Below are 57671 nucleotides of genomic sequence, written 5' to 3'. Positions count from 1 at the left end.
AGTCCCGACTCTGCACCAATCCATAGTTCATTGTCAGAAGCAACCAACAGTTCACGACAGAAAACAGACTCCCCGGATTCATCTTCGAAAAGTAAATCGTGCAATTTGTTTGAAGTCAGATTCAGCTCTTTCACCCCTCCTTTTAAAGAACTTATATACAAACAGTTGTATGCACCTTTTACAATACAGGTCACTACGTCGTTCGCATAAATTTCCTTGTTATTCACAGGCGATAAATAAGGATGGAGAGTTTTCAGACGGTCTTTTGAATAGAAAAGTCCATCGCCATAACAGCCAATCCAAAGGGTTCCGCTATTGTCAAAAGCAAAAGTCTCAACATTGGTGGTAAGAAAGGAGAAGTTCTGTAAGGTATAGTTCTGAAGCTCTCCTTTTTCCAGATTATAACAGAACAATCCCTGTGATTCCACTGCCATCCAGACACACCCCTGATTATCTCCGGAGATAGCCGTCACAGTATGTTCTATCCTTGTATTCTCTACACTTTGTTTGGTAAAATGCTCGAAAGAATCTTTTTCCGGATAATAGATATAAAGCCCTACGTCCGTACCCACCCAGATACTTCCTTTTTCATCCTCGTAAAGTGCCGTGATGAAATTATTGCCTATGCTCCGCTGACTACGGTCATCATGCTTAAATTTACGGAATGACAGACCGTCATATCTGTTCAGTCCATCCTTGGTGCCGAACCACATAAAGCCCTGCTTATCCTGTAAAATTGTATTTACTGTATTCTGCGATAATCCATTCTGTACACTTAGATTTTTGAAATAATAGTGTTCATCTGCCACTTGAGCGTGACAGAGTATCTGATAACAAATAAGACAGATTAAAAGAGTCAGGGTTTTCTTCATACTACGTGTTTTCTATCCTTTCGTTTTGAGTTACCAAATGTAGGCAAAATCATAGCGGAAAGATAGTAAATATGTCTCAATGAATGAAAGAATAGTCCTATTTTTCTATTCGGATACACGCATCAACTGTTATAACGGCTCTTTGCGTAGCTAAAAACGGATTTATATCCATTTCTTTGATTTCTGTAGCGAAACGTAGCAAGGCGGACAAACGAACAATAGTTTCAGCAAATTTATCTTCTTTGACTCTCTTTTGTCCACGTGTTCCCTGAATAATTTTATAAACACGCAGTGAATGAATCAGAAATCTGCACCGACGAACGAAAGCTACTAGCTCCTCTTTATTATCGGAAACAAACTCATCTACCAGCGGAGTACCGGCAGCATGCAGTAATGCTTGTACGTAATTGGAAGCAATATAACCATTCTCCGGAATAGAATCAATAATGCGACGAATTCTCAAAACGTCTACCCCGCACCTTCGGCATAGACGATAATGTTCCTACAAAGACAAAATAAATTCCGAATAATGAAAAAGGTATATCAAAAATTCCATAATGAAAGTTTTTTTTAACATACCTCACTTTCTTTTTACCTATCTGTTTCAGTCTTTACAGCTGAACCGTTACCCAAAAGATTAGGCCAAGCTTTATCATCCCAGTAAACTCTATCAAGCAATACCACACGCCCTAAAGAAAAATACCTAGTAACCAATAAAGAAAAAACGGTTTAATACAGAAGAAAATTCAGCCAGCAAAGCCTTACGCTGTTCGCTGTCAGCAGCAAATAAACCGGTAGACAAGATTTCCCCTATTGATCCGTTAGTTGTTACTACAGCAATTTGTTTGACGCCTTCCACCAATTTTCCATTTTGGGGAGAAACGATGTGCCGACGGTTGGGAGAGTCATTGCCGGAGGTTGTAAGGCATTCGTTGTGAAGAAGTATATCATTAATTTTCCATCCCGAACCTACCGGATGATTACCCAAAGCAAGAATGGAACTGTTTCCCATATTTATCAATGCATTCTCTATCAGAGCCTCATTCAATATACCTCTGATCGTTTCCAAAGCATATCCCTTGAGAAAGCCGGACAAATTGATAGTTACTCCCGGCTGTGAAAAACAGATACTATGATCTCCGGCTGATAAATGTACTGAATATATTGTGTTCTGGTTGTAGTTTTCGGAATGAACTGTGACATCAAAGCATCCCAAAGTCCTGCTATTATATTCCAGGCAAAAATCAATCATTGAATAAAGTTCTTCGCTAAGAACGACCGGAGAAACAAAGGCTGTCAGGTTGACAACAGACAATTCACTGGCCGGATCATAAAAGTTCGCCATCTTTTCCAGCCGGCACAATGCATCATAAATACGATTGACCACAAGCAGCAGTTCTCCTTCCGACTTCCGGCTACATAAGATAATATCCACTCGTGTATGCATGGAAAGAAACCAAGCATAAAATAAGGAATTACCATCATTTGACGGTTTGTATAAATGTTGAATAGTGGTGGTCTGCATCGTATAAAATACAAATTAGGCACGGATTACACAGATTATACGGTTTTTATTTCATTAGAGTAACCGTGAAATCCGTGTAATCCGTGCCTGAATAAAAATCATAAAGGAGTTTTAGCGCATCTCCCAATAACCAGAAAACGGAACTATTTCAGTTCTTTAATCTTCACGTTCTTGAACCATACTTCATCTCCATGGTCCTGAAGAAGTATATTACCTTCCTCCGGATTTCCGAAATTAGGCCAATTTTTATATTTACTGTATGCTACCAATGCATTCCACATATCATTGTTACGATCATATTCAATCAGCTTAACCCCGTTCAGCCAATGTTCTACATGATTGCCTTTTACAATAATAGTAGCAGTATTGAATTCTTTCTTATTGAAAGGCTTATCTTTTGGAGCCGGAATCAAGTCATACAAAGAACCCAGCTTTCTGTTACCTTTCACACCCAGTTTTGCATCAGGATGCTTGTCATCATCAAGAATCTGGAATTCGCAGCCGATAGCAGAACCTTCACCCTTATTCAGCCCCGGATTTACGAAATATTTAACTCCACTATTTGCACCTTCAGTAATCTTGAAATCTACTTTCAGAATAAAATTCTTGTATTTACGGGTAGTCACAATATCACCACCATTAGCAGATTCAGCTCCACCACTCTTCATTACTTTCAAAATACCATTTTCTATCTTCCAGCCTTTTGCGGGGAAAGTAGAGATTTTAGCTCCTCTCCATCCGTCAGTAGTCTTACCATCCCATAATAGAGCCCAGCCTTCTTTTCCTTCACTAGGAGAAATCGTGTTGGCAATCAGATTCACTTCTAGTGCAGCTTGCGTTTCCGGTGTCTGATAGCGTTCTACATCCGTCGTACAAATACGGATATTCTTCCAGCTAACAGTTTTCCCTTCATCTGCCGCATTTCCAATAGCGTGCACTTGCAAAGCAATGAAACCTACAGGAGTCATGTCATCCCATATATTAGCACAAGGTACTCCGTTTATCCAAGTACGGATCGAATTACCAACAGCTTCAATACGGGCTTTATTCCATGCGTTATTCTTAAAAGCAGTTTTTGCAGACGGATTCAGCGTCAAAGGATAAAGCCAGTTTCTACGTGCCTCATCATAAATGCCACCCGACCAAGCGCGCTTAGAAGGATCAATCTCAAACTGATAACCGTGTACGCGCCCTTTCTTATAATCTTTCTTGCTTTCACTGCGAAGCTGTACACCGGAATTTAAACCATCATCTATCTTGAAGTCAAATTCAAGAATAAAGTCACCATAGTTCTTTGTAGTTGCCAAGAAAGTGTTGGGAGTTCCCATTTTAGATACGCCTACAATCGCACCGTCTACAATTTTATATTCGGCTTTGCCGTTCAATTTTTTCCATCCTTTCAAGTTCTTTCCATTGAAAAGAGGTTCCCAGTTTTGTGCACCCAACGAAGCGGCACAAAATAAAAGTAAAGTTAATACAATATTTTTCATGATTATTTATTGGTCCTTCTCCATCCCCTTATATTCGATAAAGGGATGAGAAAACTATTTTCTATTTATAATTTATAAAATTCATCCCAACCCTTACGCGGCGGAAGTCCTGCCAACATTGCATTAGCAAATTCATTATTTGTAATCTGCTTCGTACGACTGTCAAAGAACAGTTGTGTATTAAGACGTTGAGCCATTACACCCAGTGAGAACACCTGACTCAAAACACCGTTGATCTCGAACGGTGAGCGCGTCTTTTCAATGCCGTTACATGCCAATAAGAAGTTCTCGAAGTGATTGGAAGGACTTTTAGGAACCTTCGGTAATTTGCCAGCCATCTCTTTCGCTTTCTCTTCCGGAATAATAGACAAAGTGCTTCCATGACTACCCCCTTTAAAGATTAAGTCTTTCGTATAGATAATCTTTCCCGGATTCAATTTAGCCGCAGGAGTATCTCCCTGATTCGTCGAAGGAATGTTCGGATCCAATCCCGAAACTCCATAACCGGCAGGAATAGGAGGAAGATTATCCAGACCGTCATACCAGGTAATGTCTACCGGGGGCATTCCTTTACGTTGTGGGAAACGGAAGAGAATCGTGGAAGAATAAGGGAAGAAATAATCATTATGACCATTTGCGTATTGCATGGTGACTTCATAAGGCAATCCCAGTTCCAGGAACTCGTGAGCCGTATCGAGGATATGTGCCCCCCAGTCGCCCAATGCACCCATACCAAAATCATACCAGCAACGCCATTGTCCTAAATGATAATCTTTATTATACTCGTGATAAGGGGTAACTCCGAGCCAGGTGTCCCAATCCATATCTTTCGGCAGTTGCTGTCCCGAAGGAAGTTTGTAGATATTAGTATCCCATTTATGCCAACGGCGCGGGTTATTCATGTGGGCAGTGATAGCGGTAACGTCTTTGATAATTCCCTCATCCATCCAAGCTTTAAACTGGAAATAGTTTGCTTCAGAATGTCCCTGATTTCCTACCTGGGTAACCAAGTTAGGACGTTTAAGCGCAGCCTGCATCAACAACTCCGCTTCATAAAAAGTACGCGCCAGCGGTTTTTCTACATATACGTGTTTTCCGGATGCCAATGCCAGCATGCTGATCGGAAAATGTGAATGGTCGGGAGTAGCAATCGCTACAGCATCAAACTCATTACCGGCTTTATCAAACATCTGACGGAAATCCCTGAACTGTTTTGCTTTCGGATATTTAGCCATTATCTTTTGCGTATGTTTGGCACCCATGTCCACATCACATAACGCTACCACTTCTACCATACCTGTCCGCGCAAAATCCTCAATAATCTGTTCCCCGCGGTTACCAATGCCGATATAGGCTATCTTTACCTTGTCACCTCTTCCTTTCTTGGGTGAAATCGTTTGAGCATGCAGTAAGTCACCTGCTCCCAACGCCAATCCGGCAGAAGCCATTGACATCGTTTTCAGAAAATCTCTTCGTGTTACCATAAGTTATTTATTTTCATTGATATTGATTAAGTTCGTGAACGAGTAAACAATGCCCGTAGCCCATAAAACAAGAGACGTAAAATCCCCCAAAAAGCATAAAGCACAAAAGCAAATATGATGATATAGAAAATAGAGGTTATCATCTCCGTAAATGGCGCATGATAAGCAATAATTGCATAGAGGTGTATCAAATTGGATACTACGAAACAAATGAGTAAAGTAATTAACTCTATTTTCTTTCGTCGTGCGGTTACAATCGTGTCTTTCATACAGCTTCGGGTGTTTTTACAGATTGATGGTTCAGATAGTCTATTTTATACTCATCAGGGAAGTAGAGTGTCCGCTCTTCCTCCAATGCCTGATGTCCCAGCAAACAAAGCATACTTGCATAATATCCTTCTTCCGCTATTCTTTCCGGTTGTTTTTGTGTTATGACGGCTTCAACGAACGCTTCCAGCAACAAGGACGTACCGTCACTCTTGGGACGTTCTCCTATAATAAACTCTCCATTGTTTTCATTTGCAGTTTCCGGAGCCCAACTCGTTCCGGCAAAAGGAAGAGAATCGAAAACTTTGTTTTCCCAATCATTCACCATCTGCAGGAAAGCCGGTGCAGGAGCCACATTCTCAAAGTAGTATTTTCCTTTTTCCGGTTCTACCGTGCCAAGGTTACCCATGATCTGTTCTTCCAGTCCATAGAATTTATTGGAAATAACGGAGTCAAATGTCATCTTCACCCCATCATCAAAGACATATACACAACTCACATTGTCATACACATCTCTGCCATCCTTCCAGTAAGTAATGGCACCGTGCCCCATTACCTTTTCGGGAATCTTACGCAAAGCCCAACTTCCGATCTGAAGCTGGTGGCAAGCGAGTTCCGTCATCAGCCCCTTCGAGAATTCTTTGTAGAGACGCCAGTTTATCAGGCGTTCCAGATTGGGTGAAGGCACCGAGCGTCTCCAATCACCATTCCGGTTCCAGAAAGTTCGGATTGCATTTATTTCACCGAAGGTACCCGCATGAATCATCTCCATCGCTTTGATGTAACGAGGATCGAACAAGCGTTGTTGACCTGTGAAGAAAATCTTTCCCGTGCTACGATGTTTCTGATACATACGGTAACACTCTTCCATCGTAAAACCTATCGACTTCTCACAGAATACATGCTTTCCTGCGTCGAAAGCATCCAGCACGATTTTACAATGCGAACTAAGAGGGGTAGCTACGAGTATGGCATCTATCGACTTATCTTCCAGTACTTCCCGGTAGTCTCCATACACTTTGGCATTAGGCACAAGTTCCAACGCGCTCTCGATAGACGGTTTATAAATGTCACACAATGCTACGATCTCGACTTTGGGATTCTTAGCCAGAAATCCCATTAAAAAACGTCCCCGGGAACCAGGACCGATAATTGCCAGACGGCACTTTTCGTTTGAGGTGTTCGTCACCTCCGAAAAAGCAGAAAGCCAAGGACTTGCTGCAAGAAGAGTGCCAGCCCCGGCCATGCCTAAATTCTTTAGAAAATCCCGCCTGCTAATAGGGGTATGTTTCATGCTTGTGGTATTTAAGATTATAATTAGTTCATCTGAAAATCAATTATTAAATATAGGTGCTTTTTGTATTTCATAAGAAGGAGCTCCGCCTTCTACATAAGGCCATCCTTCTTTATCCCACTTAATCTGGTCCAGTAACAGGATACGCCCATTCTCCGGAGCCGATCTTGAAAATCCATGATACAAAAGCCAGTCTTGCCCGGCATCGTCCCGGATAATCTGTGAGCCATGTCCATTGCCTACAAAATGATTATTCGCACCTATCACCAAAGAATAACCATTCTTCAACATCGGTTTGCCCGACTTATCTTTGTAGGGTCCCCAGACTTTTTTAGAGCGGCCCACTACAACTTTATAAGTACTCCTAATTCCCTCGCAACAACTTCCGATAGAGGCAAACATATAATAATAATCGCCGTGCTTATGAATATAGGCAGCTTCAAAAGCTGTTCCTGCTATTCTCTTTTTTTCCGCTCCCGGCTTCAATGACAGACCATCTTCAGTCAGCTCAATAACATATATTCCCCGGAAGCTACCCCAAACCAGATAGTTTCTCCCTTCATATTGCAGGAAGCTGGGATCAATCGAATTCTGTACACCGATCTCATTGCTACGGAACATCTTACCATGATCTGTAAAAGGTCCCTGTGGAGAGTTGGCCGTAGCTACTCCAATTCCACACGTCTGTTCTCCTCCCCACACCGACATCGCATAATAAAGTACATATTTATTATTAATATAATTGATGTCCGGTGCCCAAATTCCAGCTTTAGGTTCAAATCTGGGACGAGTTTTATTTGTGAATGCCGTGTTGCAGTAAGTCCATTGCACCAGGTCTTTCGACTTCATGATCGGAACGTTTCTGGTAGATTCGGTGGCATACACATAAAAATACCCATCCGCAGCCTTAATTACCGTAGGGTCGGGCATGGCAATATCTACAACGGGATTCTTATAGCTCACTGCAGATTTTGTCTGTGCTTTCCCCTGTGAAAAACAAGCACCTACCATGAAAACGAAAACGAACAAATTTACATACTTTTTCATTAAATCATTCTTTTAAGGTTCCTTTTTACCTTATCTTTATAGCTCTAAATTAATATTAACTTACAAAATCTTTTGGAAGCACTCCAAATTGTTTTTGGAAACACTTGGCAAAATAAGACGGAGAATTGAATCCTACCATGTAGCAAATCTCATTTACCCGGTTTTCTCCCTCTTTCAATAATTGAGCAGCCCTTTTCAAACGTTCCAGACGAAGATATTCATTCGGACTCAAATCCAGCACCCCTTTTATCTTCCGATAGAAATTGGAACGACTCATATTCAAGCTGTCCGCCATATCATCCATACTAAATTCCGGATTACTATAATTCACTTGAATCACCTCATTCAATTTCTTTATAAAATCTTCATCAGCCTTCGTCAACGCCATCGTATTGGCTGCCACAAAAGGAGACTGTGCAAAAGCCTTACGCAATTTCTCCCTGTTCTGAATAAGACTGGAAGCGCAAGCCTGCAAATATTCCACAGAAAAAGGCTTCTCCAGATAAGCATCGGCTCCCAACTCCATCCCTTCTATCTTAGACTGGATATTTGTCTTCGCAGTCAACAGGATGACGGGAATATGGCTATAATTCAAATCCGACTTAATCGTCTTACACAGTTCAAAACCATCCATCACAGGCATCACTACATCACTAACTACCAAGTTCACATAATTACCGTCCAATACTTGCAACGCTTCCGCACCATTGGTAGCGGTCAATACAGTATATTCTTTCGACAGCTGACGCACTACGAAAGCAAGCATATCCGGATTGTCTTCCACAACCAGCACTGTAGGTCGGTTATCTTTCTTTTCCGTCTCCCCGGCATGAATCCCACTCATTCTGTCTATTTCAACTTCCGGTTCCGGAGTCAAGGTAATTGTCATATCCTGAACAATCGGTAAGGTCAGACAGAAAGTATTGTTTTTCTCTCCTTCTCCCATAGCCAGCGTCCCTTGATGCAGCTCGGCCAATGAACGGGAAAGAGCCAGGCCGATTCCTGTTCCGGTAGTCACCTTGCCGTCTTCTTTTTCATTGAAACGAACGAAAGGCTTGAATATTTCCTCCTTCATCTCATTGGGAATAATCACTCCATCATTCTCCGTACGAATACAGAATGAATTGTTATCATCCGCTTCCGGCACTTCCAAGGATATGTGTACATAGCTTTCAGCATACTTCACCCCATTATTCAACAGATTACTGATAATCTTCGTAAACGCTTCCCGGTTCACATGTGCATAGAAGTCCTTTTCAGGCACTTGCAAGGTGAATTCCAAGCCTTTCTGTTTGGCAAGGGAAGTAAAACGCACATGAGTCTCTTTCAATACCTCCGTTACATTGCATTTCGCAAAATTCAAACGGAATCCCTGACTTTCCGTTTTACGGAAGTCAAGCAACTGGTTAGTCAGGTTCAACAGCCGTTCCGTATTCTGCTTCATTACATTCAAGTCTTCCCGCGTTTCCGCATCGACCTGTTTCTTCAATATAATGTTTTCCAATGGACCTTTAATCAGCGTCAACGGTGTACGTATCTCATGGGCCACATTCGTAAAGAAATCAATCTTTGCATGGTAGACTTCCCGTTCTTTCTCCTGCTCGAATTTCTCCATCTGCCTGCGGTGCTTGCTGTTACTACGTCTCTTGAAATACATAACCGTATACAGTGAACAGCCGATAATCAGCAAAGCATACACACAATACGCCCATATAGAGAGGTAGAAAGGAGGAAGAATATGTACCCCTAATGACACTTCGTCGTCACTCCATACGCCGTCACTATTAGCAACCTTCACCCGGAAGATATAATCACCATAACGAAGATTGGAATAAGTAACGATAGGGCTTTCGCCAACCGTCAGCCAATCCGTATCAAAGCCCTCCAGTTTATACATAATCCGGCTCGTTTTTGGAGCCTGGAAATCCAACGCTGCTACACGGAAAGAAAAAGAATTCTGATTGGATTGAAGCACAAGCTGGTCGGAGAAAGTTATACTCTTCTCCAACGGAGATCCCGGTTCGCCGGCATATACCTCCTTACCAAACAGAAAAAAATCAGTAATGGCAACAGACGGAATGAACTTATTCTCCGAGAAATTCTTGGGATTAAAAGCGATAAAACCATCGATACTACCCAGATAGATCGTACCATCTTCAGTCTCAAAGCTTGAACGATAATTAAACTGGTCGCCTAACAAGCCATTGGAGGTGGTATATACTTTCATCACTCCAGTGGTGGGTTGGAAGCAAACCAGACCGTTGTTGGTTGTCAACCACAAAAATCCATCTTTATCCTCCACAATCTGATATACAACATCGTTTGGTAATCCGGCCGACAAATTATAATTGGCGAATGTTTCCGTATCCGGCTGAAAACGACAGAATCCTCCTCCCTGGGTAGTCAGCCAAATTTGCCGGTGAGAGTCTTCAAAAATACTCAATACCTTGTCATACGGAAGACTCTTCGGATTATTTTTATCGTGCAAATAGTTCTTCCATTTCTTTTCACTCACGTTGTAACAATAGGCTCCATTTGCATAAGTTGCCAACCATAGATTACCACCGGAATCTTCCTTTATATCATATACAAACCTGCCGTTCAATTCCGGTATCCGGTCGAAATCATCAGATTGTTTATTATATCGCAGCAAGCCGAACAAAGTTCCCAGGTAAATATCACCTGTCGTTGTGCGGCAAATAGAGAACACACTATTGTCTATCAATGAACGGGGAGAATCTGTTTTCTGATAGGTTTTCACAATAGCCCCCGTATGCGTATCCACCACTTTCACTCCTTTTGAGAAGGTTCCTACCCAAAGATAATTATCAATCAAACACAACCCATGCACATTTGTAAAAGCATTGCTGGGTGTAAAGAAGGAGAAAGTCTTGGTCTTCGGATTGAAACGGTTCAAACCACCGTCTTCCGTACCAATCCACAGAATACCCTGATTATCCTGGCAAAACTCACGTACTCGTTTTCCATGCAAACCATTATCTGTTCCTTTTGGATAATATTTTTCGAAATACGTATAAAAACGGGGATAGTAGTTCACGCCTCCAAAATAAGAACCAATCCAAATGCCCCCCTCACGATCCTTGCACAATGAATAAATAGCATTATCGGACAAAGAATAAGGATCATTGATCGAACTGCGCAAATGAACATATTTGGCCGTCCGGAGATTATAAATATAAAGTCCCGACTCTGCACCAATCCACAGTTCATTGTCAGAAGCAACCAGCAGTTCACGACAAAAAACAGACTCTCCGGTTTCATCTTCGAAAAGTAAATCATGTAATTTATTTGAAGTCAGATTCAGTTCTTTCACCCCTCCCTTTAAAGAACTAACATACAGACAATTGTATGCACCTTTCACAATACAGGTCACTACGTCGTTCGCATAAAATTCCTTGTTATCCACGGGCGAGACATAAGGCTGAAGAGTTTTTAAATGGTCTTTTGAATAAAAAAGCCCATCTCCATAGCAACCGATCCAGAGAGTTCCGCTATTATCGAAGACAAAAGACTGGATATTAGTGGTAAGAAAAGAAAAGTTTTTTAACGTATGATTCCGGAGTTTTCCTTCCTCTAGGTCATAACAAAATAACCCCTGTGATTCTACCGCCACCCAGACACATCCTTTGTTGTCTCCGGAAATTGCAGTTACAGTATGTTCTATTTTAGTGTTTTCCTCACTCAATTCAGCAAAGTGCCGGAAAGAATCTTTTTCAGGATTATAAATATAAAGTCCTACGTCAGTACCTACCCAGATATCTCCTTTCGCATCTTCATAAAGCGCTGTGATAAAATTATTTCCGATGCTCTGCCGGGTACGGTCATCATGTTTGAATTTACGGAATGACAAACCGTCATATCTATTCAAGCCATCTTTGGTGCCGAACCACATAAAGCCTTGCCTGTCCTGCAAAATCGCATTGACCGTATTCTGGGATAATCCGTTTTGTACACTAAGATTTTTAAAATAGTAATGTTCGTCCACCATTTGCGCATGGCAGCCTATCTGATAGCCTATTAAACAGATTAAAAGTATTAGAACTTTCTTCATAAACATACGTGTTTTCTATCTTTCCGTTTGAGTTACCAAATGTAGGCAAAATCACAGCGGAAAGATAGTAAATATGTCTCAATGAATGAAAGAATAGTCCTATTTTTCTATTCGGATACGCGCATCAACTGCTACAATAGCCTTTTGTGTTGCTAGAAGCGGATTTATATCCATTTCTTTGATTTCTGTAGCGAAACGTAGCAAGGTGGACAAACGAACAATAATTTCAGCAAACTTATCTTCGTTGACTCCTTTTTGTCCCCGTGTTCCCTGAATGATTTTATAGGCACGCAGCGAATGAATCATTGAGTAGGCTTCTTCGTAAGAGAGCGGGGCCAGACCGGAAGACACATCTTTCAGCACCTCCACAAAAATACCTCCCAAACCGCAAAGTACCACATGACCGAACTTCTCTTCATACTTTGCACCGATAAACAGTTCCGTACCTTTCAGCATCGGCTGTACCATAATTGCCCTTGCATCAGGAATCTGCATCATACGATCGAATTCCAGTGCCAGATGTTGCTCGCTTTTGATGTTCAGAACTACACCACCGACATCCGATTTATGCACAGGACCAACGACTTTGGCAACTACCGGGAATCCGCACCGACGTGCAAAGGCTACTATCTCCTCTTTATTATCGGAAACAAACTCATCTACCAGCGGAATACCCGCAGCATGCAGTAATGCTTGTACGTAATTGGGAGCAATATAACCATTCTCCGGAATAGAATCGATAATGCGACGAATCCTCGGTACGTCTACTCCGAACAGTTCAATTTCAGGAACTGCCGGTTTAGGAACATTGACAATACGGGAAAGAGCAGTGCCCAAGGTCACTTCATCTGCAAAATTCACGTGTCCTTTTGCCAGGAAGGCGGCAACCTCTGTTCCGGCTGTATTAATAGAAGGAAGGATAGGGAAAATCGGTTTCTTGCAAGTCTGCATCTTCTCATGAAGCACATCATACATTTCAAACATGGTAACCAGTCCCGGAGTTCCGAAGATGGCCATCATGGCGTCTATATTGTCGAGTTTCTCCTCGCAGTAGTCGATACAAAGACGCAGATGCTCCGGTGTTCCGGTAGCCAGAATATCAATAGGATTCCCGACGGCAGCACCAGGGAATAGTTGAGCTTTTAGCTCTTCGGCTATTTCTCCTTCCAGTTTAGGGACATTCAGTCCGCCTTTACTCAACGCATCTGTCAGCATCACCCCCGGGCCTCCGGCATGGGTGATAATGGCAAAATTCTTTCCTTTCAATTCGGGCAGAGTAAACACGCAACCTACGGTAGTCAATTCCTCGCGGGAGAAACAGCGTACGATCCCCGCTTTACGGAACAAAGCCTCCACTGCCGAATCGGAACTGGCAATTGCGCCTGTATGGGAAGATGCCGCCCGGCTTCCGCTCTCCGAACTGCCAGCTTTGATTGCTGCAATCTTGCATCCTTTTCGAATCAAAGAGGAGGCATGGAATAACAGCCGGTCCGGATTCTGAATACTTTCAATATAAAGCAGTTTCAGACGGGAATCTTTTTCAGGATCAAAGTTTTCATCCATAAACTGCAATACATCTTCTACCCCGATCTGCTTGGCATTTCCCACCGACCAAACAGAATTAAATTGCAAACCTTTTGTCACAGCACTTTCCAGAATAAATACCGCCGTAGCACCGGAGCTGGAAATCAAATCCACTCCTTTCGGATTCAAATTAGGAATCGGCTGGCTGAACACACTATGATGCCATGTATTCATCAATCCGATACAATTAGGTCCAATCAATGAGGCCCCGTATTTATTGACTGTTTCCAGAATACGTTCTTCCAACAGTGCTCCTTCGTGAGTTTCTTCACCAAAACCTGCCGAAAGTATGATAAATGCCCTGGTCTGTTTTTTACTAGCCAATGTTTCCACTATATCAGGACACATTGAAGCAGGTACAGCCAACACCGCCAGATCTGTGTCCGGCAGATCATTCACGTCCGCAAAGGCGGGAACTCCCTGTACTTCCTTTTCCTTCGGATTCACCGCCCGAAGTTCTCCCCGATAACCTCCATTTATCAAATTCTTTAATATTGCGCCACCCGGCTTATGCACATTATTCGATGCCCCTACTACGACAATGCTTTCAGGACGAAGCAACTGGGTTGTTATCATATCATGCTTTGGTTTTCGTTTAACTTAGGTACAAATATATTCTTTCTTACGAGAAAAAAGAAAGAAAAAGGGGAGAAATATAGATGGAAATAGATGATAAAAGAGGAAATGAGCAAGAAATTATATAGATTATACTGACTTATTGAAATGCAAAGCTATAATCTTACCATGTAATTCTTATCATTAGAACAGAATATTACTTTATGCAGAAAAAATGGACATAAAACTCATACAGAATCAAAAATATACAAGATGAGTCCGGAGTATATTGGAAAACTTGAAGGATAAGCAAGTTGCATAATCCATATTCACACAAAACAGACTTTAAATCATTCGATTCAACATCAAAAAGGCAAAATTCCTAATTTCAGGAGCAGATTATTGCAAATATAAGTTCAAATAGAAACAACTCACATGTTACCTATTCGACAGCAACCAGCACAAAACAAGTATTCTAAATGCCCTTTTGTCCTTTCGTTTAAAAGCAAGAAAGTACTTCTCACTGACCAATAAACCGTTTCTTTAAAAGGAACGAAGTCTTCCTTTAAAAGCAATGATTCATGATTCTATCAACAATCATGAATATTCACTCATTTGTATTCAAGAAAGATTACTTATTCCGCATATTCATACAGTATTTTATACGTCACTTCTTTTATTAGAATACAATTTAGATACTCCTAATCTGTTTCAATCTTAAAAATAGAACATAATAGAAAATATAAAAATACCCCGATACAAATTGGCTATTTTCTAGCCAACTTATATCAGGGTAAAACACTTTCTTTTTACCTGTTTTTTTATTACGAAACGTTCCTGTTTCATTCTGTGACCACTTTTCAATGAAATAATCTGTGTTAATCCGTGTAATCTGTGGTGAAAAGTCACTATCTTTGCACATTGCAAAGCTGAAAACAACAAAAATCACACTATATAATGGAAAAGAAATTCAAAAGAACCACCGTCACATCGGCACTGCCGTATGCGAACGGTCCTGTCCATATCGGTCACCTGGCGGGTGTATACGTGCCGGCAGATATCTATGTACGCTATCTGCGTCTGAAAAAAGAAGATGTATTATTCATCGGAGGTTCGGACGAACACGGAGTGCCTATCACCATCCGTGCCAAGAAAGAAGGAATTACTCCACAGGATGTAGTAGACCGTTATCATTCGCTGATTAAGGAATCATTCAAAGAGTTCGGTATCTCATTCGACGTGTATAGTCGCACCACTTCACCGACGCATCACCAACTGGCTTCGGATTTCTTCAAAACATTATACAATAAAGGAGAATTCATCGAAAAAACATCCGAACAATATTACGACGAGGAAGCAAAAACATTCCTTGCCGACCGTTATATCACCGGAGAATGTCCTCACTGCCATTCGGAAGGCGCTTACGGCGACCAATGCGAAAAGTGCGGAACCTCACTTTCTCCTACAGATCTTATCAACCCGAAAAGCGCCATCAGCGGCAGCAAACCGGTGATGAAAGAAACCAAGCACTGGTATCTTCCTCTCGACAAACACGAAGCATGGCTGCGCAAATGGATTCTGGAAGACCACAAAGAATGGCGTCCCAATGTATACGGCCAATGCAAAAGCTGGCTCGACATGGGGTTGCAGCCACGTGCCGTGAGCCGTGACCTCGACTGGGGAATCCCTGTGCCAGTAGAAGGAGCAGAAGGGAAAGTACTCTACGTATGGTTCGACGCACCTATCGGCTACATCTCCAACACCAAAGAACTACTCCCCGACAGCTGGGAAACTTGGTGGAAAGATCCCGAAACCCGCCTGATCCATTTCATTGGAAAAGACAACATCGTGTTCCACTGCATCGTATTCCCTGCCATGCTGAAAGCAGAAGGCAGCTATATCCTGCCGGACAACGTGCCGAGCAACGAATTCCTCAACCTCGAAGGAGACAAAATCTCCACTTCCCGCAACTGGGCCGTATGGTTGCACGAATATCTGGCTGACTTCCCAGGCAAACAGGACGTACTCCGCTACGTACTGACCGCCAATGCACCGGAAACGAAAGATAACGACTTCACCTGGAAAGACTTCCAGGCACGCAATAACAACGAACTGGTAGCCGTATACGGTAACTTCGTAAACCGCGCAATGGTGCTGACCCAAAAATACTTCGACGGACGCGTACCCGCACAAGGTGAATTGACCGACTACGACAAGGAAACGCTGAAAGAATTCGCAGACGTGAAAGCAGAAGTAGAAAAACTGCTCGACGTATTCAAATTCCGCGATGCACAGAAAGAGGCCATGAATCTGGCACGTATCGGAAACAAATACCTGGCCGACACCGAACCGTGGAAACTGGCTAAGACAGATATGGAACGTGTAGGAACCATCCTCAACATTTCCCTGCAACTGGTTGCCAACCTTGCCATCGCCTTCGACCCATTCTTGCCGTTCAGCTCGGAAAAACTCCGCAAAATGCTGAACATGGATACTTTCGAATGGTCTGAACTGGGACGTGACGACCTTCTTCCCGTAGGCCACCAGTTGAACAAACCGGAATTATTGTTCGAGAAGATTGAAGACGCTACTATCGAAGCACAGGTACAAAAGTTGCTCGATACTAAGAAAGCAAACGAGGAAGCCAACTACAAAGCCAATCCTATCCGGGCAAACGTTGCCTTCGAGGATTTTGAGAAACTGGATATCCGTGTGGGTACCATTCTTGAATGTCAGAAAGTACCGAAAGCGGATAAATTGCTGCAATTCAAAATCGACGACGGACTGGAAACACGTACCATCGTATCGGGTATTGCCAAGCATTATCAACCGGAAGAACTGGTAGGCAAACAGGTTTGCTTCATCGCCAACCTTGCTCCGCGCAAACTGAAAGGTATCGTCAGCGAAGGCATGATTCTAAGTGCCGAAAACAACGATGGCAGTCTGGCAGTTATTATGCCGGGACGTGAGGTGAAGCCGGGCAGCGAAGTAAAATAATAAAACTAGAATAGGGAATACATGAAAAGCTATCATCACGTATAGCCTTTTCATGTATTCTTTGCAAATAATATGAGCGAGAATCAGTCACTAAAAGAAAAGACAGCCAAAGGACTATTTTGGGGAGGATTCAGCAACGGCATACAGCAGTTGTTAAATCTGCTTTTCGGAATATTCCTCGCGCGGTTGCTCACTCCGTCAGATTATGGAATGGTGGGAATGTTGGCCATCTTCTCCCTCATTGCCAGTTCAATACAGGAAAGTGGTTTCACAGCTGCCCTTGTTAATAAGAAAGAAGTGACGCACAATGATTACAATGCCGTATTCTGGTTCAACGCGGCCATCAGTCTGTCGCTGTACCTGCTGTTATTCCTCTGTGCACCGCTTATCGCTGACTTTTACGATACTCCCGAACTGACACCACTGGCACGTTATTCTTTTATCGGCTTCTTCATTGCCAGTCTGGGAATATCCCACAGTGCCTATCTCCTGCGTAACCTGATGGTCAAACAGCGGGCATTGTCTTCGGTTATCGGACTCACCGTGTCCGGAATCACCGGAGTCACTCTTGCCTACTTTGGTTTCTCCTACTGGGGAATTGCTACGCAAAGCATCGTTTACGTAACCATCAACACAGCCTGTTACTGGCATTTCACCCGTTGGCGACCGAGCTTGCAGTTCAACTTCACCCCGATTAAGGAAATGTTCGGATTCAGTGGGAAACTACTGGTTACCAATGTATTCAATCACATCAATAACAATCTGTTTTCCGTGATACTGGGTAAATTCTACAGCGAAAAAGAAGTAGGATATTACAACCAAGCCAATAAATGGTGCGGCATGGGACAACTCTTCATCTCCGGCATGATAAACGGAGTAGCGCAACCGGTACTCACCAAAGTGTCCGACGACCTTGAACGGCAAAAACGGGTATTTCGCAAAATGCTGCGTTTCACCGCTTTTGTCTCGTTTCCCGCCATGTTGGGATTGGGAATCGTATCGGAAGAGCTGATTATCATCACCATCACCGACAAGTGGTATTCCAGCATATTAATCATGCAAATACTGTGTATCAGCGGAGCCTTTGCTCCCATCGCATACCTCTATCAGCAGCTCATCATCAGCAAAGGGAAATCCCGCATCTATATGTGGAACACCATAGCGCTCGGCATAATTCTACTGTCAGGCGTTCTGTTAGTCCACTCACACGGTATCTATGCCATGCTCGCCGTCTATGTATCCACCAATATACTGTGGCTACTGACATGGCACTACTTTGTATGGCAGGAAATAGGATTGAAGCTTCGCCATGCCCTGATGGACATACTTCCTTATGCTGCCATTGCGGCTACGGTTATGGTAATCACCTATTACACCACCCGCTCCATCGAGAATATTTATCTCCGCCTGGCAAGCAAGATAGTGCTTGCTGCAGCACTCTACGTAGCAACCATGTGGGGCAGCCGATCGGTTACTTTTAAAGAAAGCATTCAATATTTCATCAAAAAGAAGACACATGAACCCAAATGACCTTGCCACCCGATACCATCTTCTGAATAGTTCTTTCAAAAAGACGATGATTTATCACATAGGTATAGATGCCGGTTTCTTCACCGAATATACCTATATGCTTCACGCAATGCTTTATTGCCTGCAACACAAAATACAGTTCAAGCTCTACTCCGACGACGCCAACTTCGGATGGGAAAAAGGTTGGGAAGATTGTTTCGCCCCCTTCTGCGAGCAAGTGCACGAACCGTTTCATCACACTTATAACACCCATCGCCTCCCCTCCTGGCAGGCATTGATGAAAGACAAAAAGCTGCCTAAGACGAAGTTACTGAAATGGAAACTGAAAGTAACCTGTAAGAACATCATCGGAAAAACGATTGCCTTTTTCACATACGGCAAACCGGTCTTGCTCAACTTTCAACTGACGTTCAACCCTAACCAGCACTTCCATATTCCCGAACTGGGAATAGACGGCGACTATCTCCATACCTTCCAAAAACTGACGGAAATCACCTGGAAACTCAATGACACCACCGCACAGGAATGTCGCCAATGTGCCGCCGACCTGCAACTTCCACCCCAATACGCAGGATGCCAGATACGGGGAGGAGACAAGATCACCGAAACCAACCTGCTTCCACCGGAACACTACATACGGCTTATTAAAGAAAAGACCGCCCTACGCGACGTCTTTGTATTAACGGACGATTACCGCCTTTTCGAACAAGTACAAACCCTTGCCCCAGACATACACTGGTACACCCTTTGCAACCCCGACGAAAAAGGATACGTCAACAGCGCCTTCACGCAGACCACCAAAGAGCTGAAACAAAGACAAATGGCACGTTTCCTTTCCTCGATACAGATATTGATGGACGCCTCCGTCTTTATAGGAAGCATCACCACCGGCCCCAGCCTGTTCCTGTTGAAGAAATTCTATCCGGACATCAATCCGGCAGACTGTCTGCTCAAGGACTTTCCGCAAGCATCCGTCCTTCCCATACCGGGACGCGGACAAGTGGCCACCGAATTTATGCAAGGAAACTCAACATGCAAGGGAACTTAAAGTGATAGTAACTCAAAGTTATAGTAACTTAGCAATATAATTACTACTTTTGTAGCACAACGTGCATTAACCATTTCCGATGAACAAGAAATATACAGCCGAAGAGCTTGATTTATTACATGCCGAACTCTACGACATATTGGGAGAAACCATCCGGGTGTGTCAGAAGCACAACATTCCCTATTTTGTGATTGGCGGCACGGCAATCGGTGCACTCTACGACCAGGCGATTCTCCCCTGGGATGATGATATTGACATAGGCATGACGCGGGAGAACTACAACAAATTTCTGAAAGTAGCTCCCGGGGAACTGGGTCCTTCCTACTTCCTTTCATGGATAGAGACAGACCCTCATACCCCGTATTATTTTGCCAAAGTCAAGAAAAACGACACCCTTTTTGTAGAAGAAATGTTCAAGAATGTCCCGATGCATCCGGGCATTTTTGTCGATATATTCCCATTCGACAAAATTCCCGACAACAAGCTGCTGCGAAGAATACAATCCGAAACACTCGGCTTCCTCAAATGCTGCCTGATGGGAAAAGAGATATGGATGTGGAAACACTTCGGTACATGTGAAATAGAGAACCCCACGAACCGGGGAGCCTTCTCCTGTTTCCTGAACAGGGTAGTCGACCTGCTTTTCTCTAAAAAAGCAATCTACCGCATGCTGGTGTCAGTTCAAAGCTGTTTCAACTCACGAAACACCCGTTACTACAACAACGTAATGGCCACTGCCGACCACGTAACCGTAGAAAGCATCCGCCACCTGCAACCGGTGAAATTCGGCCCTCTCACAGTGACCGCCCCCGACGACCTGGAAGGATTTTTGCGTTACAACTATCCAACCCTGCATCGATTTACAGAAGAAGAGCAGGAAAAAGTGAACAACCACTATCCTGCCGCTCTGTCATTCAGTACAACCCCAAAACAAGAACTATGAATATGAAATCCGCTTTAGTAGACGTCCCGGTACTTATCCTGTTCTTCAACCGCCCGCAACAGTTGTCACAAGTGTTCGAGCAAGTGAAGAAAGCGCGTCCGTCCCGCCTCTTCCTCTATCAGGACGGAGCACGAAACGAACGTGACCTGCCCGGAATAGAAGCCTGCCGTGAAATCGTATCACAGATAGACTGGGAATGTGAAGTAGAACGGCTTTATCAGGAAAAGAATTTCGGCTGCGACCCTTCGGAATACATTTCGCAGAAATGGGCCTTTTCGAAAGTCGACAAGTGCATCGTATTGGAAGACGACGATGTGCCCGCCGTCTCCTTTTTCCAATTCTGCAAGGAGATGCTGGATAAATACGAACATGACACCCGCATCAGCATGATTGCCGGATTTAACCCCGAAGAAATCACCCAAGATATGCCCTACGACTATTTCTTTACCACCACCTTCTCCATCTGGGGATGGGCGAGCTGGAAACGGGTAGTCGACCAATGGGATGAGTTCTACAGCTTCCTGAACGATTCCTTCAATATGCAACAACTGGAACAGCTTATCAAGGAACGTAAATTCCGGAGCGACTTTATCTACATGTGCCAGCGTCACCGGGAACAGCAGAAAGCCTTTTATGAAACGATCTTCCACGCCTCCATATTGTTCAACTCCGGGCTAAGCATCGTGCCTACCCGCAACATGATTAACAACCTGGGAGCAACGGCAGATTCCACCCACTTCGCCGGCTCGATTCATACCCTGCCCAAAGGTTACCGCCGCATCTTCACGATGAAGCGCTATGAGGTGGATTTTCCACTGAAACATCCCCGCTACGTCATCGAAAACGTTGCCTACAAAGAGAGCGTTTACCGCATCATGGGCTGGGATCATCCGTGGATCAAGATCGGACGTTCATTCGAAGAACTGTTCCTCAACCTGAAATACGGTAATTTCTCCATCATTACGAAAGCTGTCAAAAACCGAATCAACAAATGGCTGAAAAGAAACAAGCACCACTAAATAAGTTGCTTACTATTTATTTTTACCATACCCGCCTCACACGGGAAAGCTACGAGGAATGGAAAGAATATAAATTCCCCGGACACATCTTATACGGACTTCCTTTACTGGAGAATTACGGAATACGCTCCGTGATGCACAAATGCAAATATTTCTCCGGCCGTCTGAAACTGATGCTTTACGCCACCAAAGAGATTCTCTTCTGCAAGGAGAAATACGACGTCCTTTACGCCACCTCTTTCCGGGGCATAGAGCCCGTCATCTTCCTCCGTGCCCTGGGACTGTATCGCAAACCCATCGTGATCTGGCATCATACGGCAGTCGTGACCAATCCCAAACCGTGGCGCGAACAAATCTCCCGCCTTTTCTACAAAGGTATAGACCAAATGTTCCTGTTCAGTCGGAAACTGATTCAGGATTCGCAGAAAACCCGGAAAGCTCCGTCCCACAAACTGAAACTTATCCATTGGGGACCGGATCTTCCTTTCTACGACCACCTGCTTGCAGAAATGCCCGACCGGAAGCCCGAAGGATTTATCTCCACCGGCAAAGAAAACCGGGACGTAGACACCTTGCTCCAGGCATTTGCCGCAACGAACGAGAAACTGGATTTGTACATTGCCGTCTCATGCGGTAACATCAACTATAAAAAGATCATCGACCCGTATGCATTGCCCGACTCCATTCACATCCATTATACCGACGGAGTGATTCCCTACGAACTGGGAAAACTGGTGGCACGCAAAAGTTGTATCGTGATCTGCTGCCTCGACTTCCCCTATACCGTAGGACTGACCACGCTCGTGGAAGCATTCGCCCTCGGCATCCCTGTCATCTGTTCGCGCAACCCCAACTTCGAAATAGACATCGACAAGGAAGGAATAGGCATCACCGTAGAATATAACGACGTACAAGGCTGGATAGACGCTATCTGCTACATCGTCGACCACCCCGAAGAGGCACGGCGCATGGGAGAGAATGCCCGCAAACTGGCGGAAGAACGTTTCAACCTCGAAATCTTTTCACGCGAAATAGCAGAAAGCTTGCTGGAAATATCAAACATTTCCTCTAAAAACCGTACATTTGCATAAACTTTTGCCCATGAGAGTCCTGATTATAAATACATCTGAACGAATAGGAGGAGCAGCCATCGCAGCAAGCCGGTTGATGGAGTCACTGAAAAACAACGGCATCAAAGCCAAAATGCTGGTACGTGACAAACAGACCGACCAAATCAGTGTTGTCCGCTTAAAAAGTAACTGGTTGCAAGTGTGGAAGTTCATGTGGGAACGGATTGTGATCTGGAGTGCCAACCGTTTCCGTCGTTACCATTTGTTTGACGTAGACATCGCCAACACAGGTACAGACATCACCTCACTCCCGGAATTCCGCCAGGCCGACGTGATCCATCTGCATTGGATCAACCAGGGAATGCTCTCACTGAACGATATACGAAAGATACTGACCTCCGGCAAACCCGTAGTCTGGACCATGCACGATATGTGGCCATGCACCGGCATCTGCCATTACGCACGGGAGTGTAACAACTATCAGCAGGAATGTCATGACTGTCCGTACATCTACAAAGGCGGGGGACGAAAGGATTTATCCTATCGCACGTTCCGCAAAAAACAGAAGCTATACAGCTACGCTCCTATTCATTTCGTCACGTGCAGCCATTGGCTGAAGGAACAAGCCCAGACCAGTGCATTGTTCGAAGGGAAAAGCGTCACCAATATTCCGAACGCCATCAACACCAGCCTGTTCAAGCCCATGAACAAGAAGGAAGCGCGTGCCAAATTCATGTTGCCGGAAGGTAAGAAACTGGTTTTGTTCGGCTCATTAAAGATCACTGACAAACGAAAAGGGGTCGACTATCTGATTGGGGCGTGCAAACTGTTGGCAGAAAAGCATCCGGAATGGAAAGACTCACTGGGTGTAGTTGTATTCGGCAACCAATCGCAGCAGTTACAGGAACAACTTCCCTTCCATGTATACCCGCTCCCGTATATCAAGAATGAGCATGAAGTGGTAAATATCTACAATGCCGTAGATCTCTTCGCCATCCCGTCTCTGGAAGAAAATCTTCCTAATATGATTATGGAAGCAATGGCCTGTGGAGTGCCTTGTGTCGGTTTTAATGTGGGAGGTATCCCCGAAATGATCGATCATCTGCACAACGGCTACGTGGCACAATACAAATCTTCCGAAGATTTTTCCAACGGCATACATTGGATATTGACGGAACCGGAATACAATGAACTCTCCGCACAGGCCTGTCGCAAGGTTCTGGGTAATTATTCGGAGAGTATCGTTGCAAAGAAATATACAGATGTCTACAATAAAATAACGGGGAAATATGCATAGTGTCCATCCTACTCCCAAGTTCTCTATCATTACGGTGACATACAATGCTGAAAAGGTATTGGAAGACACGATTCAAAGTGTTATTTCACAAACCTATCATCATATAGAATATATTATCGTGGATGGAGCTTCCAAGGATGGGACTCTCTCTATTATCAACCGCTACCGGTCACGCATACACACCGTCGTCAGCGAACCCGACAAAGGACTGTATGACGCCATGAACAAAGGAATCGCCCTTGCCAGCGGTGATTATCTCTGTTTCCTGAATGCAGGCGACTGTTTTCATGAGGACGATACGCTGCAACAAATGGTGCACACCATTAACGGCACCGAACTGCCTGATATACTTTACGGAGAAACCGCTATCGTAGACAAGGACAGGCATTTCCTGCGGATGCGCAGATTGTCCGCCCCTGAAACGCTCACCTGGAAAAGTTTCAAACAGGGAATGTTAGTCTGCCACCAGGCATTCTTCCCCCGCCACACGCTCGTAGAGCCATACAATCTGCAATATCGCTTTTCTGCAGATTTCGACTGGTGCATCCGCATCATGAAGAAAGCACGTACTTTGCACAATACTCACCTGACAATCATCGACTATCTGGAGGAGGGAATGACTACCCGGAATCAGAAAGCATCCCTCAAAGAAAGATTTCGGATCATGGCAAAGCATTACGGGCTGATTGGAACCGTGGCGCATCATGCATGGTTCGTGATCCGTGCAGTTACTCACCAGTAGGCGAAGGCATATAAAGCATTACCTGGTCTAATATCACTCCTTCGTCCAATGCCTTGATTACCAATTTGTGGGACTTCTTTCCAGATATCGGAAGTCGAACCGTTCGGATGGCTTGATTGCGCAGCACGTTCTCTTTCCATTCTTCACTCCGTCCTTTCGTTTCATAAGAGATCACTTCAGGCGCTGCATCGTCCAACGATATTGAAAAACGTAATTGATCTCCTCCCACAGGATGATTAGGCAATAAGCGGATGTCAACCTCTACCAAGTCTGTTTTCCAATTGTCAAAAGAGAACATCAGTGCATCTCCCTTGTCGATGCCTGTCGCTTTGCTTTCATATCCCAGACCCTCACAAATAGCAGAAGTTCCTTTCCGTGCATTTAATGTATTCTTACCATTCGGGATATTCTTCCCATCCAAGCCGTTCCATTTATAGATAGCTACACGCTCTTTCATCATCGGAGAAGTAGCCGTTTTTCTTTCCACGCGATTGAATACGGGGAGTTTTCGGGGTTGAAAATCCATCATGCGGTTCCACTTTCCATCTTCCAGTGAGTTATACTGCTTCGTCAATACTACAATGCTGTCATAGGCAAGATCACTTTTCTCCCAATCCGCTTTCCCGTGGCGGGCTAATTGGGCATATAGCAATTTCCGGTTCATCTGTGTAGCAGCTTGTACCGGGTATTTCACCAATTCAAAATAGGCACTTTGTCTGCCGGATGGGATTCTCGAAGCTGCCCGTTCCACTGTCTCCGACAATTTATCATAAGCCTGCAAACGTCCGTTGATTTCTTTTTCACTCCATGGGAGATCTTTGACAACACGATAAACAGGATCTTTCTCCTCTTCCCTCGTATTTCCCATAAATTCAGGTTTACGAATATGGGCCAGACGATAGTGTTCCTGCATCACAGGTAATACTGCCTTTGCGCACGAAGCTCCCAATTCCCGTTCCAGCCAGTGTTTCAGATGAGAGGTCACTCCTTCCGAGGCAACAGCTTCTATATTCCAGGCCATATCCATAAACAACTCTATCTGATACTCGGCAGGCTTGATATCTCCGACGTTCAGTATCCACATCTTCTGTATGCCTCGATCGTAAGCCAGCTTCATTTGTTGGAAAATCAGATACGGACTCATCGTACTCAACCAGAGATGGTCGTGCGGACGTCCCCAATAAGAAACATGATAATAGACTCCATTCCCTCCTTTACGTGCGCATTCTTCGGCCGTAGGAAAATGGCGGATATAGCCATAGTTATCGTCACACCACATCAATGTTACATCATCGGGCACCTGTAATCCGGCATGATAAATGTCGAGTACCTCTTTATAAGGGATAAAAACCTGCGGGACTTTAGTTACATCCTTATCAACATATTTTTCAATCAACCCGCGTTGATCTGCAAACACACGATCTATTACGGCCTTCTGTTCTTCCACCGTCTTCGCTCCCTGCATCTTGCCATCGTGTACACCACGCATACCCAACGTATAGAGTATTTCCTGACCTGCCACTTCTCTTACACGGTCTTCCCAGAATTTATAAACAGCCGGAGCATTATTCACATAATCATAAGCCCCTTCTCCCCTCCGTTTCCACTCACCGGCAGCGTTGCAGGCCATCGGTTCGCAGTGGGAAGCACCGATGAAGATTCCATATTTCTTGGCAGCTTCCCGGTTACCTTTGGTCAGGAAGAAAGGAAGTGTACATTCGTGCATTGCAGGCCAATAGGTATTGGCACGCAGACGAAGTAAGAGTTCGAAAATACGCTGGTTGGTACGCGGGCCTATCTCACCTTTCACTTTTGAAGGTTCATAGGTCCGACTGCTCCATGGCATCAAACCCCAGTCTTCATCATTAATAAAGATACCCCGATATTCCACCGAAGGAACCTGAAGGCTTTGGAATTTGGAAGATAGTTTAAAAAGTTTCTTCTTTTCCGGAGTTACGTCCGCCCACCATTCCCAGGGAGAGACACCTAACAAACGGGATATTTCGAGTATTCCATAAGCCGTGCCATGTTTGTCACTACCGGCTACGATCAATTTACCCTCCGGAGAAACAGATAATAGAAAAGCCTGCTTCTTGCCTCTTAACGCAGAAACATCTATGCCGGTCCGGCTGATAAGCTCACTCTGCCCCACCGTTCCTATCACAATTTCACCTGTTTTCTCATTCGCTTGGGTAGTCGACGACAATACTGTCTGAATATCACGCCCCAGCATTTCCAATGCGGTTCGTACAACCAGTTCTTCAGAAGGGCTGCAAGCGATGACAACTGTTTGACCGGAAGTCAAAACAAAATCCTTACTACGAATCGGTAAAGCAACTATCAAAAAGATGAAAAAAGAAAACAGAAGTTTATGTCTCATAGGTTCTATTATTTATAGAAGACAAAATTACAGGTTTGCAGAAAATGTACTATAGAATAGTGTACAATTTCATAGAATTCTGTCCGGCCTATTTAAAATGTAGCAGGCAACGCAAGCAACTGATACATCAGCGTTCGTGCCATCCGTATCTGCCCTTTCGTGCTGGGATGCAAACGGTCATATCCCGCATCGTAGAAATAAATCAGTTGTTCTTCCACCATCGGATTCAACCCGGTTACCGCATTAAAATCAATCACGGGGACTCCCCACACATTGCCGGCTTCTTTAACAGCCTGCACGTAGGCATCCACATATTCGCCACAACTGTTCTGGTAGTTTTCATCCGGTTGCACATTCGTTTCTCCAAAATTGGCCAGTGAACGGTGCAACGGGGTCAGCAACACAATCTGCTTGTCCGGGAAGAGTTGTTTCAGTCTATTGATTCCTATGTTGATACGTCCCTTATACGTGCTTCCATCCATTATAGGAGTGCGTTTCTTACGGGTTTCCAGCTTTTGGGTTTGCCCACGGGCTGCCATCACTTGTTCTTCTGTTTCCGTAAACCATTCTCCAATAGGTACACCGTCATTAAAATCATTCGTACCCATCAAAATCACGATAGCATCTACTTCTCCACCGTGTTCTTTCTTCAGTTGCTCGGCTTGCCGGGGCACATCATTCCATTGCCTGCCACTGATACCATATACATAAGGAGTGATTCCCAGCCATTCCTGCAGAAAATCCCAGTATTTCTTTATCTTGTCACCATAACAGTTGGGATCTGTAATAGAGTCTCCCAAATATCCCACTCTTTTTCCTTGCCACGGGTGCCGGATGCATCCATTATTCGTTTCAACAGAGTTTGCCACTTTAGAAGATTGATTCTGTCCGCACAAAAAAGAGGAACAGAAAAACAGGATGGTACATGTGAGTAATAATTTGCTTTTCATCGGTATCATATATTAAATGAGAGATTTGTATTTAATATTCGACAAAAATAACTCAAAAAAATGTAGTTTCAATCAATTTGGGCGATCAATCTCATCCATACAACCGGATATATAAACATATTCCTATTTGACTATTCTTGCTAAAATGCAGGTTTACAGTCTTTTTTCAATCAAGTTATCATTGAGTTTTACAGCTAAAACCCTATCTTTGTCACAAACTAAAAGAAAAATTGGATGTTTAACTCATTTTCATTCCATAAGGATTCCGTTCTGTAAATAATCTGTAAACCTTCCTCTCATTACAGATTATCCCTTATGTTTTCTGACATACTCTTGTCAGAGTTACTTTCTATATCTAAATTTTTAAACTATTTGTATGGTCAAATGGTTGCAAGCATCATTATATGCTTCCATTCGCCGTACAACTAAAACATTAAAACAATGAGTAACGATTTTAAATCAATCCACGAATTCGATTTTACACTGATATGTAATTACTTCAAGGCATTAAAACGTCAAGGTCCCGGAAGTCCTGAAGTCACACAAAAAGCCGTAAGCTTCATCAACGAACTGTCCGACAAGGCACGAATAGCCGACATTGGCTGTGGAACGGGCGGTCAGACAATGGCATTAGCCAACTATACGAAAGGACAAATTACAGGTATCGACCTTTTCCCCGACTTTATCGAGCTATTCAACAAAAATGCAATAGAAGCCCATTGTGAAGACAGAGTAAAGGGTATCGTCGGCTCCATGGACGCTCTGCCGTTTCAAGAGGAAGAACTCGATCTGATCTGGTCCGAAGGCGCTATCTATAACATAGGATTCGAACGCGGCATGAACGAATGGAACAAATTCCTGAAAAAGAACGGATTTATCGCTGTAACGGAAGCCTCGTGGTTCACCCCGGAACGTCCCTCCGAAATAGAAGACTTCTGGATGGCCAATTACCCGGAAATCGATACGATCCCAAGAAAGATAATGCAAATGGAAAAAGCAGGATATATCCCGACAGCCCATTTCATTTTACCGGAAAATTGCTGGACCGAGCATTTCTATGCTCCCCAGTTCCCGGTTCAGGAAGCTTTCTTAAAGGAATATGCAGGAAATGACGCAGCCGCAGACCTCATCACCGGGCAACGGTATGAAGAGAGCCTATATAATAAGTATAAAGAATACTACGGCTACGTATTCTATATAGGACAAAAAAGAGATTGATTATCTGCCGGAGAAGTTAGCAAGATAGGACAACTCTCCGGCATTTATTATCCTTTACTTTGCAGAAAACATGGAGACGAAAGATATCAATAAACAAGAATATCAGTTACGGATCAATAAAGTGACCGACTATATTCACAATCACATAGACCAGCCGTTATCATTACAGAAAATGGCAGGTATCGCCTGCTTTTCTCCTTTCCACTTCCATCGCGTATTTACAATCCTGACGGGCGAAACGCCTACGGATTATATCAAACGTACCCGGATTGAAAAAGCAGCCCTATTATTAAAACGAAACAAGGAACTTTCCGCCACTGAAATCGCCCGCCTTTGCGGCTTTAGCAGCCTTTCACTTTTAAGTCGCAATTTCAGGTTACATTTCAGTATGACAATCCGGGAGTTCCGTTCATTAAAATAAAACTCTAAAGAATATGGAAAAAGAAAATAAGATTCTGATTTTTCGAACTTCTATCACTCAAAAGCGTGACATCAAGCGCATAGGAGAGCTTTTGGCAGAGTTCCCCCAAATAGACAAATGGAATGTGGACTTTGAGGACTGGGAGAAAATATTAAGAATCGAGTGCAGGGATATCTCTGCACTCGAAATATCGGAAGTACTCCGGAACAATCATATTTTTGCCACCGAACTGGAATAAAACCGGGAAGAGAAAACCTCTCAAACTCCCAACAACTGTTTCAATTCAGTCACTCCTTCAGAAGCTCCCTTCTGAATCACATGTATCGAACGGGAAGTATGCGTATCTACCGGTTTCGGATCAATCAGATACACCTCTGCTCCTCTCGGTACATAATGAAGCAACCCCGCTGCAGGATATACATTAAGCGACGTACCGATAATAACGAAAATATCCGCTTTCTCCACATATTGGATGGCTGTTTCAATTTCCGGCACAGCTTCTCCAAACCATACGATAAAAGGTCGCAATTGAGTGCCGTCGCCGGCCTTGTCCCCCATCTTCACTTCGTATTCTTCCGGTTTCAGCTCTTTTATGTAATGGGGATTATGAGGATCTCTACTGGAACACACTTTCGTCAGTTCGCCATGCAGATGAACGATATGGCTGCTCCCGGCACGTTCATGCAAGTTATCGATATTCTGTGTCACCACCGTTACATGGAAGTTTTTCTCCAGTTCCGCCAACAATTCATGTCCACGGTTCGGTTTTACCTCCAACAACTGTTTCCGGCGCTCATTATAGAAATTAATCACTAAAGCCGGGTCACGCTGATAACCTTCGGGAGTGGCCACCTGCTCCACAGGATATCTATCCCACAAACCGCCTGCATCGCGAAATGTACTAATCCCACTCTCGGCACTCATACCCGCACCCGTCAAAACTACCAGATTCTTCATTACTATTCCTCCTTCTTTTTTAATAGCCACACAAATGTAATCAGAATCATCGAATAAAAGAACACTTTCTTACGCTTAATATAATCCGGTTTATACAGAACTTTAAGATGAAAGATGCAGATAGCTAGCATTATTTATGGCAACAACTATTCGTCTGACTACTGTTATTCTTTCGTCTGACAGTTGTCAGACGAAAAAACAACAATTGTCAGACGCAAGTTCAACAGTTGTCAGACGATTAATTATCTACATAAACCAACCTAAATAATAAGAATAAGCCGGTTAAATCCTACGAACAAAAAAACTAATTCTTCAAAGAAAAGCGATTAACTTTCACAGATATAAGAATTTTTAAATAGCAAATGCTAAATCATTCAAATAAAACACGTACTTTTGCGATTCATAAATTTGCAATTGATTGAAAGCTAAAACCATGATGGTGATACATTTCAATCGCCAACAAAAAACATTATATGGATAAATTCAGTTATGCTATTGGCCTCGGAATTGGTCAAAACTTATCAAGTATGGGAATCGGAAACCTTGCGGTAGATGATTTCGCACAAGCAATCAAAGACGTATTGGAAGGCAATCAGACGGCTATCAGCCACAATGAAGCCCGCGAAATAGTAAACAAGTATTTCGAAGAACTGGAAGCTAAAATGGGTGCCGTTGCTATCGAGCAAGGACAGGCTTTCCTCGAAGAAAACAAAAAAGGACCGGGCGTAGTTGTTCTTCCCAGCGGACTACAATATGAAATTATCAAAGAAGGTACAGGCAAAAAGCCGAAAGCTACCGACCAGGTAAGATGCCACTATGAAGGAACATTGATCGACGGTACACTGTTCGACAGCTCTATCCAACGCGGAGAACCGGCTGTATTCGGTGTCAACCAAGTAATCCCGGGATGGGTGGAAGCATTGCAGCTGATGCCGGAAGGTTCTAAATGGAAACTGTATATTCCGTCAGAACTTGGCTATGGCGCAAGAGGTGCCGGAGAAATGATCCCTCCTCATAGCACACTCATTTTTGAAGTAGAATTACTCGAAGTATTATAAATAAAAAATTTCAAAGCAAAATGAAAAAAGTTAGTATTTTTATGGCAATCGCCGCTGCTGCAAGCCTTGCTTCTTGTACAGCTCAAGCTCCTAAAGCAAATCTGAAATCAGACATCGACTCACTGTCGTATTCTATCGGTATGGCGCAGACTCAAGGTCTGAAAGGCTATCTGACAGGCCGTCTGGACGTTGATACTACCTACATGGCAGATTTCATCAAAGGTTTGAACGAAGGTGCAAACAAGACTAGCAAAAAAGACATCGCTTACATGGCAGGTCTGCAAATCGGCCAGCAAATCAGCAACCAGATGATGAAAGGTATCAACCAGGAATTATTTGGCACTGACTCTACTAAAACCATCAGCAAAGAAAACTTCCTGGCAGGTTTCATCGCAGGTACTTTGGAAAAAGGCGGCGTAATGACTATGGAAGCAGCTCAAGAATATACTCGTACAGCTATGGAAACTATCAAAGCTAAAGCCTTGGCAGAAAAATACGCTGACTACAAAGCTGAAAACGAAAAATTCCTTGCTGAAAACAAGACTAAAGACGGTGTAAAAACAACTCCGAGCGGTCTGCAATACAAAGTAATCACTGAAGGTAAGGGTGAAATTCCTGCTGACACTTGCAAAGTGAAAGTAAACTACAAAGGTACTTTGATTGACGGAACAGAATTCGACAGCTCTTACAAACGTAACGAACCGGCTACTTTCCGTGCTAACCAAGTAATCAAAGGTTGGACAGAAGCATTGACTATGATGCCTGTAGGTTCTAAATGGGAACTTTACATCCCTCAAGATCTTGCTTACGGTGCAAGAGAATCTGGCAACCAGATTAAACCGTTCTCTACTTTGATTTTCGAAGTTGAACTGGTAAGCATCGAAAAATAAGGAAGTTCTTTCTAAATAGAAAAAGGAAAGAGGTGCAAAACATTTGCGCCTCTTTTTTTTGCTTTTTCCTATTTTTTTTCTCGGAAAAGAAGAATAATTAAAATAAATCTCTATATTTGCTTACTATTTGATAACAACAGGAAATTACAATTTATTATTATGGAAAGAATAGACAACCTCGACAGGCAGATCTTAGAGATTATCTCCCAGAATGCCCGCATCCCTTTTAAAGACGTAGCAGCCGAATGTGGAGTGTCACGCGCAGCTATTCATCAGCGTGTGCAAAGACTGATTGACCTAGGTGTCATTGTAGGCTCTGGTTACCACGTTAACCCGAAATCGCTGGGATACAGAACTTGTACCTACGTGGGTATCAAACTGGAAAAAGGCTCCATGTACAAATCTGTCGTAGCGGAACTACAAAAGATTCCCGAAATTGTGGAATGTCATTTCACTACAGGCCCGTACACAATGCTGACAAAACTTTATGCATGCGACAACGAACATCTGATGGATTTGCTGAATAACAAAATGCAAGAAATACCGGGTGTGGTAGCTACCGAGACATTGATTTCTCTGGAACAGAGTATCAAGAAAGAAATCCCCATCCGCGTTGAAAAATAATTGTGATGGAGTTTCTAAATGAATATCACCTTGCGGGATTATTCATCGGAATATGTACCTTTTTGATTATCGGCCTTTTTCACCCCGTCGTGGTAAAGGCCGAATACTATTGGGGTACAAAATGCTGGTGGATATTCCTGGTACTCGGCATAGCCGGTGTGGTCGCCTCATTAAGCATAGATAATGTGATTTTATCTTCTTTGCTTGGCGTGTTTGCGTTTTCTTCCTTCTGGACGATTAAAGAGGTCTTCGAACAGGAAGAGCGGGTACAAAAAGGATGGTTCCCCAAGAACCCGAAGCGCAAATATAAGTTCTAAAAATAAAGTATCGTAGTTTTTTATCAAAAGGATTTGCATAATTCGAGGGAAAATACTACTTTTGTCACCGCATCCAACAAAGGATACATCGGACTTGTAGCTCAGTTGGTTAGAGCAACAGACTCATAATCTGGAGGTCCCTGGTTCAAGCCCAGGCTGGTCCACTGAAAAATTCCTGTAAGTGAAACACTTGCAGGAATTTTTCCTTTTTATAACCATCCTCCAACTAGAGTAAAAGATAACTAATTGTTCCCAAACAGGTAAAAACAACAGCAACGGACAAAGCAGGAATAGCGAAGAATAAGGAATAGGGAAACAAGCCTATAATATTAAGCTTCAGAGCACCTAATATTAAATAATTCCAAAGTGTTTCAACGCCTTGCAAAGCCCGTCATTCTCCACCGTATCAGTAACAAAATTGGCTGAAGCTTTGACTATCTCCGATGCATTTCCCATCGCCACTCCGATTCCGGCAGCTTTCAACATAGGAATATCATTACCACCATCACCGCAAGCCATTATTTCCGTCATTCCGATCCCATAATAATCGGCAAATACCGAAAGGCCGGTTGCCTTACTTATTCCTGCCACATTCACGTCAGCAAATAAAGGATGCCAGCGCGACAAGGAAAGATTAGGCAGAAACGGCATCACCTTTTGTTCCATCTCATCATCGATATAAAAACAAAGCTGACAGCACTCTTTCTTTTCAAACAGGTCTTCAATGTCCACAACGGCCGGGATAGGGTGTTCCACGATTTTAGCAATCTGTTCGACAGTCGGAGTCAGACGATTGACAAACACACCTTCATCCAATTCAATAGCGACTGCAAAATCAAAGGCCTTTGCTATTTCCATGGCCTTCTTAAAATCATCTTTCGGAATAAGATGCTTTCTTATCACAGTGCCATCCCGCAAAACACAGTCGGCTCCATTCAATGCTATAATTCCGTCATACGGAACATCAGCTATTTCATGAAGGTCGCCTGCAGCTCTACCGGTAGCAATGACGATTCGAATTCCACCGTCATGAATCTTCCTAAGGGCATCAACAGAGGATGACAACACTTTATGAGTTTCAAAACTTACCAATGTTCCATCCACATCGAGCATGATCGCTTTTATCATAACATTTATATCTTTATTTATTCTTTGACTATTTAGAAAAGCAAATCGACTATCCTCGACAGATAAGCCCAAGCAGTCAATTAAACAGTGACAAAGTTACTGAAAAAATTCCCATAACAAATACAGACCTCCAACACCTAAAATAAAAAAGGCAAAAGGAAACGAAATCCTTTTGCCCTATACCTATTGATACCAACTGAAAATTGATAGTGAACGCTTAGCGGAAGTCCTTCAATTCTTCCTGCAATTTCTGACGGGTAAAGAATATGCGGCTCTTTACAGTACCTAACGGAAGATTCAGCTTTTCTGCAATCTCACGGTACTTGAATCCTGAAACGTGCATGGCAAACGGAACTCTGTATTCTTTGGGCAGAGCATTGACTACACGATGCATTTCTTTTAAATCGTAAGCTCTTTCCGTACTTTCAAAACCTGAATCTTGTGGCAGGTTTAGGTGATAGAGGTTTTCAGTCTGATCGACAAATGTCTGATCGCGCACTACTTTGCGGTAATTATTAATAAAGATGTTCCGCATTATAGTATACATCCATCCTTTGAAATTTGTGTCGGGGGTATATTTATCTTCGTTATCCAATGCTTTTAATGAGGTTTCCTGTAACAAATCGTTTGCTTCTTCACGATCGGTTGTCAGTTTATATGCAAAACGGAGTAATTCATCCTGTACTCCTATCAGATCTTTCCTGAAGCTTAAACTTTTCATATACGTTATTTTTAAATTGTGAGTATTCGTTATAATCATTTCGATGTTGCAAGTTTACGGGTTTTCGGCAAACATGACAGGTGAAGAACAGACATTGTTTAGGGGAAAATCTATCGGTTGATAGAATTTAGGTCATTTTTGATAGTATTCAGGTGGTTTTAAGGCTGTCTTTATAGCGAAAATCCCATTTTGAAGCCACACCTGACTCAAAATGGGATAACACAAACAAAACAAACAATATTAGCGATTTTCACAAACAGCTGTCTTTTTCATCTTTAAAAATTCATAAGACTTAATTTAGATTATGTTGCTAAAACATTCTAATTATGGGAACAAAAGTATCATTTTCTGGCAAAAAGGAACGTAGGATTTAAGAATAGTTATAAAGAATAATTGTTTTATGTATAAAAAATTGTGCCTGACTATAAAGAATTGTATTTAATATTTGCTGCCCAAAGAGGCATAAATGCTTCATTTGACGATATTTTATAATATCAGTATCTCAAAGCGATGTAAATTCTCCTACTTCTTTTTTTCACTAAGAATTAATTTCTATATTTGGAGAATATACAACCAAATTCAGATTTATTATCTATGACTGATACCATCTCTTACCAATATGCAGCTCCTTCCGCACTGCAACGGTCGGCCGGTCAGGACGAACTGTTTCTTGCCAAATACAGCGAAATAGAAAAGAAAGAAGCACCCTGTTTCTTTTGGGGAAAGTTGACACAACCCTATATGACAGCACGCTGCCTCATCACATTATCCAATGTTGTACAGTCCAGTTTCAATCTCACACCGGCACAGCTTTCCATGCTGAAAGATCCGATTGTAACCGCAGGAAATGACCGCCTGCGCTTTGAAGGATTTTCTAATTGTGCAGGTGTATATGCCAGGGTCGACGTACTTCCTGACGGACACGACGGAGAATTTCTGGAAAACGGGACAACAAACGTAGATTTTAACCCCGGAATGATTTCCGCTTTAGGAGGAATAGGCAGACAGGAGAATGTGGTGATGTCGGTCGGTCCCAAAGAAGTGGGACTTTATCATAAAGGTGAGAAAGTGATAGAACGGAAAGTACCCCTTCCTGTGAAATGGATAAAAGGGTTGACGACGGTACAAATTTATCAATCCGTTGCGGAACAGCTCTACTCCTTCAATCGCATACAAACCTTGCAACTCTTCCAGACTCTTCCGAAAAGTAGCGTGAAATGCGACTATTATTTAGTGATGCGCGGTCAAAAACCCGCCTTTTCACCGGTGAAAAGCATGAATGCCGTCTGCATTGGAGGACTTCATCGCTTACGTCTGCTCGAGCCCTTGTTTCCATTTGCCGATGAGCTGAAAGTCTTTGCGCATCCCACCATGCAATCTACCATTTGGCAACTTTATTTCGGCCCGGTACGCTTCAGCCTTTCTCTTTCCCGCGAATGTTGGAGAGGATTTTCCGGAGAAGGCGCCGCACTGGAATCTCTGCTCGAAGATGTTCCCGAAAGATGGATAGAGGCAATGGACAAATACAGTTATGCCAACCAACAGTTCAACCCCATTCTTTTTGCCATAGAGGAACATATTGACCTGGATAAGGTAGATTCTCTCGCGGCACGGCTGGCAGCCATGGGGTTATTGGGATTCGATTTGGATGAAAACAGCTTCTTCTACCGTCGCCTGCCTTTCAAAACCGAACGTATTTTAAGTCTCAATCCTCGAATGATAGCAGCAGAAAAACTACTGGAAGAAGAAAAAGTAGAAATCATATCGAATGACGAGAAACGGACAGAAGCACGCGTGGCAGGAAGCGGAGGTGTCAGGCATACGGTCATTCTCGACAGAGAGAGTGAGAAGGAGCGTTGCACTTGCACCTGGTTCAGCAGCAATCAGGGAGAACGGGGAGCTTGCAAACATATTCTGGCAGTAAAGAAACTAGTACAATGGAAGAATTAAAAAAAGAACTGGAGAAATTATCCAAGGCTTATGTGGATACTCCGGAGAATGAAGAGAAGATATTAATCCCTTTTGTTAAGAGATTACTGGAGTTACCAATGAAAGAAAGGCGGAAACTGCTGCCGGTTATCCGAGATTTACAATGGATAAAAAGTAAGTTTGCCGGTTTCAGTAGTGAGACAACCTGCAGTGCGGCACGGGCACATTTTCTATCTGCTGTCCAGTTTGTCTGCGCCAACAAACGGGAGATGGATATGGCATATCATGTGAAGTTTGATATGCTTTGCAAACTACTCCCGCTCTACTACCCCACCTGGTTGACTGATTTTATCAATGATGACAAAACTTGGTTTAATTTCGATCTCAATTACGAACAGCTGATGCAGCTCATGGATATGGGATACCTCAAAGAAATCGCTCCAAGCCGCATTGCACATGTACTCCCCTGGATTACCCGTATCAGAAATAAAGAACCTAAAGGAAACGATACTTTCAACAGTGAGTTATTACTCAAGCGTGACATCACCCTGAAAGAACATATCTGGACGATTTTCGAATACGAATCGTCCATCGGTTATCAAGATGATTGCGCCAAAGAGGCTTATAAAAAAGGAGTTACCGCACGGGATGAAAGTATCAGTGCCGCTCTCTACCGCTTTTCGCTGGACGGCCATCTGGATAGAGAACGCCTATTAAAAGCCACACTCGCCACTTTCCACCGGAGTTTCAAGAAAGACATGGCAGGATGGTTTGCCGGATTCTTCGAAACCCTGCAACCAACTACCGGAGAACTGTTATCCTTGCAAGAAGAGATGATGCAAATATTCACCTCTTCCTATACCAAACCGGTGAACGTGATGTTGCAACAGTTGAAAAATATTGCATCCGAAGAAGGATTCCGTTATCAGGAATTCATCGAACGGGCAACCACCCTTTTCTTCTCCAGCCCAAAAAACTCGCTGCTTACCATTTACGCCCTCTTTGAAAAGATCGTCGCACAACATCCCGAGATGAAAGAGCCCTGCTGCATCATTCTCTGCCAACTCTTCTTGAAGAAAGACGAAAGCCTGCAAAAGAAAGCCGCTAATTTTATATCAAAGTATGGAGACGCTTCTTCATCCAATCTCCAAGAAACACTGCAATCTTATCAACCGGAGATGTTTCAAAGCGTGTATACGATACTCTCGTCTTTTAAACCGCAGCCTGCAGAAGAAGCCCATGAACCTGATGTAAGTGTGGGAGAAACGGTACGACGCATCTGCAAGGAAGACAACCTTATTTCCTTCCCCGCCAACAAAGAAGATTTCCTGTTCCAGCTTAGTCGTTTGTTCGACATGGAGGAAAGTTGGGAGATAGAAACAACCATTGCCGCCATCATTGCTTTCCATCCCCAATTGGACAAAGAAGATCTCAACCGGATGGAACCGGTTTTCCAACGGGCTGCCACTATCGTTGCCAATGGTTGGGAGCCATACGAAGATCTTCTCGCTACCTTCCTACTGGAATATCAACGTTTATGGGCACAGAAAGATACCTCCAACACTGGATTTTTGAGAAATATGTTCACCCGATTGGAAGAAAGACTGAAAGGAATAGATGAAAACAGAGGAGCTTATGACGAGCGCTCTTTCAAACGACTTGCCGACTGGAAACCCAGCTATAGCAACGCAACCTGTTTCACGCCCATCAAACAGCTATGGCTGAATGTGATCCGTAAAATAAAAGGAGGCAATGCCCTCCCTCTACTTTCTACTCCCACCCATACCCCGGCATACGTACAGGCTACCGAACTGATACGCCGGCTTGCCGTATATCAGAAAGCAGGAACGAAACCCTGTCCATGGGATTTTCAGCTAGCTATTGCCCGCTGTGCCATGGAAGACAAAGAAGAAGCCATCGCCACCGCCCGACAACTGTTGCAAGATGAATACCTGCATCTCTCTCTGTTCCTGTTGGATGAAAACACGCTACCCGAACCGCCCTACAATCATCCGACCGCCTGGGTGGCCGCCGGACTGGTAAAAGCACCGGAGACGGAATTCGAAGCATTCAAATCTTTCGCCTGTAACACATTACCACACAACTATCTGACAGGAGACTACGAGTGGAAAGAGGTAAAACCCAAAGAGAAATCATACGAAACAGACAGGCGTCTGCTCCAACTCGAGTTCTACAAATGGCATACATATGCCGAATGCAACAGCCATCAGTTATGGCAGGAACATCTGATTATCAACAGTAAATATAACATGGATGATTCCCGTTACATGGAACCTTTGTTATGCTGCTTTCCCAACCGCCCGGAACCATTAATAGCCCAGATTATCACTTGCTACATGACATTCGGTACTCCGCAGGAAGATAGCAAACGTACCCTAGCCTGTGCCTTGCGCATGCTGTTGTCTTTCCACTGCCCGCTCAAAGAGATGAGTTTGCTTCTACTAAGTGGTTCGCTGCTTTTTGTAGACAAAACAGTCCGTTCCTATGCAGCCGAATTATGGGTAGAAGGAGTATCCACAGGAAGAGTAAACAATCACCGGATAGGAGAAATCCTGGCCCGCCTCATCCAGATGGAACTTGCTCCGCTAAAACGCTTCACCACCCAAGTGTACGAAAGCATGTACAAACGAAGTACTTTCCACAACCAGCAACTGGAAGCACTGCTCACAGAATTTATAGGCGGATTGCCCGACAAACCTGTTACCGGACTCAAACAACTGCTCGAACTTTATCTGGAGCTATTGACCATCAACCATAGCAAGGTTACAGACGAACAACTCCTGCAACGCCTGCAAGAATGGAGCACAAACTGCAACCTGAAAAAAGTGACGACTTCACTCAACAACCTATAACAAATTCATGATTATGACCATAGAAGAACGCCTCAACGAGATAGTAGAAAAAGGACAAGGCGATGCCATCATCCCTTTTCTGCAAGGACTAACACAGGAAGAACGAAAAGCACTTGTTCCCTGCCTTAACAAATTGGAAGAACACTACAATAAATTCGTGCAACTTAACGAAAACACATACGGTACACGCGGAACTCCCGAACAGCATCGTATCATCAATCTTACCGCACTCGTCATCTACTCGCTGAAAGAATTCCGCAAACACCAATGGGGAATCTATACGGAACAACTGAATGAATTGATCCCATGGTATATTCCTTCCTGGCTCGACAGTTTCTTCAAAGAGGGTGAAAGCAAGGAATTCGGCGGTTTCTATGGAATGAATTACGAAACTCTGATGGATTGGATAGAACAGGGAGTACTCACCCTAACACCCTCTCCGCAAACCATCGCCGGTTATTTGGTGAACTACATGAACAACACCGATTTCCTGCAAAAGCGGGCAATCACACTCAAAGAACATATCTGGTATCTGTTCCAATACGATTGCGAGCAAAACTGGACGGATAATCGTACAGGTGGACAGCCTTATTTCTCTTTCAGATACTTCGTAGAACACGGTCAACTAGATCGTATGCGTGTATTAAAAGAATCTCTGCTTGCCGTCAACCGGAATCTGAACAAAAACCTAAGCAGTTGGTTTGCAGGCATGTTCACCGCACTTAGCCCCAATATAGAAGAACAGTTGACACTACAACCGGAAATATTCGCCGTTCTGTCCGCCCCTCACAGCCGTCCGGTAAATATCATACTCGGATTGCTGAAGAACCTATGCACTCACCCACAATTCCAGGTTGAAGAGTTTCTAAGTCAGACTTCCGTGCTTTTTGCTTCGAATGTGAAAGCGATTCACCAAAACACACTGGCTGTGCTCCATAAGCTGGCAAAAGAAAGAAAAGAACATCGCGACGCTATCTGTTGTGCAGCCGCACAAGGATTGATGAGTCGGGAAGAATCCACCCAAAGTAAGATAGTCAAACTGATTCAGACGTATGGAGAGACAGCATCCACCACATTAAAAGAGGTACTTTCCATATATACGGAAACCATGTTGGCCAATACTAAAAAGGAGTTGAAAGCGTATTTGGAGAATAACGAGCCGGAAGATTCCGTCTCTTTCACGTATGAGCCAATACTCCCTATCATCCATGAAGACAACCGGATACAAGAAATCACTTCCACCGAAGACCTCATATTTCTAGCCAGCCAAGTGCTTGACGTGAACGAGATCTATCACTTCGACCTGTTACTCGGCGCCTTAGTGGAATGGGACCAGCGACAGGAAGCAAAACAAATCTCTCAATGGACCCCCATTCTCCAACGTGCCTACAAATTGCTGATGAGTGGAGGGAGTTCCAGAAACGGTATATTAGACCAGTTAATGGCCACCTTCCTCCTTGACTATGCCAAACTGCTGATTAAACGTTTCCCTGAAGAAGCCCAAGAGTTAAACGACTTACATCAGAAAATGGTACAAAAAGACGAACTTCAAAAAGGCAAATGGGGGTATCGTAATCTGCAAAAACTCACCATTCGTGAAAAGACGAACAAAAAAATAAAGTTCCCCGTTCATAAGCAACTGTTATGCCGGACATTAGACCTTCTGGAAAGCAAGGGGAAACCTTTGCCCCTATTGTCCACTCCCACTCATACACCGATGTTTATCGCTCCGGACCCCCTGATAGAAAGGTTAAAACAATATCAGCAGGCAAATGCCGAACCGGACGATATGGATATGCAAACGGCACTTTCACGAGTGGCACTGGAAAGTTCGTCGCAAGAGCTTCCTCTGCTCCTCCAAAGTTTGAAAGGAGAATACCGGCACCTGCTCACTTTTTTGCTGGGAGAAAAAGACGTACTTCCCCAAGCACCTTTCAATCATCCTTCCTGGTGGATGATGGCAGGATTAATGAAATCACCGGAAACAATCTATGCTGAATTTAAAGACTTCTCTTATAATAAAGGTCCACGTGAGTTCCTGACCGGAAACTTTAAGTGGAGAACCTATCAGTATACTGACTCGTACACGGATTATAACAAGAAAACGGTAGAATGGATTTGTTCAACTCTTACTTTCGATATTCCGGAAAGCGAGAATTCTCATGTCATCAATAAAGATGAATATAATGAAAGAGTCAGTTACTATTCATACGACCCGCATCCGTTACTGGTTGAAATGTACCCACAAATAGAACGTTTCGATGACATACAGAACGACTTACCACGTTTGGCATGGTTAACTCCCAATATACCGGAGCCACTATTGGTATGGTGCATCCGCAGTGCCATATACGACCCGATGTTAAATGAAGTAAGGGAAACAGGTATCACCCAAGCTGCCATTGAAGCACTTCATCAGTTAAGGCATACATGGTACGAAGTGTCTTATCTGCTGGAAGCCACTTGCATGCTGGCAGCCGATAAAACTTCCCGTTCCTATGCCGCCGAAATCTGGATAGAGCGTGTAGGTCAAGACCGCATAGACAGTGGACGTATAGGCAGCATCTTAGGTTCGCATCAACATACCGGCTGGGGACCGCTGAAAAGACTCACCGACCTGATGCAGCAACAAATGATAAACGTCAGTCCGCTGCATAATCGGGAATTGGAGAAACTAATCGTGGCAATGTTGGCCGGACTTCCAGAAAAGCCTGTCAAAGACTTAAAGAAATTACTGGAAATATATGCAGAGCTGTTATCCATCAACCATAGCAAAGCCGAAGACGAACACGTTTTACACCTGCTTGACGTATGGAAAGGAATACCCAATCTGAAGAAAGTGGTGGCTAATATCCAACGATAAGGAGAAGCGGTTAATACTACTTAATCTCTTACTCCGTGCCACTATATTGGCACAGTTGTGCCATCGAAGTGGCATCGTTGTGCCAATGTGCTGGCACGACTGTGCCAACGAGGTGGCACAACCTTGGCATTCGAATATCGGGATTTAGAGTATAGCCTATTGGAGCTAAAGCCTAAAAGAAGTATCTTTGGCACACTAAATACAAAAGGTTGAATGATTATTCTAAAATATAGTTTAGCTATTTTTTGTTTGCTGCTGACAGGATGCTCCTTCTTTTCCAGTCATAAGGAAAAGGAGAGTACCCCCCTCATGGAATACGAACATACGACGGAGGATATACAACCACACGAAGAATGTTCCACCATCTCACCACCGGAGCGAAGCGAAATGGCTCTCTACATGGACTCATTAGGACTCGTCAATATAGTTGACCTGGATAGCAGTCTCGTTGTAAAACTGATGTATACGCAGGCTGATAATTTCACGGGTGAAGTGCTTTACGACAACTTAACGGAAGCCTACCTGCATCCGGATGCGGCATACGCTCTGATAGAAGCACAAAAAGCCTTAAAGAGACTACACCCGTCTTACAGTCTTATCATTTACGATGCGGCACGTCCCATGTCGGTACAGAAAAAGATGTGGAACGTAGTGAAAGGAACGTCCAAATATAAATATGTCTCCAACCCCAACCGGGGAGGCGGATTGCACAACTACGGACTGGCAGTAGACATCAGTATCCAAGACTCTCTGGGACAACCCCTGCCGATGGGTACCAAAGTAGACCACTTAGGCATGGAAGCACACATCACAGACGAGATCGGATTGGTACATAATGGAAAAATGAGTGAAACAGAGCGTCAGAACCGGTTACTGCTACGAAAAGTGATGAAAGAGGCCGGATTCCGTGCATTACCCAGCGAATGGTGGCATTTCAATTTTTGCAGCCGGGACGTAGCCAAACAGAAGTATAAGTTAATACCATAACCGACACTCAACACCCCCATAATCAGAGCTCGACGATTCATTGTAATATCCTATAACACAATAACACCATGATGCAAATCTCTCCTGAAACCCAACTTTTTATTCGCGAACATTCATCGGACGATGTACGTGCGCTGGCTTTACAAGCTAAAAAGTACCCGGATATAGATATGCCAACTGCCATCACCCAAATTGCAGGAAGGAAGGTAGCGGCCGAAAAGATTCCTTCATGGTGGGAGATCGAAAAGATATGGTATCCGAAACATCTGTCGCTGGAACAATGCTCTTCAGAAATCACCGCCCGCTACAAAGCACGTCTTTTGCAGGGAGATTCTCTGACCGACCTCACCGGCGGATTCGGCATTGACTGTTCTTTTCTTGCCACCGGATTCAAGTCCGCCACTTACGTAGAACGTCAGGAGGAACTCTGCGAAATAGCAGCACATAACTTTCCCGTACTGAATCTAAACCATATAAACATAAAAAACGAAGACGGAGTAACCTACCTGCAAGCAATGTCCCCCGTAGACTGCCTTCTCCTCGACCCCGCACGTCGCAATGAGCACGGCGGAAAAACGGTTGCCATCTCCGACTGCGAACCAAACGTAGCCGAACTGGAAGAGCTTTTACTTCAAAAGGCCAACCGGGTAATGATAAAACTCTCCCCCATGCTCGATCTTTCATTGGCACTGAAAGAACTGAAACAGACACAAGAAGTTCACATTCTGTCCGTCAACAACGAATGTAAGGAACTACTTATCCTACTCGGACAAACATCACCGACAGAAATCTCCATTCATTGCGTGAACCTCTCCACGAAAGGGACTCAAGAAGAACAACACTTTGTATTCACCCGCGAACAGGAGCAATACAGCGAATGTACGTATACGGATTCTTTAGAAACCTATCTTTACGAACCGAATGCCTCCCTTCTGAAAGCCGGTGCTTTCCGTAGCATTGCAGCAGCTTACCCTGTCCGCAAACTGCATCCCAATAGCCATCTTTATACTTCCGATACTTTCATTGAAAACTTCCCCGGAAGAATATTCCGTATTGTCAACCAGTGCAGTTTCAATAAAAAAGAAGTAAAGGAGAATCTGACAGACCTGAAAAAAGCAAATGTGACTGTCCGTAACTTCCCCGCCACAGTAGCCGAACTCCGCAAACGAATCCATTTGGCTGAAGGAGGAGATACCTACTTATTTGCCAGTACATTAAATAATGGGCAAAAAGTGCTGATTCGCTGTGAGAAAGTCTGAACTATTTTCTATTTTTGCAAAAAAGAAACACAATCTAAACTAATCCAGATGAATCAAACACTCATAAAAGCGATTCTATTACTAATCGCATTCACCTTGTCCTGTCACACTCCACTTTTCTCACAGAGAGATTTTGAGCGACACGAGTTCTCTTTTCACGCGGGCTACGGTGTTATGTTCCATCACCCTCCCACACTCACGTTAAGCACCCATAGCTACCAACGTACACTCGCACAAGGCGTAAGCTGGGATGGACAATATAATTTCCGCCCTCTCAAACGTTTTGTCTTTGGAGGAATCTACTCCGGATTTTCTTCCAAAGGAAGTCATCCGGAAGGGAAGGACCATTTATGGGTTCATTTCATTGGTACTCAAATCGGAATGTGTAATGCCAACACCAAACATTGGCAAATCCGCGTAACAACCGGTCCTGGTGGAGTCATTCTACGGAACAACAGTGAGGTGTTCGGCAAAACACGGAAAGTAAAAGCCTTCACTATTGGTCTTTTGACCAATGCCAATCTCACCTATAAGCTGAATCCCAATCTGGGAGTCAGTCTAGGAGTACAATATATGTATAGCGAACTGCTTAGAATGAGAACCCACTATCACGGAGAAAGGGTTATTGTAAAACTCGATGGCAATGATGATACCAACCTCACACGAATAAATTTCACTACGGGATTATCCTATTATTTCTAACATTCACTAAAAAAAGCGCTATGAAGAAATATATACTCATTCTTTTTTCCATCATCAGCTTTTGGAGCTGTACGGAAGATGAATCGATTGACATCACAGTTTTACCTTCTGCCACCACTACAGGTGCCAACACCTTTGGCTGCCTGATGGACGGATGGATTTATGTGGGAGGACGGTACCTGAATTGGGGACACTCGTATGTCTGGACGTATGATTCATTCCACTACTATTCGGAGGAAGACAAACTATCCGTCAATGTTTCCGTCACACCTGACATCAACATACACTTCACCATTTTATCTCCCCGGGAAGGCAAAGAAGCAACTCTCACCGATATACGGTTCAGAGGAGAAGAACTGGAAGACGGAACAGCCTTTATAAGCCGTTTCGACCCAGAATTGAATATTATCAGTGCAACCTTCGGCAACGGCAAACGTCTGACTAACGGACGTTTTGATATTCATTATACAACACAACAATAATAACGGTGGCGACAGTAATAACAGCAGCAACACATCCTCTCATCCGGAGCTTCCGGATGCTGTAATATAAACGTAGCATAATTGTTACGCGTTCTTCAACCGGCTGTAAAAAGTAAGAAACGTCAACCCTCTACTTTTGCAGCAAATAATTAACGCACGCTAACATTTATGAAACGATTTTTGAAATTTGTCTCATTCGTTCTTTTAGTCATGAGCACAAGCGGTAACACTTTCGCAGAAGAAAAAGTGAACATAGTCAGACAAGGCACTATCCGCGGACGCATTGTAGATACTTCCAAACAAACCCTCCCGGGAGCATCCATCTACATCGAAAAATTACATACCGGAGTGACGAGCGATGTCAACGGTTATTATACTTTCGCCAATCTTACTCCAGGCACATACACTATCAAAGTCAGCTACGTAGGCTACTCACCCGTTGAAATGAAAATCACCATTCCGGCCGGAAAGACACTCGAGAAAGACGTAGTCTTGAATGAAGGACTCGAGTTGCAAGAGGTAGTAGTAGGCGGAGCTTTCCAGGGACAACGACGCGCCATCAATTCGCAGAAGAACAAGCTGGGGATCACTAATGTCGTTTCAGCCGATGAGGTAGGTAAATTTCCTGATTCCAATATTGGGGATGCGTTGAAACGTATCAATGGCATCAACGTACAATACGATCAGGGGGAAGCCCGCTTCGGACAAGTACGCGGCACTTCAGCCGATCTTAGTTCCGTTACAATCAACGGCAACCGCCTCCCTTCTGCCGAAGGTGACACACGCAACGTCCAACTCGACTTGATCCCCGCTGATATGATACAGACCATCGAAGTAAACAAAGTGGTTACTTCGGACATGGATGGAGACGCCATCGGCGGTTCTATCAATCTGGTCACTAAAAGTACGCCTTACAAGAGAGTTATCAGTGCTACAGCTGGGACTGGATATAACTGGATCAGCGAGAAAGCCCAACTGAACCTGGGTTTCACTTACGGCGACCGTTTCTTTAACGACAAACTGGGAATAATGGCAGCCGTCTCTTATCAAAATGCGCCGGTAGGTTCGGATGATGTAGAATTTGAATACGATGTCAACAAGAAAGGGGAAGTCGTAATGGTGGAAGCACAAAAACGCCAGTACTACGTGACACGTGAACGCCAAAGCTACTCACTTGCCTTCGACTACGAAATAAACCCGAACCACCGACTGACGCTGCAAGGCATCTACAACCGTCGTCACGACTGGGAAAACCGCTATCGCGTCACCTACAAGGACCTGGACAAAACAGGACTGGACGATGAAGGCGAAATGCAACAATCTGCCCAGATAGAGACTAAGGGAGGTACCCCCAACAACAGAAATGCCCGTCTGGAACTACAACAGACAATGGATTTCAGTCTGGACGGAGAACACCAGTTCGGTAAACTGTCCATGAACTGGGGAGCTTCTTACGCACGTGCCAGCGAAAACCGCCCGAACGAAAGATATTTTAATCTGAAACAGGACTTTCTCGGATTTAACTTCGTAGATGCAGGCGGTCGTTTCCCGTATGTGACAACAGACGTAAGTCTGCACAACGGCGAAGTGGATGGTGAAAGAGGTAAATGGAAAGTGAAAGAACTGACTGAAAGCAATCAGGAAATCTACGAAAAAGACTTGAAATTCAAAGTTGACTTCGAACTGCCGCTGGTTAACGGAATCTATGGAAACAGCCTGAAATTCGGAGCCAAATACGCATCTAAGACTAAAAATCGTGACGTGACCTGCTACGACTACGCAGATGCATACAAAGATACCTACCAGGCAGAATACATGAACAATCTCACAAGCCAGATTCGCGACGGTTTCATGCCCGGCAATCAGTATAAAGCCACCGATTTCGTATCGAAAGAATATCTGGGTTCGCTCGACCTGAAAAATATGGAAGGTGAACAAGTGCTCGAAGAATCTTCCGGCAACTATCACGCTAAAGAAAATGTCACTTCCGCTTTCTTCCGCTTCGACCAGAACTTGGGAAAGAAACTAAAAATGATGCTGGGACTCCGCATGGAAGCCACTCATATCAAATACGACGGCTGGAACTGGCTGGTGGATGAAGACGAAAATGAAACGCTTCAACCGACCGGGAATCATAAGAACAATTATACCAACTGGCTCCCCAGCGTATTATTGAAATATGATGTAACCGATGACTTCAAAGTACGCGCATCTTTCACAGAGACATTGAGCCGTCCTAAATATTCCGCATTAATCCCATGCGTCAATGTCAACCGCAGCGATAACGAACTGGTAATGGGTAACTCCGACCTGACTCCCACCATTTCCTACAACTTCGATTTAAGTGCCGATTACTATTTCAAGAGTGTCGGTCTGGTCAGCGCAGGTATCTTCTATAAAAAGATCAATGACTTTATTGTCGATCAGGTAATTGGTAATTATACCTACCAGAATAACGAATACAAGAAGTTCACCCAACCCAAAAACGCAGGTGATGCCGACTTGCTTGGCGTAGAACTTACCTATCAACGCGATTTCAGCTTCATTGCTCCCGCATTGAAATGCGTAGGATTCTACGGTACATACACCTATACTCACACCAAAGTGAACAACTTCAACTTTGAGGGACGCGAAAATGAGAAAGACCTTTCCCTGCCCGGTTCTCCCGAACACACGGCAAATGCATCGCTCTACTTTGAGAAAAAAGGATTCAACGTGCGTCTATCCTACAACTTTGCATCCAGCTTTATCGATGAAATGGGAGAGGTTGCCGCACTTGACCGTTACTACGATGCCGTAAATTACATGGACCTGAATGCAAGCTATACATTCGGCAAGAAGTTCAAAACAACGTTCTATGCAGACGCTACCAACCTATTGAACCAACCTTTACGTTATTATCAGGGCACTAAAGACCGTACCATGCAGTCAGAGCACTACGGTGTAAAGATAAATGCCGGTGTAAAAATAAACTTCTGATACGAACTAAATCACACCATTTATTCCTTTAAAAGGAAGCCCCCGTTGGTTTAAAAGGAACGGGGTGTTGGTTTAAAAGGAACGACCTCTTCCTTTTAAACCAACAAACCCGAAAAATCGAAGTAATTACGTACATTTATAAATCACTAATATACAACAGAATATGAATATTAAGATTAAAAGTTTATTGATTCTCTCCCTGATCTTCGTCTGCACATTTGTTCAGGCACAGTTGACGGATTACTCTATATTTGACAAGAAGTTTAACTTCTATGTAGCGAACGATTTAGGGCGTAACGGCTATTACGACCAAAAGCCAATTGCCGAATTAATGGGTACGATGGGCGAAGAGATAGGCCCCGAATTTGTTCTGGCTACCGGAGACGTTCATCACTTTGAAGGAGTCCGCAGCGTAAACGACCCCTTGTGGATGACCAACTACGAATTAATTTATTCGCATCCGGAACTGATGATTGACTGGTTCCCTATCCTGGGAAACCATGAATATCGTGGAAACACGCAAGCCGTATTGGATTACACCAACATCAGCCGCCGCTGGACAATGCCCGACCGTTATTACACCCGGACATTCGAAGAGAAAGGTGCCACCATCCGCATTATCTGGATCGACACCACTCCTCTGATCGAGAAATACCGCAAGGAAAGTGACAAATATCCCGACGCCTGCAAACAGGATGTCAGCAAACAACTGTCATGGTTGGAATCTGTGCTTGCCAATGCCAAAGAGGACTGGATTATCGTAGCCGGACACCATCCCATCTACGCTTATACCCCCAAAGAAGAAAGTGAACGACTGGACATGCAGAAACAGGTTGACTCCATCTTACGCAAACATAAGGTAGATATGTATATCTGCGGACACATTCATAACTTCCAGCATATCCGTGTTCCGGGAAGCGACATCGACTATATCGTCAACTCCGCCGGCTCACTGGCACGCAAAGTGGAGCCTATCGAAGGAACGAAATTCTGTAGCCCCGAACCGGGCTTCTCCGTTTGTTCTATCGACAAAAAAGAGCTCAACCTTCGTATGATAGATAAAAAAGGGAATATACTTTATACGGTTACCCGAAAGAAATAAATTCTCTTGATGATATAAATTCTACTCTCAGTGAAAAAACACACAACCCGAGGTGTTCCTTTCGTGATGAAAGGAACACCTTTTTTAGTCAGGTTTATTTTCTTCCCCCACCTTATTGGAAGGATTATTACTTTTCTGATACTCTTTGGGAGTGGTTGTCTCATTTCCATCCCGTACAGCCATATAGTGCGGCGACATAATTTCAATACCGGCTTCATTAAATTTATCCTGAATATTCTGATGCAAATCCGAATAAATCTGTGCCATTTTATCTGCCTCCCTGATGTATGCATTGATTTGATAGACCGGATACCAGTCGCTTAAAGAGGTCTCTAACACAAACGGACGCGGATCATCTACCACTCCGGGAGTGTTCAATGCAGCATCAATCAGTATCTGATTAACCTGTCGCCAGGGAATATCATAACCGATGGATACTTCCGAGTGAATAATCAGCCCATATTCACGTGCCGAGGTACTATAATTTACCGTATGAGACGACATGATAAATGAGTTAGGTACGGTCACCACCTCATTCTTGGGTGTCCGGATACGGGTAACAAGAGGAGTCTTTTCGATAATATCTCCCGTGGTATCATTCAATTTGATCCGGTCGCCCATTTTGAACGGGCGCATATAAGTAATCACCAGTCCGGCAATAATATTACCGATAACCGTACTTGATCCGAGTGAAACAATCAACCCGACGAATACTGAAATACCTTGGAACACACCGGAATCAGAACCTGGCAGATAAGGGTAAATCATCGCAATCATAAATGCATAGAGCAGGAAACGGGCGATATGGAAAGTCGGCATTGCCCAGTCCGGATAGAAGCCGTTGATTTTGAGCCGTCCTGCTTCCACCTCACGCGCCAGATACAGAACGAGACGCACCAGATACTTCACAGCATACCAGATAACGATGATAGTAAACAATTTGGGTATGTAATCGATAATACCGACAAAGATAGTGCGAACCGGGTTCCAGATATAGCCTAACAGGCGGTATGCCAGTCCTTCCGTCTGCGGGAAGATGATAAAAATCAGCGGTACGGTAAACAGTAGCTGCAAGGCCATCAGTATATAGCGCCCGATACTGGACAGGAACACTAACAGATTCGCCTGTTTCTGCGCATCCAGCAATTCATATCCCTGTATCGATACCGGTTTAATCTTCGTATCTTTCAGACGCAGGATACGCACTTTCAGTTTTCGGAACAGCCAGTTGGTCAGGCGGAACAGGAAATACTGCCCTACAATCACCAATACAAAATAAAGCACACGTTTGGCCATTCGCCAAAGTCCGTGTTCCGCTTTCATCTCGTGCAGTTTGGTGATGACATTCTGCTGCCTTTCTTTGGCCAGCGAGTCACGGGAAATGCCTTCCCATAAAGCATCCTGATCGGTAAGAGAAAGCAATACCTTACTGCCATACATCAAATCGGAGACAATATCCGAATGATCGATAGCCACAGAGTCGGGTTGCAAATTAAAGCGTTTTCCTATTTCTTCAATCGCCGCACCGGTCATTTGAGCACGTTGCTGGGGAGTATATCCGCCTCGTTTAGTGAAAAGGTAAAATAAAGTATCGCCGTCCGCCACTACCGGTACTCCTTTAGTGAACTGGCGTAAAGAGTCGATACGCTGTCTCTGCTGTGCATATTTTACGGAGTCGGCGGAAGCCATCTGGAGCTTCATCTGTTCCATTTCCATCCGCATATTCGCCTCATTGAGCCGGGCTTCTTCCAACGATTTCTGCATATTCGCCAGATGGATAGAGTCCGAATCCCGTTTCAGAGGAACATGTCCGTTCGTTATTGTATCTCCGGCAAATATCTTCTTGACAGCCTGTTCCAGCTGTGCTTGCGCACCGATTGCCAGGAAAGAAAGGAATAACACCAGTAATGACCGCTTCATTTTATTTATTTCCATACCTTATACTCCTTGATTATAATTAAGGTAAATCTAACTTTTCATTAAAAACAGGGCAAACATACGGATTGTTTTTGACATTACCATTTCCAATTTGATTATCTTTGCCACTAAAAGAGAAAAACTATGAATATATTATTACTCATCGGAGGATTAATCCTCATTCTTTTAGGAGCTAACGGGTTGACAGATGGTGCTGCTTCAGTAGCCAAACGTTTTCACATCCCTCCCATCGTGATCGGTCTTACCATCGTTGCATTCGGCACTTCCGCCCCTGAACTGACGGTCAGTGTATCTTCCGCCCTCAAAGGCAGTGCGGATATTGCCATAGGTAACGTAGTGGGAAGTAATATTTTCAACACATTGATGATTGTAGGCTGCACGGCATTATTCGCCCCGATTGTCATCACCCGCAATACACTTAGAAAAGAGATTCCGCTCTGCATACTTTCTTCCATTGTCCTGCTGATTTGTGCCAATGACGTCTTTCTGGATAAAGCTTCAGAAAATATCCTGAACAGAGTAGACGGCTTGTTGTTGCTTTGCTTCTTTGTCATTTTCATGGGCTACACTTTTGCCATCGCTTCCAAGCCGGCTACAATCGAACAACCAGCAGAACATCCGGTCATAGAAGAGGAAACAGAAATCAAATCACTGCCCTGGTGGAAATCCATTCTTTATATCATCGGAGGTTTGGCTGCACTTATTTATGGAGGTCAGTTGTTTGTCGACGGCGCTACGGGCATCGCCCGCAACCTGGGTGTCAGTGAATCGATTATCGGACTGACTCTGGTGGCAGGAGGTACTTCTCTTCCTGAACTGGCTACGTCTATCGTTGCCGCATTAAAGAAAAATCCGGAAATTGCCATCGGAAATGTGATTGGTAGTAACCTCTTCAATATATTCTTTGTACTGGGATGCAGCGCGAGCATCACGCCTCTCCACCTTAGCGGAATCACCAATTTCGACTTGTTTACATTAGTAGGTTCCGGTATTCTGCTTTGGTTATTCGGGTTGTTCTTTGCCAAAAGAACGATTACAAGAATTGAAGGAGGGATTATGATACTTTGTTATGTGGCATACACGGTGGTATTGATTTATAACACTTAAATAATATAACAAAAGACCTGATATTCTGCCTCATTCCAAGCAATCCTCCCCTCCTTAGACATAGAAACAGGAACAATACGAATATTTAAAGATTTCTTTCCCTTAGTATATCTGGCTGGAATTTCAAAATCATCTTCCAGCCAGCGTTTATAAGGATTGCTATCAGCTACATACCATAAACGTTCTATAACCTCTTCACCATCAACAAAAACACGTGCAGCTTGCCGGGCATCGTTTTGATCACTCAACCTACGCAAGCGCACTCCTTCATTTTGAGAAAGGATATTCACTCTGAAGCTACTACAGTTCTTGAACCGGACAACTTCTCCCATGCATAAAACACTGTCCTCTTTCCCTTCAAAGAAACTTTCCAGTTTTGTTTTCCGCACATTGCCCATAGCCTTATAAGAATGCTGTTTAATAGCATGCGGAGAACTCAAATTCAAACTATCGGTTTTCACCAACACACTTTTATCCTGACCATAATAAAAGATAGTACCCGAATGTTCCAAATACTGATTGTTATATTCTCCCGACTCTATTCCAAACTTTAACTCCGAATAGAAAGGATAACTATCACCAATACAAAAACGAGTCATAGACCAAGGATTATCCGGAAGACCGTCATATCCACCCATCGGATGTACTTCAGGTGGAGTCGGGAATCCCCAGCCATAACAAACATAACTTTCAGAACCGTCACTCTCAACTTGTGGTGTCCGTTTGCCGTCAACATATACACGAACATCCCCTTCGCAAGAAATGATATGTGAACGTTCGGCATGACATGTGATATGAGCGGCAACCATTTTTCCTCTTCCTTGAATAGCAGCTATGGGACTATCTGTTCCTGCCACATGTTTTCGTGTATAATATGGTGTATTACGAAAGTATCCGGTATTAGATGTAGGATAAACCGAGCGAGAAACTGCTATTTCTGAAAATCCCAAAGAAACAGGAACGCCACTACGATTTTCAATCATTATCTTCACATGCTTCCAATATGGCATTGGAAAATAATTATAGAACCAACCGTCCGTGTTATATCCGGACAGTAAATAGTTAGTATCATGAAAACCCAAAGAGTTACCTCCCAGACAAGCCAAAGGACAAGAAATGTCGGGTTGTTGATGAGCATCCCAAAACATATGAATCCACACATCCTGCAAGTGCTGCTTATTAATCTCTGGAAGATAAAATTTTAAAGAACCGATAGCTCCCTCTCCTTTTTCATCCAATAAAGTAATGCATTCACCAGCATTGACCTTTTGTTCCGACTTTCGATGATATGCCAATTGATCATCACACAAAAAACTGCTTCCCTGTTTCTTCCATAATTGTATCAAAGTATCATAATTCTCCTTCCCGGTAAATGTCTTGATTCCATTGTCCGTATAAGTGTGGTATACAACATGTCCCCAACCTCCTTCACCTTTTGTTCTGTCATAGCCTTCCAATTTTACATCTGTAGTCACACGACACCCCTTATTAAATGCCATCGGTACAAAGCTTCGTGCCACACGTATGGGGCCTCTTCCATTATCAAACGGACCAATATAGCTTTCAGCCAAAGGTTTTATAAAAGGAGCCTTCTCCCCAAATTCAGATAAACGCAGACTAAAACGAGGTGCTTCTTCTCCATCAAAATAAAAACGGAACAGAGGATCGCTTGAACTCATATAACGATGTTGCACAAGATTATAAATACATCCCGGACCCTCAACATCAAAGATGACCCATTCTCCACGCTGATCCTGATAAAGACTCCAATCCCAATCGGCATTCTTTCCTTTTTTATCAATACTACCTTCATAATGTACCGAAACTCCACGATCTAACAAAGGCAAAGAAGCAATATCCACCATCCGGGATATACCATAAGAAATACTATCCGGCTGCTTATCCGACCAGACCTCTGTTACTAACGGACTGATTGCAGACAATGATACAGTCCCAAATACAGCCCAACAAACTAAAAAAATACTTTTTTTCATAAGGTGATAATTATAAAATAAAACATCAATCTCTCTATAAAATTTAATTCATAAAAGTACGGCAACTTATAGAAGGATACAACCACTTTATTATCAAATTAATATACTATTCTGACCTATAAACATCTGTTATCATATTTATTTTCCTACTTAACCTTTTTGTATATATATAATTAAGGCAATATACTCTCTATTCAAATAATTAGTAAGAAAAGTATCATTATATGATAATAAAGCACTTTTTTACATATGTTTTTTGTGCTTACTTTGCAACGTCCATCTTATATGTTATATCTAATTTATTATGAAAATGAAAAAAGTCTTTTTATTCATCACTCTATTCTCCATGATATCATTATTCAGTTACAGCAAAGATCCTGTAAAACAATGGGGACAACTACAAGTAAAAGGTAATCAATTATGTAACCAGGCCGGAGAACCTATCGTATTAAGAGGAGTCAGTTATGGTTGGCATAATCTATGGCCCAGGTTTTACAATAAGCAATCTGTAAAATGGTTGAAAAAAGATTGGAAATGCACCGTTTTACGCGCAGCAATGGGAACAGTTATTGAAGATAATTACATTGAAAATCCGGAATTTGCTCTAAAATGCATGAATAAAGTAATTAAAGCAGCCATCAAAAATGATATTTATGTAATAATTGACTGGCACACTTATTACCCGCAGCAAAAAGAAGCGAAGGCATTTTTCTCAATGATGGCACAAAAATATGGGAAGTACCCTCATATTATTTATGAGATATACAATGAACCCATGGAAGACAGTTGGGAAAGTGTGAAAGAATATGCGACTGACATCATATCTGAAATACGTAAATATGATCCTGACAATATCATTCTCGTAGGCAACCCTCATTGGGATCAGGACTTACATCTGGTAGCAGAAAGCCCTTTAAAAGGATTTAATAATATAATGTATACTCTTCATTTTTATGCCGCCACCCACAAACAAGAGCTACGGGATAGAGCTGAAGCAGCATGGGAAAAAGGCATTCCTATCTTTGTTTCAGAATGTGCCGGTATGGAATGTACTGGCGATGGACCATTAGACATACCGGAATGGACCCGCTGGGTAGAATGGTTGGAAAGCAAAAAAATCAGCTGGGTCAACTGGTCCATTTCAGACAAGAACGAAACCTGCTCCATGATCCTCCCACGAGCTAATAAAAACGGAGGATGGGACGAGTCACTAATAAAACCTGCAGGCCTCCAAAGCCGTAAGTTTATCCGACAATACAACTCACATATTTATAAAAATAAAGAATGATAAAATAATATCAGCTTTAGGCAAAAAACGTCAATTATTTACATTCCCGATTCGTTAACTTTGCATCAATAAATAACAATACGAGATTTTATACTAAAGTTAATTTTAAATTTGATAAAAATGAAAAAGAATCTCTTTTCTTTTCCCCGCTCAAAAGTGCGGATGCTAAAAGAGTCAAAAAGAGTCTGGCTCTTCTTGATTATGTTCTGGATAGTAAATACAGCTGCCGTAGCAGCAGGTATTGAGATTAAGGGTACTGTAACAGACAGCAAAGGCGAACCTCTTCCCGGGGTTAATATTGTTGAACTAGGAGTTAAAAAAAACAATGGTACTATCACCGACTTGAGTGGTAAATATACTATAACAGTTGAAAGCCAGAAATCTGTTCTTCAGTACACTTTTATCGGCTATAAAACAACGGAAGTCACTGTAGGAAATCGCAAAACAATCAACGTTTCATTAAAAGATGATACTCAGTCTCTGGATGAAGTGGTAGTCATCGGTTATGGTACAATGAGGAAAAAAGATTTATCCGGAGCCGTTGCTTCTATCAAAAGTGATGATCTGATGATCGGTAATCCTACCAATATTTCCCAAGCTTTACAAGGTAAGTTAGCCGGTGTGCAGGTAAACCAGAGTGACGGCGCTCCCGGTTCAGGTGTAAGTAT

Annotated in this window: 43 protein-coding genes, 1 tRNA gene and 1 pseudogene (2 of these 45 cut by a window edge); 28 read left to right on the top strand and 17 right to left on the bottom strand. The window is 43.4% G+C overall.

The window, feature by feature from the left end; genetic code table 11:
* From DXB58_RS01885 to DXB58_RS01840, 10 genes and pseudogenes are all read right to left on the bottom strand, one after another.
* On the bottom strand, nucleotides 1-872 hold the start of the coding sequence (locus DXB58_RS01885; protein ID WP_122135745.1) for a two-component regulator propeller domain-containing protein. The gene continues 3157 nt to the left of window position 1, outside the view; 872 of the gene's 4029 nt are visible here — the first part of the coding sequence; it begins with the start codon at nucleotides 870-872; its stop codon lies beyond the left edge, outside the window.
* A gap of 97 nt (nucleotides 873-969) precedes the next feature.
* Nucleotides 970-1347: pseudogene (locus tag DXB58_RS01880) on the bottom strand (acetate--CoA ligase family protein); the annotation flags it as partial.
* Between the two features lie 228 nt (nucleotides 1348-1575).
* Nucleotides 1576-2397, bottom strand: coding sequence for an FAD:protein FMN transferase (locus DXB58_RS01875; RefSeq protein ID WP_117932781.1), 822 nt, complete (start codon nucleotides 2395-2397; stop codon nucleotides 1576-1578).
* Nucleotides 2398-2540: 143 nt separating this feature from the next.
* A complete protein-coding gene (locus tag DXB58_RS01870; protein WP_117932779.1) occupies nucleotides 2541-3890 on the bottom strand; it encodes a DUF1080 domain-containing protein in 1350 nt (449 codons plus the stop codon).
* A 62-nt stretch (nucleotides 3891-3952) separates the two neighbouring features.
* On the bottom strand, nucleotides 3953-5371 hold the full coding sequence (locus DXB58_RS01865) for a Gfo/Idh/MocA family oxidoreductase (protein ID WP_117932777.1): 1419 nt from the start codon (nucleotides 5369-5371) through the stop codon (nucleotides 3953-3955).
* A gap of 26 nt (nucleotides 5372-5397) precedes the next feature.
* Nucleotides 5398-5640 carry a hypothetical protein gene (locus DXB58_RS28060; RefSeq protein WP_117932775.1) on the bottom strand — a complete coding sequence of 81 codons (243 nt, stop codon included), beginning with the start codon at nucleotides 5638-5640 and terminating at the stop codon, nucleotides 5398-5400.
* Nucleotides 5637-6932, bottom strand: a complete 1296-nt coding sequence (locus DXB58_RS01855) for a Gfo/Idh/MocA family oxidoreductase (RefSeq protein ID WP_117932773.1) — start codon at nucleotides 6930-6932, stop codon at nucleotides 5637-5639. Before DXB58_RS01855 ends, DXB58_RS28060 begins: the two co-directional genes overlap by 4 nt.
* 39 nt (nucleotides 6933-6971) lie before the next feature.
* A complete protein-coding gene (locus DXB58_RS01850) occupies nucleotides 6972-7979 on the bottom strand; it encodes a family 43 glycosylhydrolase (RefSeq protein ID WP_117932771.1) in 1008 nt (335 codons plus the stop codon).
* A 55-nt stretch (nucleotides 7980-8034) separates the two neighbouring features.
* Entirely contained in the window at nucleotides 8035-12051 is a 4017-nt protein-coding gene (locus DXB58_RS01845; RefSeq protein ID WP_122135744.1) for a two-component regulator propeller domain-containing protein, read from the bottom strand.
* A gap of 99 nt (nucleotides 12052-12150) precedes the next feature.
* Nucleotides 12151-14211 (bottom strand): acetate--CoA ligase family protein, encoded by a 2061-nt coding sequence (locus DXB58_RS01840; protein ID WP_117932767.1) that lies wholly within the window; start codon nucleotides 14209-14211, stop codon nucleotides 12151-12153.
* 936 nt (nucleotides 14212-15147) lie between these two features.
* Between DXB58_RS01840 and metG the strand changes: the two genes are divergently transcribed.
* From metG to DXB58_RS01795, 8 genes are all read left to right on the top strand, one after another.
* Nucleotides 15148-17187 carry a methionine--tRNA ligase gene (gene metG, locus DXB58_RS01830; protein WP_117932765.1) on the top strand — a complete coding sequence of 680 codons (2040 nt, stop codon included), beginning with the start codon at nucleotides 15148-15150 and terminating at the stop codon, nucleotides 17185-17187.
* A 72-nt stretch (nucleotides 17188-17259) separates the two neighbouring features.
* Entirely contained in the window at nucleotides 17260-18717 is a 1458-nt protein-coding gene (locus tag DXB58_RS01825; RefSeq protein WP_122135743.1) for a lipopolysaccharide biosynthesis protein, read from the top strand.
* Nucleotides 18704-19765: a hypothetical protein gene (locus tag DXB58_RS01820; RefSeq protein ID WP_122135742.1), complete on the top strand. Its 1062-nt coding sequence runs from the start codon at nucleotides 18704-18706 to the stop codon at nucleotides 19763-19765. Before DXB58_RS01825 ends, DXB58_RS01820 begins: the two co-directional genes overlap by 14 nt.
* Nucleotides 19766-19844: 79 nt before the next feature.
* Nucleotides 19845-20708, top strand: coding sequence for a phosphorylcholine transferase LicD (locus DXB58_RS01815; protein ID WP_009001110.1), 864 nt, complete (start codon nucleotides 19845-19847; stop codon nucleotides 20706-20708).
* Entirely contained in the window at nucleotides 20705-21727 is a 1023-nt protein-coding gene (locus tag DXB58_RS01810; RefSeq protein WP_199487914.1) for a hemolysin activation protein, read from the top strand. Before DXB58_RS01815 ends, DXB58_RS01810 begins: the two co-directional genes overlap by 4 nt.
* On the top strand, nucleotides 21700-22818 hold the full coding sequence (locus tag DXB58_RS01805; protein WP_122135741.1) for a glycosyltransferase family 4 protein: 1119 nt from the start codon (nucleotides 21700-21702) through the stop codon (nucleotides 22816-22818). Before DXB58_RS01810 ends, DXB58_RS01805 begins: the two co-directional genes overlap by 28 nt.
* A 10-nt stretch (nucleotides 22819-22828) precedes the next feature.
* Complete coding sequence (locus DXB58_RS01800; RefSeq protein ID WP_122135740.1) at nucleotides 22829-24094, top strand: glycosyltransferase family 4 protein; 1266 nt, start codon at nucleotides 22829-22831, stop codon at nucleotides 24092-24094.
* On the top strand, nucleotides 24087-24836 hold the full coding sequence (locus tag DXB58_RS01795) for a glycosyltransferase family 2 protein (protein WP_122135739.1): 750 nt from the start codon (nucleotides 24087-24089) through the stop codon (nucleotides 24834-24836). The genes DXB58_RS01800 and DXB58_RS01795 overlap by 8 nt, the downstream gene beginning before the upstream one ends.
* Here the strand turns inward: DXB58_RS01795 and DXB58_RS01790 are convergent.
* A complete protein-coding gene (locus DXB58_RS01790; protein ID WP_122135738.1) occupies nucleotides 24823-27216 on the bottom strand; it encodes a glycosyl hydrolase 115 family protein in 2394 nt (797 codons plus the stop codon). The genes DXB58_RS01795 and DXB58_RS01790 overlap by 14 nt on opposite strands.
* Nucleotides 27217-27308: 92 nt before the next feature.
* Entirely contained in the window at nucleotides 27309-28166 is an 858-nt protein-coding gene (locus tag DXB58_RS01785) for an SGNH/GDSL hydrolase family protein (RefSeq protein WP_008646570.1), read from the bottom strand.
* Nucleotides 28167-28607: 441 nt separating this feature from the next.
* Between DXB58_RS01785 and DXB58_RS01780 the strand changes: the two genes are divergently transcribed.
* The 3 genes from DXB58_RS01780 to DXB58_RS01770 all read left to right on the top strand — a co-directional run bounded on the left by DXB58_RS01780 (nucleotide 28608) and on the right by DXB58_RS01770 (nucleotide 30043).
* Nucleotides 28608-29384: a class I SAM-dependent methyltransferase gene (locus tag DXB58_RS01780; protein WP_122135737.1), complete on the top strand. Its 777-nt coding sequence runs from the start codon at nucleotides 28608-28610 to the stop codon at nucleotides 29382-29384.
* Nucleotides 29385-29454: 70 nt separating this feature from the next.
* Complete coding sequence (locus tag DXB58_RS01775; protein ID WP_004302575.1) at nucleotides 29455-29805, top strand: helix-turn-helix domain-containing protein; 351 nt, start codon at nucleotides 29455-29457, stop codon at nucleotides 29803-29805.
* A gap of 13 nt (nucleotides 29806-29818) precedes the next feature.
* A complete protein-coding gene (locus tag DXB58_RS01770) occupies nucleotides 29819-30043 on the top strand; it encodes a hypothetical protein (protein WP_009001116.1) in 225 nt (74 codons plus the stop codon).
* A gap of 20 nt (nucleotides 30044-30063) precedes the next feature.
* Here the strand turns inward: DXB58_RS01770 and DXB58_RS01765 are convergent, their stop codons facing one another.
* Nucleotides 30064-30762, bottom strand: coding sequence for an NAD-dependent deacylase (locus DXB58_RS01765; RefSeq protein WP_122135736.1), 699 nt, complete (start codon nucleotides 30760-30762; stop codon nucleotides 30064-30066).
* A gap of 473 nt (nucleotides 30763-31235) precedes the next feature.
* On the opposite strand from DXB58_RS01765, the gene DXB58_RS01760 reads away from it, so the two are divergent.
* The 5 genes from DXB58_RS01760 to DXB58_RS01740 all read left to right on the top strand — a co-directional run bounded on the left by DXB58_RS01760 (nucleotide 31236) and on the right by DXB58_RS01740 (nucleotide 33815).
* A complete protein-coding gene (locus DXB58_RS01760; protein ID WP_008775241.1) occupies nucleotides 31236-31820 on the top strand; it encodes an FKBP-type peptidyl-prolyl cis-trans isomerase in 585 nt (194 codons plus the stop codon).
* A gap of 20 nt (nucleotides 31821-31840) precedes the next feature.
* Nucleotides 31841-32710: an FKBP-type peptidyl-prolyl cis-trans isomerase gene (locus tag DXB58_RS01755; RefSeq protein ID WP_009001118.1), complete on the top strand. Its 870-nt coding sequence runs from the start codon at nucleotides 31841-31843 to the stop codon at nucleotides 32708-32710.
* A gap of 159 nt (nucleotides 32711-32869) precedes the next feature.
* Nucleotides 32870-33334 carry an Lrp/AsnC family transcriptional regulator gene (locus tag DXB58_RS01750; protein WP_004302580.1) on the top strand — a complete coding sequence of 155 codons (465 nt, stop codon included), beginning with the start codon at nucleotides 32870-32872 and terminating at the stop codon, nucleotides 33332-33334.
* Nucleotides 33335-33339: 5 nt separating this feature from the next.
* Nucleotides 33340-33651 carry a DUF4491 family protein gene (locus tag DXB58_RS01745; protein ID WP_004302581.1) on the top strand — a complete coding sequence of 104 codons (312 nt, stop codon included), beginning with the start codon at nucleotides 33340-33342 and terminating at the stop codon, nucleotides 33649-33651.
* Between the two features lie 90 nt (nucleotides 33652-33741).
* A tRNA-Ile gene (locus DXB58_RS01740) sits at nucleotides 33742-33815 on the top strand.
* Nucleotides 33816-34002: 187 nt separating this feature from the next.
* Here the strand turns inward: DXB58_RS01740 and DXB58_RS01735 are convergent.
* Both DXB58_RS01735 and DXB58_RS01730 read right to left on the bottom strand, forming a co-directional pair.
* Nucleotides 34003-34779, bottom strand: coding sequence for a Cof-type HAD-IIB family hydrolase (locus DXB58_RS01735; RefSeq protein WP_122135735.1), 777 nt, complete (start codon nucleotides 34777-34779; stop codon nucleotides 34003-34005).
* Between the two features lie 217 nt (nucleotides 34780-34996).
* Complete coding sequence (locus tag DXB58_RS01730; protein ID WP_004323001.1) at nucleotides 34997-35500, bottom strand: RNA polymerase sigma factor; 504 nt, start codon at nucleotides 35498-35500, stop codon at nucleotides 34997-34999.
* A 594-nt stretch (nucleotides 35501-36094) separates the two neighbouring features.
* Between DXB58_RS01730 and DXB58_RS01725 the strand changes: the two genes are divergently transcribed.
* The 9 genes from DXB58_RS01725 (at nucleotide 36095) to DXB58_RS01685 (ending at nucleotide 50676) form a co-directional block, all read left to right on the top strand.
* Nucleotides 36095-37450 carry an SWIM zinc finger family protein gene (locus DXB58_RS01725; RefSeq protein ID WP_122135734.1) on the top strand — a complete coding sequence of 452 codons (1356 nt, stop codon included), beginning with the start codon at nucleotides 36095-36097 and terminating at the stop codon, nucleotides 37448-37450.
* Nucleotides 37438-40302, top strand: a complete 2865-nt coding sequence (locus DXB58_RS01720) for a DUF6493 family protein (protein WP_122135733.1) — start codon at nucleotides 37438-37440, stop codon at nucleotides 40300-40302. Before DXB58_RS01725 ends, DXB58_RS01720 begins: the two co-directional genes overlap by 13 nt.
* A gap of 13 nt (nucleotides 40303-40315) precedes the next feature.
* On the top strand, nucleotides 40316-43165 hold the full coding sequence (locus DXB58_RS01715) for a DUF6493 family protein (protein WP_122135826.1): 2850 nt from the start codon (nucleotides 40316-40318) through the stop codon (nucleotides 43163-43165).
* A 213-nt stretch (nucleotides 43166-43378) separates the two neighbouring features.
* The gene (locus tag DXB58_RS01710; protein WP_122135732.1) at nucleotides 43379-44152 is read left to right on the top strand and encodes a M15 family metallopeptidase; all 774 of its coding nucleotides are present in this window, start codon (nucleotides 43379-43381) and stop codon (nucleotides 44150-44152) included.
* A 68-nt stretch (nucleotides 44153-44220) separates the two neighbouring features.
* Nucleotides 44221-45411, top strand: a complete 1191-nt coding sequence (locus DXB58_RS01705) for an SAM-dependent methyltransferase (RefSeq protein WP_199487915.1) — start codon at nucleotides 44221-44223, stop codon at nucleotides 45409-45411.
* 48 nt (nucleotides 45412-45459) lie between these two features.
* The gene (locus DXB58_RS01700) at nucleotides 45460-46113 is read left to right on the top strand and encodes a hypothetical protein (protein WP_008775247.1); all 654 of its coding nucleotides are present in this window, start codon (nucleotides 45460-45462) and stop codon (nucleotides 46111-46113) included.
* A 20-nt stretch (nucleotides 46114-46133) separates the two neighbouring features.
* Nucleotides 46134-46595: a hypothetical protein gene (locus tag DXB58_RS01695; protein ID WP_122135731.1), complete on the top strand. Its 462-nt coding sequence runs from the start codon at nucleotides 46134-46136 to the stop codon at nucleotides 46593-46595.
* A 168-nt stretch (nucleotides 46596-46763) separates the two neighbouring features.
* On the top strand, nucleotides 46764-49574 hold the full coding sequence (locus DXB58_RS01690) for a TonB-dependent receptor (RefSeq protein WP_122135730.1): 2811 nt from the start codon (nucleotides 46764-46766) through the stop codon (nucleotides 49572-49574).
* Between the two features lie 169 nt (nucleotides 49575-49743).
* The gene (locus tag DXB58_RS01685) at nucleotides 49744-50676 is read left to right on the top strand and encodes a metallophosphoesterase (protein WP_122135824.1); all 933 of its coding nucleotides are present in this window, start codon (nucleotides 49744-49746) and stop codon (nucleotides 50674-50676) included.
* Nucleotides 50677-50760: 84 nt separating this feature from the next.
* Here the strand turns inward: DXB58_RS01685 and DXB58_RS01680 are convergent, their stop codons facing one another.
* Entirely contained in the window at nucleotides 50761-52611 is a 1851-nt protein-coding gene (locus DXB58_RS01680; RefSeq protein ID WP_122135729.1) for a mechanosensitive ion channel family protein, read from the bottom strand.
* Between the two features lie 126 nt (nucleotides 52612-52737).
* Here DXB58_RS01680 and DXB58_RS01675 point away from each other — a divergent pair, with 126 nt between their 5' ends.
* Nucleotides 52738-53721: a calcium/sodium antiporter gene (locus DXB58_RS01675; RefSeq protein WP_122135728.1), complete on the top strand. Its 984-nt coding sequence runs from the start codon at nucleotides 52738-52740 to the stop codon at nucleotides 53719-53721.
* Here DXB58_RS01675 and DXB58_RS01670 read toward each other — a convergent pair.
* A complete protein-coding gene (locus tag DXB58_RS01670; RefSeq protein WP_122135727.1) occupies nucleotides 53718-55715 on the bottom strand; it encodes a DUF2961 domain-containing protein in 1998 nt (665 codons plus the stop codon). The two genes, DXB58_RS01675 and DXB58_RS01670, sit on opposite strands and share 4 nt — an antisense overlap.
* 310 nt (nucleotides 55716-56025) lie before the next feature.
* Between DXB58_RS01670 and DXB58_RS01665 the strand changes: the two genes are divergently transcribed.
* Complete coding sequence (locus tag DXB58_RS01665; protein ID WP_187343939.1) at nucleotides 56026-57003, top strand: glycoside hydrolase family 5 protein; 978 nt, start codon at nucleotides 56026-56028, stop codon at nucleotides 57001-57003.
* 120 nt (nucleotides 57004-57123) lie between these two features.
* Nucleotides 57124-57671, top strand: the beginning of a protein-coding gene (locus DXB58_RS01660) for a TonB-dependent receptor (protein WP_122135726.1). It continues 2704 nt past the right edge of the window; the window shows 548 of its 3252 coding nt (coding positions 1-548); its start codon is at nucleotides 57124-57126; its stop codon lies off the right edge, out of view.

This window comes from Bacteroides sp. OM05-10AA (assembly GCF_003439055.1).
GTDB lineage: Bacteria > Bacteroidota > Bacteroidia > Bacteroidales > Bacteroidaceae > Bacteroides > Bacteroides intestinigallinarum.
Note: the sequence above shows the minus strand (reverse complement) of the source record. Positions and strands in the feature narration are given on the sequence as shown.

What these genes read in the sequence shown, in the direction of transcription:
- DXB58_RS01875 (WP_117932781.1), bottom strand. Translation starts at nt 2,397, where the DNA reads ATGCAGACCACCACTATTCAACATTTATACAAACCGTCAAATGATGGT.
- DXB58_RS01865 (WP_117932777.1), bottom strand. Translation starts at nt 5,371, where the DNA reads ATGGTAACACGAAGAGATTTTCTGAAAACGATGTCAATGGCTTCTGCC.
- DXB58_RS28060 (WP_117932775.1), bottom strand. Translation starts at nt 5,640, where the DNA reads ATGAAAGACACGATTGTAACCGCACGACGAAAGAAAATAGAGTTAATT.
- DXB58_RS01855 (WP_117932773.1), bottom strand. Translation starts at nt 6,932, where the DNA reads ATGAAACATACCCCTATTAGCAGGCGGGATTTTCTAAAGAATTTAGGC.
- DXB58_RS01850 (WP_117932771.1), bottom strand. Translation starts at nt 7,979, where the DNA reads ATGAAAAAGTATGTAAATTTGTTCGTTTTCGTTTTCATGGTAGGTGCT.
- DXB58_RS01845 (WP_122135744.1), bottom strand. Translation starts at nt 12,051, where the DNA reads ATGAAGAAAGTTCTAATACTTTTAATCTGTTTAATAGGCTATCAGATA.
- DXB58_RS01840 (WP_117932767.1), bottom strand. Translation starts at nt 14,211, where the DNA reads ATGATAACAACCCAGTTGCTTCGTCCTGAAAGCATTGTCGTAGTAGGG.
- metG (WP_117932765.1), top strand. Translation starts at nt 15,148, where the DNA reads ATGGAAAAGAAATTCAAAAGAACCACCGTCACATCGGCACTGCCGTAT.
- DXB58_RS01825 (WP_122135743.1), top strand. Translation starts at nt 17,260, where the DNA reads ATGAGCGAGAATCAGTCACTAAAAGAAAAGACAGCCAAAGGACTATTT.
- DXB58_RS01820 (WP_122135742.1), top strand. Translation starts at nt 18,704, where the DNA reads ATGAACCCAAATGACCTTGCCACCCGATACCATCTTCTGAATAGTTCT.
- DXB58_RS01815 (WP_009001110.1), top strand. Translation starts at nt 19,845, where the DNA reads ATGAACAAGAAATATACAGCCGAAGAGCTTGATTTATTACATGCCGAA.
- DXB58_RS01810 (WP_199487914.1), top strand. Translation starts at nt 20,705, where the DNA reads ATGAATATGAAATCCGCTTTAGTAGACGTCCCGGTACTTATCCTGTTC.
- DXB58_RS01805 (WP_122135741.1), top strand. Translation starts at nt 21,700, where the DNA reads ATGGCTGAAAAGAAACAAGCACCACTAAATAAGTTGCTTACTATTTAT.
- DXB58_RS01800 (WP_122135740.1), top strand. Translation starts at nt 22,829, where the DNA reads ATGAGAGTCCTGATTATAAATACATCTGAACGAATAGGAGGAGCAGCC.
- DXB58_RS01795 (WP_122135739.1), top strand. Translation starts at nt 24,087, where the DNA reads ATGCATAGTGTCCATCCTACTCCCAAGTTCTCTATCATTACGGTGACA.
- DXB58_RS01790 (WP_122135738.1), bottom strand. Translation starts at nt 27,216, where the DNA reads ATGAGACATAAACTTCTGTTTTCTTTTTTCATCTTTTTGATAGTTGCT.
- DXB58_RS01785 (WP_008646570.1), bottom strand. Translation starts at nt 28,166, where the DNA reads ATGAAAAGCAAATTATTACTCACATGTACCATCCTGTTTTTCTGTTCC.
- DXB58_RS01780 (WP_122135737.1), top strand. Translation starts at nt 28,608, where the DNA reads ATGAGTAACGATTTTAAATCAATCCACGAATTCGATTTTACACTGATA.
- DXB58_RS01775 (WP_004302575.1), top strand. Translation starts at nt 29,455, where the DNA reads ATGGAGACGAAAGATATCAATAAACAAGAATATCAGTTACGGATCAAT.
- DXB58_RS01770 (WP_009001116.1), top strand. Translation starts at nt 29,819, where the DNA reads ATGGAAAAAGAAAATAAGATTCTGATTTTTCGAACTTCTATCACTCAA.
- DXB58_RS01765 (WP_122135736.1), bottom strand. Translation starts at nt 30,762, where the DNA reads ATGAAGAATCTGGTAGTTTTGACGGGTGCGGGTATGAGTGCCGAGAGT.
- DXB58_RS01760 (WP_008775241.1), top strand. Translation starts at nt 31,236, where the DNA reads ATGGATAAATTCAGTTATGCTATTGGCCTCGGAATTGGTCAAAACTTA.
- DXB58_RS01755 (WP_009001118.1), top strand. Translation starts at nt 31,841, where the DNA reads ATGAAAAAAGTTAGTATTTTTATGGCAATCGCCGCTGCTGCAAGCCTT.
- DXB58_RS01750 (WP_004302580.1), top strand. Translation starts at nt 32,870, where the DNA reads ATGGAAAGAATAGACAACCTCGACAGGCAGATCTTAGAGATTATCTCC.
- DXB58_RS01745 (WP_004302581.1), top strand. Translation starts at nt 33,340, where the DNA reads ATGGAGTTTCTAAATGAATATCACCTTGCGGGATTATTCATCGGAATA.
- DXB58_RS01735 (WP_122135735.1), bottom strand. Translation starts at nt 34,779, where the DNA reads ATGATAAAAGCGATCATGCTCGATGTGGATGGAACATTGGTAAGTTTT.
- DXB58_RS01730 (WP_004323001.1), bottom strand. Translation starts at nt 35,500, where the DNA reads ATGAAAAGTTTAAGCTTCAGGAAAGATCTGATAGGAGTACAGGATGAA.
- DXB58_RS01725 (WP_122135734.1), top strand. Translation starts at nt 36,095, where the DNA reads ATGACTGATACCATCTCTTACCAATATGCAGCTCCTTCCGCACTGCAA.
- DXB58_RS01720 (WP_122135733.1), top strand. Translation starts at nt 37,438, where the DNA reads ATGGAAGAATTAAAAAAAGAACTGGAGAAATTATCCAAGGCTTATGTG.
- DXB58_RS01715 (WP_122135826.1), top strand. Translation starts at nt 40,316, where the DNA reads ATGACCATAGAAGAACGCCTCAACGAGATAGTAGAAAAAGGACAAGGC.
- DXB58_RS01710 (WP_122135732.1), top strand. Translation starts at nt 43,379, where the DNA reads ATGATTATTCTAAAATATAGTTTAGCTATTTTTTGTTTGCTGCTGACA.
- DXB58_RS01705 (WP_199487915.1), top strand. Translation starts at nt 44,221, where the DNA reads ATGATGCAAATCTCTCCTGAAACCCAACTTTTTATTCGCGAACATTCA.
- DXB58_RS01700 (WP_008775247.1), top strand. Translation starts at nt 45,460, where the DNA reads ATGAATCAAACACTCATAAAAGCGATTCTATTACTAATCGCATTCACC.
- DXB58_RS01695 (WP_122135731.1), top strand. Translation starts at nt 46,134, where the DNA reads ATGAAGAAATATATACTCATTCTTTTTTCCATCATCAGCTTTTGGAGC.
- DXB58_RS01690 (WP_122135730.1), top strand. Translation starts at nt 46,764, where the DNA reads ATGAAACGATTTTTGAAATTTGTCTCATTCGTTCTTTTAGTCATGAGC.
- DXB58_RS01680 (WP_122135729.1), bottom strand. Translation starts at nt 52,611, where the DNA reads ATGGAAATAAATAAAATGAAGCGGTCATTACTGGTGTTATTCCTTTCT.
- DXB58_RS01675 (WP_122135728.1), top strand. Translation starts at nt 52,738, where the DNA reads ATGAATATATTATTACTCATCGGAGGATTAATCCTCATTCTTTTAGGA.
- DXB58_RS01670 (WP_122135727.1), bottom strand. Translation starts at nt 55,715, where the DNA reads ATGAAAAAAAGTATTTTTTTAGTTTGTTGGGCTGTATTTGGGACTGTA.
- DXB58_RS01665 (WP_187343939.1), top strand. Translation starts at nt 56,026, where the DNA reads ATGAAAAAAGTCTTTTTATTCATCACTCTATTCTCCATGATATCATTA.